The organism is Streptomyces ovatisporus, from assembly GCF_042653885.1.
Classification (GTDB): Bacteria; Actinomycetota; Actinomycetes; order Streptomycetales; family Streptomycetaceae; genus Streptomyces; species Streptomyces ovatisporus.
In genome coordinates, this window is the sequence record NZ_JBHSFH010000017.1 from 55420 (window position 1) to 112906 (window position 57487).

The window sequence follows — 57487 nt, forward strand, 5'->3', positions numbered from 1 at the left end:
CTGTGCGCCCCCTGTGCAACGCCGACGTGGCCGGGCTCACGCTTACCGTGGGGTGTGGCCGGGCATCCCGGTCGTAGAGTCTTCTGCGAGAGCTCCCTCAGCGCCGGATCGATCCACCGGCCCACCCCCGACTTGTCTCCCGAGGACGGATAACGCCATGCCGCGTCCGACCCCCGCACAGTTCGCCTACGGTTCGGTCACCGTCATCTGTTCGACCCTCGCCATGCTCTTGCTCTCCGGGTCCCCGTCGGGCCCCGGAGTAGCCGTGATCGCTGCGGCCGCTCTCGTACTCGGCGTGCTGGTGGCCCTCACCGCACCCGGTACTGCGAGGGCCCGTAGGCCGCGCGGAAGTGCGAGCGCGCAGCAGGCGCCGGCACGCGCCTCCACGGTCGCCGCCGCGGCATCCCGGGTGCACACCCGGCACGACACGGCAGCCACGGCTGTCGGGGCGGGGCGCTCCGGCCGGACCGGGCGCCGTCTCGCCGAGCCCTCCCTGCGGCACTGAACGACTCCCCGCGTCACGACGATTCCTCTCGTCGTGACGCGGGGAGCCGCTCAGTCGGTCGCCACCACCACGGTTCTGGCCGCCTTGTCGTGCAGACACTGCCGGTACGGCTTGTCCCACGTGCAGAACAGCACGTTGACCAGCCAGAAGAGGAAGCCGACGCAGGGCACGAGCGGTGGCACGTGGTAGACGAGCGTGCGTACCCAGCCCGGCATCCCCCGTGGCACGTCGCCGTCGGCGAGCACGGCGACGCGGATCTTCATGAGCTTCTTGCCGACCGTCTGACCGGAAGTCGTCACCATCAGGCCCTCGTAGACCAGATAGACGAGGGAGTAGACACCTTGCTGTGTGTAGGTACGGCCGTTGTCGACGGAGTCCCAGTCCCCTTGCGCGAGCCAGAAGACGAGTCCGAGCGGGATGCCGATGAGAAGTGCGTCGATGATCCGCGCCAGCAGCCGCTTGCCGCGTGAGGCGAGCGGCGGCATGCCCGCGAGCGGATCGGCGGCACCGGTCATGTCGCCGTACGGGTTGCTTCCGTAGGGGCCGCCCGCGTACGGGCCTGCCGGTCCGCCGCCGTACGGGCCGCCCTCGGCGCCCCCGGGACCTGAGCCGCCGGGAGGCGGAGGCGGACTGCCGTACGGCCCGCCTCCGTACGACGGCGGGGGCCCCGCGGCGCCGCCGGACGTGTCCTCCGGCGACTCCCGCGGGTCGTCCCGCTTGCGGAACGGGTCGTGGTCCGGCTGATCCGAGCTCATGGGCCGAGTGGAACGCGGGCCGGACGGCCTCGCATCCGGCGTGCGTCATCGGAGTGACGGGCGCCCGGTCGCACGGCAGCGGCCGGACGGGTCCCGCAGCAGTTCGCGGGTGCGTCCGGCCGCTCCGCGAGGCTCTACAGCCGGATCTCCCCCGAGTCCTTGGAGACGAAGGTGCCCGCCACCTTGTCGTGCCAGCACTGGCGCCAGGGCCGGTCGAAGAGGCACCACAGGACGTTGACGACGCCGACCACCAGGACCGACAGGGCACCGTGCACCAGCCAGCGCAGGCACGCGCTGCGGAAGTCCGGCTTGTCCTGCTGCTCCATCGTCAGCACCCGCAGGCCGAACAGCTTCTTCCCGAGGGTGCGGCCCCAGCGGCAGGTCGGCAGCACCTCGTAGAGCAGGCCGAAGAGGACCAGCGCACCGAGCACGACGGCCAGATAGCCGCCGGTGGTGCCGTCGATGAGCCAGACCTGCTCCGTCCTGCCCGCCAGCCGGACGGCTTCGATCTTCCCCTCGATGTGGTCCACGGCCTGGCCGGTGAAGAAGAAGCCGACACCCGCGGCCACGGCCGAGGTGAGCAGGCCGTCGACGACGCGGGCTCCGAACCGCTTGCCCAGCGCGGCCGGACGGGCCTCCTGCTGGGCCGCCCGCAGGAACGGGTCCGAGACGGGAGGACGCCAGGGGGTGACGGGCTCGGCCCCGCCCTGCGGGCCGAAGGGACCGCCCGGAACGTGCGCACCGGGTACCTCACCGCCGGGGACCTGGTTCCGTCCGGCGAGGTCCTGCACCTGCTGCGCCCAGGAGGGCTGCTGCGGGCTCTGGGGAACGCCGGGCGAGCCCTGCTGGGGCGGGACCTGGGCGGGGGCGGAGGCGTGCGCCTGCTGCGCGGGAGGCTGCGAGGGGGTCTGCGGTTGGGCGGGAGGCTGCGAGGGGGTCTGCGGCTGCGCGAGAGGCTGCGAGGGGGTCTGCGGCTGGGCGGGCACGGCGGGCGCGGGCTGAGCCGCCTGGCTGTCCCTGCGCTGAGCGGCCACGTCCGAGCGGCGCAGACCCACCGTGTGGTCGGGCGACGGAGCCGCCGCTGCGCTGCCCCGGCGGGCCCTCGCGGCGTTGCGGAGGTCCTCGGCACTCATCGCACGCATCTGGAAGGTGCCGTCCGGCACGGGTGGCTGTGCGGCGTCCGGCACGGATGGCTGTGCGGCGTCCGGCACAGCACCGGGAGCGGCACCTCCCGCACTCTGCGCTCCACCGCCGCTCTCACCGTCTTCGCGGCGGGTGCCGCTCCCACCACCGGCCTGGTCCCCGCCTGTTGGGCCTTCGTCCACGGAACGGCCCCAGCCGCCGCGCGGATCGGCGCCGGAAGTGCCGGAAGTGCCGCCGGCGGACGGGACTTCGCTCTCGCCACGGCCCCACGAGACGCGCTCCTCGCTCTGCCCGGCGAAGCCCGCCTGTCTGGAGGCGTCGGCCTGCCATGCCGAGGCGGGTTCGGGACGGCGGCCGTGCAGACGGCTCGGATCGTCCCAGTCGAGAGGTTCGGCCGACGCCTGTGCGACCTCTCCCCGAGGCCGGACCTCCGGGAGGGAGCCGCCACTTCGGGCCACCGGTACCGGGCTGCCCGCTTCGTCGGCGCCGGTGTCGTGACCGGCGTTGTCCTCGTCGAGGAAGACGGGACCCGTCTCCTCCGTGGGCGCGGGTTCGGCCCTGGAGGCGGGCGGGGCCGCGGAGATGGCCGACGATGCCGCTTCGGCGGTCGGCGGCGAAGGCATCGGTTCGCCTTCGCCGGGTTCGGGACGGCTGGTGCCGGGCACCCAGGAAGACCCGTTCCAGTAGCGGATATAGCCGGGGATGGACGGATCCGGATAGAAGCCGGGGGCAGGGCCGCCGGCTCCCGAGAGGGGCGCACTCATATTCCAGGTCCCGTATCTGTTCGACCGTTGTGTCGTCGTGTTGCGTACGTGCTGTGCAGTTGCCCCGCGCGGAGGCAATAGTGAAGCGTAGTGTCCACATCTACCAGACAGGGCAGACGACTTGCCCACCCCAGCTGGACGCGTACTCCCTCCCCGGAGGAAGAATGAAGCGAAGACGCGTAAGAACACACTGCCTGGGCCCTCTCTTCCAGTGCACGCCACCTCAGGCTGCGCGCCTGGCCACGTGATTGCGAAAGGGGCGCTCCGATGAACATGCTCGTCGAAAGCGAAGTGGAGACCAGGCTGGTGCTCTCCCGGGAGCGCAGCCTGCCCGTCCACGCGCGGCTGTCCTACCGCGCGCAGGATCCGTATGCGGCGCGCGTGGCCTTCCATGTCGGGCCGGGTGCACCGGTCACCTGGACTTTCGCGCGTGAGCTGCTGGTCGAGGGCGTCTTCCGGCCGTGCGGCGAAGGGGACGTGCGGGTGTGGCCGGCGAAGGTGCAGGGCCGCGACCTCATCTGCGTGGCGCTCTCCTCCCCGGACGGAGACGCGTTGCTGGAGATGCCCTCGTCCGTGGTCTCGGGCTGGCTGGAGCGCACGCTCCGACTGGTCCCGCCCGGGCGCGAGCCCGACATCCTGGGCGTGGACGCGGCGTTGAGGGGCCTGCTGGAGAACGCGTCGAGTGACGACGCCCGCCTGCCGTCCGACGAGTCCGGTGATGCGGAGGTGTGACGCGGCATTCTCCGGAGTTCACTCGTTCGCGTCACGCGGAGCGGGCCTCCGGCGCCGCCGAAGCACTTCTCCCCGGCCGCTGCGCAAGTCGCCGCGGCTGTACGGCCGTTACGGGCACGGCACCGGGCCGCAGCGCGGACGCCGAGCGGCCGGCCGTGCGACCCGGGCTCCCGCGCCGCACGGCCGACTCGCCTGTCATTCCCGGACGTTCGGGCAGACAGGGGAGATCACCAGGTAGTCGCGCGTCTTCCCCAGGGTCGCCCTGCTGGCTGTCTGGGCGGCGATGACGTCGGGGTGGACGTCCTGGCTGAGGCCCCCGTCGCCCTCGCTCTCTGCGGAGGCGGCCTCTTTCTCGCGCTCCTGGGCCCGTGTCCGGAGCGCGGACTCGACCTTCCCTTCCGTCGCCTCGGCCGCGGCTGCCTCCAACGCGCCCGCCACCTTCCGGTGCTCGCCGGCCAGATCCCGGAACAACCGGATGTCGGCGGGTTCGCGCTGGTCGGTCATGGCCTGCTGCGCCTCGGCGCATCCGGCGGGGACGTCGGATCCGCTGGTCGCCACCGTGACCGCCACAGCGGCTCCGACGGCCACGGTCGCCGCGCCCGCCGTGACCGCGACCTTGGTCGAGGTGAACTTCGCGGCCCAGCTCACCAGACCGCCGAGCTTGGCCGTCGGGGCGACGGGGGCGGAGAGGAGTGCAAGGGCCGCGACCACGGCGAGCTTGTCGCCTGCCAGCAGATCGCGGGTCTGCTCCTCGGTCTTCACGTAGTACCTGAGGTCCTTGGAGAGTCCGCCGCGGCCCGCGGCGATCCTGCCCAACCCGTAGAGCTGGAGGGCCACTTGGCCACGGCCGGCCGCCAGTGCCACCGGGGCGGCGGCCCTGACGAAGCGCGCGACCAGGACCCACTGCTGAGCGTCCCGCAAGGCACGGGCGACGGTCAGCAGGAGGTACGGCTCCGGCGCCGGAGCCCGGTCCTCGGCGGCGAGCGCCGCCGTCAGGCCCTCGGCGGCGGTGGCCGCCGGAGCGGCGGGCCAGTCCTGGGCCCTGACCGCGGCGGCCGCCTCCTCGGTGATCTGGTACACGCCGTACCGGCAGGTGACCAGGCGGCGGTCGTGGAGCTCGGGCCCTGTGCCCGCGGCCTGTGGGTCGCCGGTGACCGGCGCGAACCAGTCGGGTGACATCGGTGCCTTGAACGTCGCGAGTGCGACCAGCACACGCCGGGCCGGCTCGCTCAGGGCGACGGCCAGGGCCTCGGCCTGGTGGCGTGGGTTCAGCCGGGCCGGGTCGACCGGCGGCGGCTTGTCGTGGGGCCCGGCGGGGCGCCCCGCCCGCCACGCGTCTGATCCCTTGATGAACTCCGCGTACTGGAGCAGCCGTTGGGGCCGGCCCTCGGACATCTCGTAGACGTGGTCGAACTGGAGGTTCCGCAGCCCCTCCGGGCCCAGGGAAAGCCCGAGTCCGGCGCTGAGCAACTCGACCGCGGCGGCGCGCGGCAGGGGCTGGACGTGGTGGGCCGCCCGGGAGTCCGGCAGCGTGGCGTACGGCGACGTGAACAGGAAGGTGCAGCCCGGGAAGGTCTCCAGCACCCTGGCCAGGTCCTCCCGCCCCAACTCGCTGTCGAAGACGGTGATGTGGACGCCCGAGACACCGGCGACGGCGGCCCGCAGCACGGTCTCGTCCACCTCCCGCAGGAAGGGCTTCCCGAAGAACGCCTCGGCGAGCCGCCGGTAGAGGAGCTCCAGAGTGCCGGTCTCCCCGGCCAGGGGCGACAGGACGTGGCCGCGTCCGCCCTGCTCCGCCAGCCGCCGGTGCACCGCTTCGGCGATCGCCCGCTTGCCGACGCCCGGTTCGCCGTACAGCTGGACGCTGGTGCCCTCGGCGAGCCGGGCAGAGACCTCTTCGACGAGCTCATCGCGCCCGAACAGCTCGGTCCGCCCGGAGGCGGGCAGCAACGGGGCCTCGTGCAGGGGGAGTTCCCGCAGGCTCTCGGTCTCGACGAAGCGGCCCTCGGCGTAGAACACGTTGAAGGCGAAGTCGCCCGTGCTCACGATGCCCTTGTTGTCACCGTCGATGACGACGGACCGCGCGCCCCGCTCGGCCGCGGCCGGGGGCGAGGCAGGCAACAAGCCTGCTCCGCCCGGGAGTTCGGCCTCTTCCGCGAGGTCCGCGCCACCTGGAGCGGCGGGCTGCGGACTCCGGCGGGCCTCCGGCGAAGCCCCGTCGAGGGGGCCGGTGCCGCCGCTCACCGCGGCTGGACGTTCGTCGCGCCGTCCCCGGTGGAGACGATCCCGGCCATGTCCCCCGCCACCGCCACGCTCCGCTCGCCCTCGGCTCGCGCCTCAGGCCGCTCGGGAAGCAGCGCGGCCACTTCCGCCATCAGGGACGGGTCGGCCAGCAGGGCTTTCCTGATCTGGAAACGGAGCGCGGCGAGCGCGTCCGAGTCCTCGCCCGTCTCCGCGAGGTCCGTCACCGCCGCCTCGATCGGAGCGGGGTCGGGCGTGCGGCGCAGGATCCGGTCGAGCAGCCGCTGCCCCAGCCGTACGGTCGCCATGGCCGCCTCGTCCTCGGCCCGGGTCAGTACGCCGGCGCCGTAGGCGCTGACCGCCGCACCGACCGCCGGTACGGCGTGGCTCAGTAAGGAGTTGATGTCCGACACGTGTCGTCCCCCGTGGTCGTCTCGTGACGCTGCGCCCGTCCCTCGTTGTCGGCGGACACAGCCAGACTTTTCAGTACACCGTTCAAAGGCCCAATTCCGCAACCTTGAACGTGAGTTCACGTCGACGCTTCGTTCGACTGCCGTACACAGCCGCGCCCTGGACGCGAACATGACGCCGCGGCGGTCAGAACAGTTTGCCCGGATTCAGCAGTCCCAGCGGGTCGAAGAGCTGCTTGACGCCGCGTTGCATCTCCAGCCCCACGGGGCCGAGTTCGCGCGCCAGCCATTCCTTCTTCAGTACACCGACGCCGTGTTCGCCCGTGATGGTGCCTCCGAGGTCGAGGCCGAGCGCCATGATGGCGTCGAACGCCTCGTAGGCCCGGCGTGTCTCGTCCTCGTCGTCCGGGTCGAAGCAGACGGTGGGGTGGGTGTTGCCGTCGCCGGCGTGGGCGCAGACGCCGATCGTCAGGCCGTACTTCTCGCTGATGGCGGCCGTGCCCTCCAGCATCTCGGCCAGCTTCGAGCGCGGTACGCACACGTCGTCGATCATCGTGGTGCCGGGCAGCGCCTCCAGGGCGTAGTGCACACTGCGCCGCGCCTGCAGCAGCATCTCCGACTCGGCCTGGGTCTCGGCGGGTACGACCTCACTGGCACCGGCCGACCCGCACAGCTCGCCCACAGCGGCGAGGTCGGCGGCGGGGTCGTGCGTGTCGAACGCGACCAGCAGCAGCGCTTCGGTCGACTCGGGCAGTCCCATCCTGGTCAGGGCGTTGACGGCGCGCAGCGTCGTACGGTCCATCAGCTCCATCAAGGAGGGCACGTGGCCGCTCTCCATGATGCGGCAGACCGCGTCACCGGCCGCGGCCGCGGAGGGGAACTCGGCGGCCAGAGCGAGCTGCCGGGGCGGACGCGGCCTGAGCGCGAGCACCGCCCGTACGACCACGCCGAGACTGCCCTCGGAGCCGACGAAGAGCCGGGTCATGTCGTATCCGGCGACGCCCTTCGCGGTGCTGCGGCCGGTGGACATCAGACGGCCGTCGGCGAGGACGACGTCCAGGCCGAGCACGTACTCCGCCGTGACCCCGTACTTCACGCAGCACAGGCCGCCGGCGGCTGTGCCGATGTTGCCGCCGATCGTGCACTCCTCCCAGCTGCTGGGGTCCGGCGGGTAGTGCAGGCCGTGCTCGTTGACAGCACGCGTGAGCACGGCGTTGACGACGCCCGGTTCGACGACGGCGGTCCGGTCGACCGGGTTGATCTCCAGGATCCGGTTCATCCGCAGCAGCGAGAGGACGATGCACCCGTCGCCGGCGTTGGCCGCGCCCGACAGACCCGTACGGGCGCCTTGCGGCACGACGGGCACGCGCAGCGCGGTCGCCGTCCGCATGACGTGCTGCACCTCCTCGACGCTGCCGGGCAGGACGACCGCCGCCGGGGTTCCGGACGCGCAGAAGTCGGCCATGTCACGGGCGTAGGAGAGGGTCACGTCCGGATCGGTGAGGACGGCGTCCGCGGGGAGGCCCTCCCGCAGCCGTGCGGTCAGCTCGCTCATGCCGCTCACCCTCGCACCTGCACGGAGTCGCGGGGAAGGCCGGACGTGCCGGCGCTGGGGGGCGGAACGGAGGCCGGAACCGGGAGCGCGGAAAGCGGGAAGCAGTGCGGGCCGTACGGACCGAAGGCCGGTCCGTACGGCCCGCAGGGGCCTCACACGTCGCGTCAGAGGTTGCCGCGCTTCTCCTGCTCGCGCTCGATGGCCTCGAACAGCGCCTTGAAGTTGCCCTTGCCGAAGCCCATGGAGCCGTGCCGTTCGATCATCTCGAAGAAGACGGTGGGCCGGTCCTGAACGGGCTTGGTGAAGATCTGCAGCAGGTAGCCGTCCTCGTCCCGGTCGACGAGGATCTTCAGCTCGCGCAGCGTCTCCACGGGCACCCGGGTCTCACCGGCCCACTCGCCGAGGGTGTCGTAGTAGGAGTCGGGGGTCTCCAGGAACTGGACGCCGGCGGCGCGCATGGCGCGTACCGTCGCGACGATGTCGTTCGTGGCGAGTGCGATGTGCTGGACGCCCGCACCGCCGTAGAACTCCAGGTACTCGTCGATCTGCGACTTCTTCTTCGCGATCGCCGGCTCGTTGATCGGGAACTTGACCTTCAGGGTGCCGTCGGCGACGACCTTGGACATCAGCGCGCTGTACTCGGTCGCGATGTCGTCGCCCACGAACTCCTTCATGTTGGTGAAGCCCATGACCTTGTTGTAGAAGCCCACCCACTCGTTCATCCTGCCGAGCTCGACGTTGCCCACGCAGTGGTCGATCGCCTGGAAGTTGCGCTTGCCGGGCTCGACGATCGGCTGCGCCGGGACGTAGCCCGGAAGGTAGGGGCCGCTGTAGCCGGAGCGCTCCACGAGCGTGTGCCGGGTCTTGCCGTAGGTGGCGATGGCCGCGAGCACCACGGTGCCGTGCTCGTCGCTCGTCTCGTGGGGCTCGGCGAGACCCTTCGCGCCCTGCGAGACGGCGTACTCGTACGCGGCCCGGGCGTCGGGGACCTCGATGGCCAGGTCGACGACGCCGTCGCCGTGGGCGGCGACGTGCTCGGTGAGGAACCGGCCCCACTCGGTCGAGGGCTTGATGACGGAGGTGAAGACGAACCGGGCGGCGCCCGATTCGAGCACGTAACTGGCGGTCTCGCGGCTGCCGTTCTCCGGGCCGGAGTAGGCGACGAGCTTCATGCCGAAGGCCGTCGAGTAGAAGTGGGCGGCCTGCTTGGCGTTGCCGACGGCGAAGACGACCGCGTCCATCCCCTTCACCGGGAAGGGGTCGGCCTGCCTGGCGCCTTCGTCGGATGTCGCCATGGGGGCTGCGTGGGTGGTCTCAGTCATGGCTTCAGGCTCCCGCCGTTCCGCAAGGTGCGCAATACTTCCCGTATTCACTGAGCACCTTGCACAGTAGTACGCGGTCTGGACCGGACGATCTGTACAAGGTGCCCAGAAAGTTGGTGACGGAAGGGGAAGCCTTGGGTATCGACCGGCTCGACGGAAGGTTGCTCGAACTCCTCGCGGACGAACCGAGGATCGGGGTGCTGGAGGCGTCCCGGCGGCTCGGGGTGGCCCGCGGCACCGTGCAGGCCCGGCTGGAACGCCTCCGGTCCCAGGGCGTGATCCGTGGGTTCGGCCCGGACGTCGACCCGGCCGCCATCGGTTATCCGGTCACCGCCTTCGCCACCCTGGAGATCAAGCAGGGACAGGGTTCGGACGTACGCGCCCACCTCGACTCCGTACCGGAGGTGCTGGAGCTGCATACGACGACGGGGCACGGGGATATGCTCTGCCGCCTCGTGGCGCGGTCCAACGCCGATCTTCAGCGGGTGATCGACAGGGTCGTCGGTTTCGCGGGGATCGTCCGGGCCTCCACGGCCATCGTCATGGAGAACCCCGTACCGCTCAGGATCGTGCCGCTGGTGCGTCAGGCGGCCGGTGCGGCGGACGGGCCGGACGGGCCCGACGTGGCGGGGCAGCACACGCGGCACGGCACGCCCTGATCACAACACGTGCCGGTGGGCCACGACGTGATCTCGCTGTGACACAGACGGGGTAAGCAGTGCACACGGCGTACACACGCGCGCGACGCGTGGGGCGGAAGCGACGGAGACGGATGAAGAGGCGAGGGGTGCCAGAGTGAGTTTCTGGGAGTATCTCGGCAACCGGCATGCCCAACTGCTGGCGGATTCGCTCCAGCATGCGAGCGCGGTCCTGCAGTGCATGGTGGCCGCGACCGTCATCGGCGTCGTCGTCGGCATCGTGACGTACCGCAGCGAGTGGGCCGGAGACGTGGCCACCACGGCCGGGGCGACGATCCTGACGGTGCCCTCGCTGGCGCTCATCGGTCTGCTGATCCCGCTCGTCGGGCTCGGGGTGGCGCCGACCGTCATCGCGCTGACGCTGTACGGCCTGCTGCCCATCGTGCGCAACGCGATCGTCGGACTGCGCGGCGTGGACCCCGACCTGGTGGACGCGGCCCGCGGCATCGGCATGTCCAGACTGAGGCAGCTGGTCAAGGTCGAACTGCCGCTGGCCTGGCCGCCGATCCTCACCGGCATCCGGGTCTCCACCCAGATGCTCATGGGCATCGCCGCCATCGCCGCCTTCGCCTCCGGCCCCGGCCTGGGCAACAGCATCTTCCGCGGTGTGGCCTCGCTCGGCAGCGCCAACGCCCTCAACCAAGTGCTCGCGGGGACGCTCGGCATCGTCGTCCTCGCGCTGCTCTTCGACGCCGCGTACGTCCTCATCGGACGCCTGACAATCCCGAGGGGGATACGTGCCTGAGACACCGGAATCCACGACAGGTGAGACCGGCCCGGACGCCGGCGGCGGCGTCGCCGAGGGCACTCCGGAGGTCTCGCTGACAGCCGGCGGTCCCGGCGGGAGCCGGCAGTCGGGCGCCCCGATCAAGCTGGAGGGGCTGACGAAGCGCTACTCCGGCTCCTCCTCGCCCGCCGTCGACGACGTGAACCTGGAGATCAAGGCCGGTGAGATCGTCGTCCTGGTCGGCCCTTCGGGATGCGGCAAGTCGACGCTGCTGAAGATGATCAACCGGCTGATCGAGCCCACGTCGGGCCGTATCCGCATCGGCGACGAGGACGTCACCGGCATGGACGCGGTGAAGCTGCGCCGCAAGATCGGCTACGCGATCCAGTCCTCCGGTCTCTTCCCGCACATGACGGTGGCGCAGAACGTCGCCCAGGTCCCGAAGATGGCCGGCTGGCCCAAGGCCCGCATCAAGGCCAGGGTCGAGGAGATGCTCGACCTCGTCGGCCTCGACCCGGCAGAGTTCCAGGGCCGCTACCCCCGTCAGCTCTCCGGCGGGCAGCAGCAGCGCGTCGGAGTCGCCCGCGCGCTGGCCGCCGACCCGCCCGTGCTGCTGATGGACGAGCCCTTCGGCGCCGTCGACCCCATCACCCGCGACCATCTGCAGGACGAACTGATCCGTCTGCAGCACGAGTTGCGCAAGACGATCGTGTTCGTCACACACGACTTCGACGAGGCGATCAAGCTGGGCGACCGGATCGCGGTACTGCGCGAGCAGTCGCACATAGCCCAGTTCGACACCCCCGAGGCCATCCTCACCAACCCCGCCGACGACTTCGTCTCCGGCTTCGTCGGCGCGGGCGCGGCGCTCAAGAGGCTCAACCTCACGCGCGTACGGGACGTGGAGATCGTCGACTTCCCCACCGCGACGGTCGAGGAGTCGCTGGAGACGATCTCCGGCATGCTGAGCGCCGGCACCACCAACGAGGTGCTGCTGCTGGACCGCAGGCAGCGCCCGTACAAGTGGCTGCGGCGCGGCGATCTGACGCACGCCAAGGGCTCGCTGGCGCGGGCGGGGACACTCGTGCACGACACCGTCACCCGCGACGCCACGCTGCGGGACGCCCTGGAGGCGGTGCTCACCGACAACGCGGGACGCGTCGCCGTGACGGGGAGGCGAGGCGAGTACACCGGCGTCGTCGACATGGAGACGCTGATGAACTCCGTGCACGACCTCCTGGACGCGGACCGGCTGGAGGCCATCGAGCACCGGCACAGCCTGAGCGACCAGCAGGCCCGCCGCACGTACGCCGCGCAGGAGGGCCTCACGTGAGCGGAGAGACCCCCGAGACCCCCCGGACTCCCGCCCGCGCCGGGGCGGGTGGCGACGGAGGCCCGCAGACGGCGGCGCGCATCCCCGCCCAGCCGGACGCACCGGCCGAGGCTCCCGCACCGGACACGACAGCCGCCCCGGACGACGCGACGCCGCCGGCCCACGCCGCGGGCGAGCGCGTCGTCGCGCGGCTCACCTGGCAGAAGCTCACGATCCTGCCCGGCCTGATCGCTCTCGTGCTGCTCGGTACCTGGCTGTGGTTCCGCGGCGCCGAACTCGACACCATCGCCCGCAACGCGCTCGCCGACGGCAACGTGGGCCTGCGCGTACGCCAGCACATCGAGATGACGGTGATCTCCACCTTCTTCGTGCTGATCATCGCGATCCCGCTGGGCATCGCACTCACCCGCCCGTGGCTGCGCCGGGCCACGCCCTTCGCCATGGGGCTGGCCAACCTCGGGCAGGCCGTGCCCTCCCTGGGTCTGCTGGTGCTGCTCGTGTTCTGGCTGAACATCGGCCAGACCACCGCCGTGGTCGGCATGGTCGTCTACGCGGTGCTGCCCGTGCTGGCCAACACCATCGCCGGGCTGCGCGGCATCGACCCCCGGCTGACGGAAGCGGCACGGGGAATCGGCATGTCGCCGCTGGGCGTGCTGGGCAAGGTCGAACTCCCCCTGGCCGTACCGCTGATCCTCGCCGGTGTGCGCAACGCCCTCGTCCTGAACGTGGGTACGGCCACGCTCGCCACCTTCATCGGCGGCGGCGGACTGGGCGACCTGATCTCCTCGGGCATCACCAACCAGCGCATGCCCGTCCTGATGCTCGGCTCGATCCTGACGGTCGCCCTCGCGCTGCTGGTCGACTGGCTCGCCTCGATCGTCGAACTGCTGTTGCGCCCACGCGGCTTGGAGGGATCGTCCTGATGCGCACGCTGCACCGACGCCGCGGAGAACGACAGCAGTCCGGAGGGCCGGCCGGCACCCGGCGACGCCGGTACGGGCGTACGTACGCGCTCGCCGCCGGCACGACCGCGCTGGCCCTCAGCGGCACCCTCAGCGGGTGCGGCCTCGTCAGCGGCAGCCCGCTCGCGGACAACGTCAGGCCCGGCTCGGTCGGGGCGGGTCAGCCTCTCAAGGGCGCTCAACTGACCGTCACGTCCAAGGAGTTCACCGAGCAGATCATCCTCGGCAAGATGATGGGGCTCGTCTTCCGCGCGGCCGGCGCCACCGTCGTCGACCGCACGGCTGTCCAGGGCTCCATCGGCGCCCGGTCGGCTGTCGAATCCGGCACGGCCGACGGCATGTACGAGTACACGGGCACCTCCTGGATCACCTACCTCGGCCACACGAAGCCCGTGCCCGACCCGATGAAGCAGTGGGAGGCAGTGCGCGAGGAGGACAGGAAACACGGCATCGAGTGGCTGCCGCCGTCCGTCCTCGACAACACCTACGCGCTGGTCGTCAGCGACCAACTGCAGAAGAAGTACGGCACGAAGACCCTCTCCGACGTCGCCGAACTCTCCCGCAGGAACCCCAACGCGGCCAGCATCTGCGTGGAGAACGAGTTCGCCTCCCGGCAGGACGGCCTGAAGGGCATGGCGGAGAAGTACGGCATGCGGTTCCCCGCAGGCCAGGTGCACAAGATGGCCGGCGGAGTGGTCTACACCCAGACCGCGAAGGGCAAGCCGTGCGTCTTCGGCGCCATCGCGGCGACCGACGGCCGCATCCCTGCGCTGAAGCTCAGGATCCTCGAGGACGACCGCAAGTTCTTCCCGAACTACAACGTCGCCCCGGAGATGAACAGCAGGACGATGAAGGAACACCCGGAGATCGCCGGACTGCTCGCCCCCGTCACGAAGAAGCTCAACAACAAGATCGCGCAGAAGCTCAACGCCAAGGTGGACGTGGAGGGCCAGGACCCGCACGACGTCGCCAAGGACTGGCTGGTGAAGGAGGGCATCATCAAGACCGGCTGAGCAGCGGGCACGGCACGACTCGGGCCGAACCCTCTGCCGCGGCCCGGCGCTCCCGCCGGGAACCGCATCAACTCGGCGCATCGTCCACTCATGCGACGGGGGACTCATGCAGAGCCCCGCGATGCAGGAGAGCGGAGGCGACCGTGTGGTTGTTGGTGCTGTTCCTGCTGGCAGGTCCCGTCATCATCGGGCTCGGCGTCCCGCAGACCGCACGACTCGACCTCTCCGCGAAACGGTTCTGGAGCGTCGCGATTCCCCTCGTGGTCGGCGTGGCGTTCACGGTCGCCGGGATCTGGGGGCTCTCCACCGGCAGTTGACCTTCTCCCGTGAAGCCGTTGCCTCCCGGACGTGACCGATGCGTTCACGTTCCCCGGGGGACAGGAGCGGTGGACTGCCGAGTGTTCGCGGGTCCCGGGGGCGCGGAGCCGGTCGACTCCGACGACGCAGCGAGGTGCCGTGCCGGGCGTCGCGAGCAAGGCGAAATCTGTCAGACAGGGTTCAGCAACCCGGCACCCTGCCGCCGCTCTTGAGCGACTTCAGGGCGTCCAGCGCCCCATCGAGGTCGGTGACGGGCACCAGCCGCAGCCCGTCCGGGAGTTGAGCCTTCGCCTCGCCGCACTCGGCCTTCGGCACGAGGAACACCGAGGCGCCGTCCCGCTTCGCGGCCTTCGTCTTCAGCGGCACACCGCCGACGGGACCCACCGTGCCGTCCGCCTTGATCGTGCCGGTACCGGCGACCGTCCGGCCGCCGGTGAGGCCGCCGCCGCTGCCGTCGCCGTCGATCTTGTCGATGATGCCCAGGGAGAAGAGGAGCCCCGCGCTGGGGCCTCCGACGTCCGCGAGCCGGAGCGAGACGCGCACATCGCGGGACGACCGGTGCAACTGCCCCAGCGCCGCCTTGACCGCCGCCTGCTGCGACTGCCTCATCTCGTCCTGGTTGTGCTTCTCGACCTCCTCGGTCGTCTCACCTTCCGGATAGACCGCCTCGCTGGGCATGACCGCCCGGTCGGCACGGAACCAGCTGCTCAGCACCTGCGGCAGCCGCACCGTCGCATCCGGCGGCGTCGCCGCGATGGTCGTCATGAGCAGCTTCCCGTCGTCCTTGCCCGCCGCGCCGCGTCCGTCCGCACCGGAAAGGGTGATGACCGGCTTGCTCTTGTTGTCACCGAGCACGTTCGCGGTGAGACCGGGCTGTGCGAGCGACATCGGCAGCGGCGCCAGAGCGGCCACGGCGAGCAGCGCGACGAACGGGACGGCACAGATCACGAGCGTGCGCTGCCGCGCTGTCAGACGCAGCGGAGAGCGCAGCAAGGAGACGGTCCGGGACCGGAGACTCGGGCGGGCGGCGGGTGTGTTCACCCCGGCAACCTAACAATGCGCACCGTGCTCCCTCCGGCCGCCTTCGCCTCGTCACCTCAGGGCGTCGGCCACTTCCTGCGCCGCCCGCACCACGCGCTCCCCGACCTTCTGCGGGACGGAGTCGGTGAGCATCACCACGCCCACGCTCCCCTCGATGCCGGTGACGCCGAGCACCGGCGCGGCAGCGCCTCCGGCACCCGCCTCCAGCTCGCCGTGCGTGAGCACGAACCCGGGCTCCAGATCCTTGTCGGGACCGCGGCCGGCGAGAATGGCGCGTCCCGCGGCACCACGGTCGAGCGGGTGCCGGAAGCCCGTGCGGTAGGCCACGTGGTAATCGGTCCAGCTCGGCTCCACCACCGCGACCGCCAGCGCCTCCGTACCGTCCACGAGCGTCAGATGGGCGGTCGCCCCCACCTCCTCCGCGAGCGCCCGCAGCGCCGGCAGCGCCGCCTCCCGCACGAGCGGGTGCACCTGCCGCCCCAGCCGCAGCACCCCCAGCCCCACCCGGGCCCGGCCGCCCAGATCGCGGCGGACGAGCGCATGCTGCTCCAGGGTGGCCAGCAGCCGGTACACGACGGTGCGGTTCACGCCGAGCTTGTTGGAGAGCTCGGTCACGGTCAGACCGTGATCGGTGTCGGCCAGCAGTTTGAGGACACGCAGTCCCCGGTCGAGCGTCTGGGAGGTCTCCGCGGTCACGACGCTCCTCTTCTCGGTGAATGGCAGCACGTGGGGTGGGTGGGGGGTTGCTGCCGGGATGGGGCGTGGTGTGACCGGCAAACTTAGCGACAGGCACCGCTCACCGGAAGACTCTGTCCAGAATCCGGTCACAACTGATCAGGCTTCGCTCGGCAGGCGCGGGACGCTGTGCGGGGTGGCGGCGTGCTCCGCGAGGCGGGACGCCTCCCCAGGGACCGGCCCTGCGGGGCGCGGAGAACCCACCGCGGACAGAGCGGCTCCTCACCGCATGCGCACTGCCCACTCGCGTACCTTCGCGATCCGCGCCTCGATCTGTCCCGCCGTCGCCTCGGCGCTCGGCGGACCACCGCACACCCGCCGCAGCTCGTTGTGGACCACCCCGTGCGGCTTGCCGCTCTGATGCACGTAGGCACCGACGAGGTTGTTCAACTGCTTGCGCAGTTCCAGCAGTTCCTTGTGGGTGACGACGGGCCGCCGGTCCGCCGGCATCTCCAGCAGGTCCGCTTCCGCGTCGGGCCGCTTCCTGCTGTGGGAGATCTGCCGTGCCTGCCTTTTCTGGAGCAGCGTCTGCACCTGTTCGGGCTCCAGCAGCCCGGGAATCCCCAGGTAGTCCTGTTCCTCTTCGCTGCCGGGGTGCGCCTGCATGCCGAACTCGGCGCCGTCGTACATGACGCGGTCGAAAACAGCATCGGACTCCAGTGCCTCGAAGGGCAGTTGGTCCCCGTCGCCGGTGTCCTCGTCCTGTTCGCGTTCGGCTTCCCGGAGCAGGTCCGCCTCTTCGGCGTACGGATCGTCGTCGGCCTTCTTCGGCTTGTCGAGGACGTGGTCGCGCTCGACTTCCATCTCGTTGGCGAAGCCGAGCAGCGCGGGAATCGTGGGAAGGAAGACGGATGCGGTCTCGCCGCGCCGTCTGGACCGTACGAACCGGCCGACGGCCTGTGCGAAGAACAGCGGTGTCGAGATCGTGGTCGCGTACACGCCGACGGCCAGCCGGGGCACGTCGACGCCCTCCGAGACCATGCGGACGGCGACCATCCACCTCTCCTGCGAGCCGCGGAAGTCCTCGATGCGCTGGGAGGCTCCGCTGTCGTCGGACAGTACGAGGGTGGCCCCGACCCCCGTGATGTCACGCAGGAGCCGGGCGTACGCGCGTGCCGAGTCCTGGTCGCTGGCGATGACCAGTCCGCCCGCGTCGGGAATGGACTTGCGCACCTCGCTCAGCCGCCGGTCGGCCGCGCCCAGTACGGCGGGCATCCACTCGCCGTGCGGGTCGAGCGCCGTGCGCCAGGCCTGCGAGATCGCGTCCTTGGTCATCGGCTCGCCGAGCCGGGCTTCGATCTCGTCGCCCGCTTTGGTGCGCCAGCGCATGTTGCCGCTGTAGGAGAGGAAGATGACGGGCCGCACGACGCCGTCGCCGAGCGCGTTGCCGTAGCCGTAGGTGTAGTCGGCGACGGAGCGCCGCAAGCCGTCGCGGTCCTCGGCGTAGTCGACGAAGGGAATGGGGTTGGTGTCGGAGCGGAACGGGGTGCCTGTGAGCGCGAGACGGCGCGTGGCGGGCTCGAACGCCTCCTGGCAGGCCTCCCCCCAGGACCGGCTGTCGCCGGCGTGGTGGATCTCGTCGAGTATGACGAGCGTCTTGCGCTGCTCCACGCGGTTGCGGTGCAGCATGGGCCGTACGCCGACGCCCGCGTACGTCACCGCGACCCCGTGGTACTCCTTGCTCAGCGGACCCGCGCTGTAGTCGGGGTCGAGCTTGATGCCTATGCGCGCGGCCGCCTCGGCCCACTGCTTCTTCAGATGCTCGGTGGGTGCGACGACCGTGACCTGCTGCACGACGTGGTGGTGCAGCAGCCAAGAGGCGAGAGTGAGCGCGAAGGTCGTCTTGCCCGCGCCAGGTGTGGCGACGGTGAGGAAGTCACGCGGCTGCTGCTGGAGATACGCCTCCATGGCCCCTTGCTGCCAGGCGCGCAGCTTGCTCGCCGTGCCCCAGGGCGCACGCCCGGGGAAGGCCGGCGAGAGGTGGTGGCTGGAGGCGGAAGTGCTGGTAGTCACGGTCTCCGGGAGGGTCGGGGCGGCGGCGAAGCGACCGGTTCAGCCTACCCGCGCCGCGTGCGGCGCCTCCGGGGAGTCCGGTTCGCGGCCGCCGGGCGGGCACGTCCACCCGGCGGGCCGTGCCTGCCAGTTGCGCGGCCGAGTTGCGCGAGCCCTGCACGACCGGGCTCGCGCACCCGTCCTCACGCGGTCAGCAGAACGCCACCGTAGGAGACACCGGCGATGACCACCCACGAGAAGAGACCGAGAGCGGCGACACGGCCTCCGGTACGGGCCAGCGTCGGCAGGTGCACGGCGCTGCCGAGGCCGAACAGGGCCGCGGCGAGGAGCAGTTCCTGCGCGGTCTGCGCGACGTCGAGTGCGCTCGCGGGAAGCCATCCGGTAGTGCGCAGAGCGACCATCAGGAGGAAACCGACGACGAACAGCGGTACGAGCGGCGGACGTTGAGCCTCAGTGCTGCTGACACTGCCACTGCTGCTGCCGTCCGCGGCGGCGCCCCGGCGGGCCCGTACGGACAGCACCACCGCCGCGACCAGCGGAGCCAGCAGCGCGACCCGCATCAGCTTCACCAGCACGGCCTGGCCGAGCGCATGCGGCCCGGCGGTCTGCGCCGCTGCGACCACCTGTCCGACGTCGTGGACGCCCGCGCCGACCCAACGGCCGAACTGGCCGTCGTCCAGGCCCAGTGGGTGGTGCAGCAGCGGCAGCAGCGCGATGGCGAGCGTGCCGCACAGCGTGACGAGTGCGACGGAGGTGGCGACGTCGCGTTCCTCGCTCTTCCGCACCTCACTGACGGCGCAGATCGCGGAGGCTCCGCAGATCGAGTATCCGGTGGCGATGAGCAGCGGCTGGTCCCCGGGGAGGCCGAGCCGCTTGCCGAGCCACTGCGTTCCGGCGAACGTCGTCGCGACCACGACGAGCACCATGGCGACCGTCGCCCAGCCGAGCCCGAGGATGTCGCCGACGCTCAACTTCAGTCCCAGCAGCACCACTCCGAGCCGCATCAGCCGCTTCCCGGCCAGCGACAGCCCAGGTCGCGCCGTGCCGCGTACGAGGGGACGTACGAACGGCAGGTGCGCGGCGAGGATGCCGAGCACCACGGCGGCCGTCAGCATCGGTACCGGCGGCAGCAGCGTGTGCACGGTGACGGCGGCGGCGACACCGAGCACGGCAAGGGCCAGTCCGGGCAGCTTGCTCGGGGCGGGCCGCGGGCCTGGCTGTGCACCGGCGTGCGGGCCGTCCGGACCGGCGGGGCCCCGGACCCCGGCTGCGGAGGGTCCACCGGCGTCGGGCTCCTTGCGCGGACCGGTCTTCCCGCTACCGCGTACGCCCGTTCCGGCGCCGGAGGACGCGGGGGGACGCTCCCCCAGCAGCGCCATCAGCGGTCCGCCGGCAGCTCGTACACGCGTCGGACGCTGCTTCCCAGCCGGGAGATGTCGGCGCCGTAGACGTGGATCGAGATCGCCTTCTCCCGGCAGCCGTTCCACACCCGGTGGATGTCTCCGGGCGGCGCGAAACCGCACACGGCGCCCACGGGGTTGACCACGTCCTCCGTCGCGACGAGCCGCGCGCTGCCTCCGGGCTCCTCGGCGGGCAGCAGCCGGTAGCGCCGTTCGTGCTCCTCGCCCCGGTGAACTCCCGTGACGCACCAGGACACATGGTCGTGGACGGACGTGGCCTGGCCGGGCAGCCAGACGAGCGCGACGACCGAGAAGCTGCCGTCGGACTCGGCGTGCAGCAGGTGCTGGCGGTAGCGCTCCGGATCGCCTTCCTGCTGCTCCGGCGTGAGCAGCCCGCCGGTGTCCTCGACGCCCAGGTGCGGGGCGAGCTTCTCGCCGACCAGGTAGGCCGTGACGTCGGGCGCCATGCCGCGCCCCACCACCTCGCGCACCTCCCCGACGAAGGAGTCGAGCCGCGCCGTGGTCGGTGCCTGCGTGCTCCTGCGGGTGGCGCTCGCGGTGTGGTGCGTCGTCGAAGTGGCCATGGTCGCAGCGTGAGGCCGCCGACCCATCACGTCCAACGACGGTTTCTTGACTCTTCCCCAACGTGCGCTTATGGCAGCGGACTTCACCGCACGGGGGACACTTCAGGGGGCAGGGCAGGGCAGGGGCGGCGCGCGGATGGGGACGGGGACGGGCCACGGCACGGCACGGGGACAGCGCACGGGGACAGGGCCGCGTGCTCGGGTGACGGAGAAGGTGTCAGCAGCCGACCCGGTTGCCGGACACCGCCCTGAGCTCGTCCAGCACCAGCGCGGTCGCCGGTATCTCCAGGTGCTCGCGCAGCACGTACGCGGAGACCTGGCGGCGCGAGGCGGGATCGAGGGCCCGTCCGGTGACCTTGCGGTGGACGAGGAAGGACAGCACGAGTCCCGGCATCATCGCGATGCCGAGCCCCTCCGCGACCAGGCTCTGCACGACGAGCGTGTCGTCGGTGGTGAAGGCGATGTCGGGCGCGAAGCCCAACTCGGCGCACTCGTGCAGGAAGTTGGCCCGGCAGCGCAGGCACCCGGCGATCCACCGCTCCTCCGCCAGCTCGGCCAGCTTGACGGCGCGGCGCCTGGCCATGGGATGTCCCGTCGGCAGGAGAACCGTCAACTGGTCCTCCATGAGCGGGATTTCGATCAGCTCCTCGGGGACCTGCTCGTGCAGCCCGGGATAGGTGAAGGCCAGAGTCACGTCGCATTCGCCGTCGACCACTCGCCGCAGCGAGTCCGGCGGCTCGCCTTCCTGCAGCTCCACGCGTATGGCGGGGTGTTCGGCGGCCAGCCGCGCAAGGGCCTCCGGTACGAGGGTGGCCGCGGCGCTGGGGAAGGCGCACATCCGCACCCGTCCCGCACGGAGCCGCGTGATCGCCGACATCTGGTGCTGGGCGACGGAGATGCGCTCCAGGATCTCCCCCGCGTGCCTCTCCAGCGCCTCCCCCGCCTCGGTGAGCCGCATCCGCCTGCCGACCCGGATGAAGAGCGGCGTGCCGACGGACCGTTCGAGGGCCTTCATCTGCTGTGTGATGGCGGGCTGCGTGTAGCCGAGCGTCCGCGCGGCTGCAGAGTACGAACCGGCGCGCACCACTTCGTGGAACGTCCGGATGTGCCGCGAGTCGAACATGCCCGAACCATAAGCAGAATTTGGGTGGCAGCACTACGACGGCGTCGTGGCCTCGCGGACGAGCCCTCCGGCCGCGGCGACGCGAGGTGTCACCACCACCGCGCGCCGTGGACGACACGGAGGCCGGCCGGTCCGCGGCTCTCCCCCGTGCGAGCCCTCTCCAGCAGTTCCGTGTGGTCGCGCAGGGCGAATTCGCCACTGGCCGAGGACCCCTGGCCCGTCGCGACGGCCGAACCGCCCTTCCCCGAGAGATGGACCAGCTCGCCGTTCACGATCGCGGACACGTACTCGTCGAACTCCTCGAGGAGGTCGTCCGATCCGCTGTCGCAGGCGTCGCAGCCGCAGTCCGGCAGAGTGCGTACCGCCACCGCGGGATCTCCGGCACCGATCGTGACGCTCGCGTCGGGTTCGTCCTGCACGGCCCCGAACCCCAGGACCAGCGGCACGGTCTGCTCCTTCGAGGGCCGTACGCGCACCGCCCGGTCCAGGTCCGCGTCCGCTCCGTGCGGCCACGACGCCGGTCCGACGGGCTCGACGACGGCGAGGCCCGCTTCGCTCAGTGCCTCCGCCCACGCCTCACCGCGGGCACGGAGGATGCGGTACTTTCCCGGGTCCGGACACCGCGAGTACTCCTCCTCCAGCGGCTCCTGCCCCGGGGGGCGAGGGCTCGGCCACGGAGGCGTCGCCGCCCCGGTACGGGCGAACGCCGCTTCGACCGCGTCGAAAAGCCGCTGTGAGTCCATCCGGCCAAACTACGACGCCCGCCCCGGCCGGATCACCCGGATTTCCGTCACGCACGGACGCGTGCCCCCGCGCACCCGTGGAGCAGCCCCGCGGCCCCGCACGGAGCAGCCGTCCGGCGCGGGGCGGGGATGCGGCCACAGGACGGGCAGCAGGTCTTCAGCCTGTGCGGAGGGACCGCGGTTCGCCGGCGGCCACAGGTACGTCCTTCGTCCTGCCCGCCGCGACGTCCCTCACGAGTCCGGACGCCCGCTCCACGCCCGCCCCCGCAGCCGTCCGGCGACCCCGACACCCACCGCGCACACCGTCGCCGAGACCGCGTACACGGCCAGGAACGCCATCGGCTGCCCGCCCGCCCCGGCATCGCCGACGGGGCCCGCCCCGTGCACGCCCGCGCTGACCGCCCCGCCCCCGCACGCCGCGAACGCCGCACCCGTGGCGGCGAGCAGGACCACGTTCGAGAGGCTGTCGGACATCTGCAGCGCCGCGGAGTTCTTCCCCACCTTCTCCGGCGCCGACAGCTGGAGCAGCAGCACACTCGTCGAGCCGATCACCAGCCCCATCCCGTAGCACGCCAGTGCCATGGCGACAGCGAGCGTCCAGACGGGCACGGCTTCCAGCAGCACGACCGGCGTGTACGCCACCCCGGCCGTCACCAGCACCATCCCGCCCTGCGCCAGCCGTTCCCGGTACGGGCCGAGCCGCGCCCGCGCCTGCGTGAACGAGCCGAGCGCCCATGTCGCGCCGCCCGCCGCCAGCGCCAGCCCCGCCAGCGTGACCGAGAGCCCGCGCTGGCTGACCAGCATCAGCGGCACGAAGCTCTCCGCGACGACGAACCCGCCCGATGCGATGCCACGCAGCAGCACCACGGCGGGCAGCCCGCGGGCGGCGCGATACGTGCCCCGCGGCAGCAGCCGCAGCGCGGCCGGTACGAGCAGCGCGGCACCGGCCAACGCAGGCAGGACCGCCGGAAGGCTCAACTCCTGCCCCGCGTACTGCAGCAGACCCGCTCCGACGGCCAGCGCCAGCGCGTACTTCAGCCGGCCACAGTCCACGGGCCCCGGTCCGTCAGCCCCGGGGGGCGGGCCCGAAGCGGAACGTCGCAGCGCGGGCATCATCACGGCCAGCGGCACGGCCACCAGCAGGGGAATCCCGAGGAACACCCAGCGCCAGCCCAGGTGCTGGGTGACCGACCCGGCGATCAACGGACCCACTACCGCCGGTACGACCCACGCCGCCGCGAACGCCGACATCACCGGAGGCCGCAGCCGCTCCGGATAGGCACGGCCGACGGTGACGTACAGCGCCACGATGACCAGGCCGCCGCCGATGCCCTGTACGGCCCGCCCCAGGACGAAGATCCACATGGTGACGGCCGTGCCGGAGAGCACCAGGCCCGCCGCGAACGCCCCGATCCCCGTCGCCACCGGCGGCAGCGGACCCCGCCGGTCGCTCCACTGACCGGAGACGACCATCCCGAGGAGGGCGGTCGTGAAGAGCGCCGAGAAGGCGAAGGCGTACGCGGACACCCCGTCGAGCTCGTCGGCCGCGACGGGCATCGCCGTGCCGACGGCGGTCGCCTCGAAGGCGATCAGGAAGACGACGGAGACGATGCCGAGCGTCAGCGCGCGGTGGCCGCGGCTGAGTACGGACGGCTCCCGGAGCGGCGGCGGCAGGCTGTCCACGGAAGGGGCGACGGACTGTGTGCCGGAAGGTGTGACGGACGGTGCCGGTTCGGTCTCTCCGGCACCGGAGCCGACGCCGGCGCCGACGCCGCCCCCGGCCGGTCCGGCCCCGGTCGTCGTCCTGGTCGGCCGTTCCCCGTCCGTGGTGATGTCTCCGCTCTCCCCCGCTCCGTCGTTCATGGCCATGAGAGCACGCTAAGGGGTCCCGTCGTCCTCGGCCTGGGTCGGCGGATGCTGTTCCGGTCGGCCGATGGTCCTAAGCAGCCGGCTCGGCCGGCCGTGACGTCAGTCGCCTTCCGGCTCGCCCGTCTCCTCGGTGGCTGCGGCCCGGGTACGACGGCGGTGCAGCAGGAGGCTTCCCAGGATCACCAACCCGATGGCAGCGACCTTGGCCGCCTGGTAGTAGCCGACCGCGGGGTCATTCGGCACGAAGGGCAGCCAGTCCGCTCCCGAGGAGTACCCGAAGAAGGCCCACAGCGCCGCGAGGCCCCCGATGACGACCAGTCCCGCGGCTCCCCACGGCCCCGTGCCCGCCCACCAGGGCTTCGGGGGGTGGGCCTGCCCGCGGGTCTGTTCAACGTCCTTGTCGGTCATGGGCTGTCTCCTGCGCGCGTGGTGATGGTCACGGAGGAGGACGCGGGGTGCGGTCGTTCGGTTCGCCTGACCCCGACTCCCCGCCGGGAGCGAGGCGTTGGGGCCGCTGCCCACCCGAGGGTTCCGCCCGGCCCTGCTCCAGGCGCCTCGCCTCGGGGGCGCATGCGACGAACCGGCGGCAACGGCTTCGGCCTCCGTCAGACCTCTGCTGCCGTCAGACCTCTGCTGCCGTCAGTCCTCTGCTGCCGTCTGCCCACGTCGTCACGTGCTGCGACGGTCCGCCGACGGGCATCGCCGCACTCCCACCACCGAACTCGTCGCGGACAGCGCCCCGTTGATACCCGTGACCGCCGCCCTCGGACTGCCCCGTGGACGGGGGCCGCACGCAGGCACAACCCACCCGCCCCCTCGCTCCGGGGCACCGGACCGAAACCGCGCCGACGGTGCCCGTGCGCCGCGGTGTTCTGGGGCACGCTGAGGGGTATGCCGCACTTCACGTCGTACGACGAGGCCGAGCTCAGCTACCGCATCCTGGGGGACGCCCCCACCGGCTGGGACCGTCCGCCGCTGGTCTGCCTCGCCGGCGGCCCGGCCCGCGACGCCGCCTACCTCGGCGACCTGGGCGGACTGAGCGCGTACCGGCGTCTGATCGTCCCCGACTCGCGCGGCACCGGCGGTTCCCCGTCCGCCGCCGACCCGGCCGAGTACGCCTTCCCCCGCCTCGCCGAGGACGTCGAAGCGCTCCGCGCCCACCTGGACCTGGACCGTTTCGCCCTCCTCGCCCACGACGCCGCAGCGGCCACCGCTCAGACCTACGCCGCGGCGCACCCCGGCCGCCTCACGCACCTCGTGCTCCTCAACCCGGGCTCCCGCCTTCAGGGCGAACTCCCGGACGACGCACGGGAGATCTTCGAGTCGCGGGCCTCTGAGGGACCGTGGTGGGAGGAGGCGTACGAAGCCGTGCGGCTGCTGGAGGAGGCCACCGACCTGCCGGAGATCCGCCGGCTGCTGCTGCGCGCCGCGCCCATGGCGTACGGACGGTGGGACGCACCGCAGCGCGAGCACGCCGCTCAGGAGGGCGAACAGCTCAATCCGGTTCCCCGGGCAGGCTTCTGGCAGGGCGTCGACGACGCTTCCTGCGCCACAATCCTCGACGCGCTGCGCGAAGTCGACACCCCCGTCCTCGTCGTCACCGGGGAACTGGACGCGGTGACGGGAATGCGGGCGGGCGAAGCAGTCGCCGGCTCCTTCCCGGACGCCCGTCTCCACACGCTCAAGGGCACGGGCCACTACCCCTGGATCGACGCCCCGGGCTCGCTCACACGGCTGCTCCGGGACTTCCTGTCGTCGAGGACGTAGCGGCGCGGCCGACCTCGGCGGCGCGGCCGACCGTGACAAACGCCCGCAGCGGCTCGGCAGACGCCCGTGGCAGACGCCCGCAACGGCTCGGCGGATGCCCGCGGTCGTCAGACGGTTCCGTCCTCCGGCGGTGGCAGGACGGTGAGGATCTCTCCCGGAGTGCACTCCAGTACGTCGCAGATGGCCGTCAGCGTCGAGAACCGAACAGCCTTGGCCCGGTCGTTCTTGAGCACCGACAGGTTGACCACGGTCACTCCGACCCGGTCTGCCAACTCCGTGAGCGTCATACCCCGTTCGGCGAGGAGACGGTCGAGGTCGCAGGCGATGCGGTGCCGGTCCGCGGGAACGGCCACGCTCAGACCAGCCCGTCGACGTCCTGGGCCAGCTCCGTGCCCCTGCGGAACGCCTCCGCGAGGGCGAGGAGCAGCAGGGCCACGAACAGAGGGACTTGCGGGAGGGAGAAGGCCGACGCCGCGACCGGCCCGTCGGCACCGTCCAGGCCGAGCCGTTCGAGGACCAGGCCCGACGCGAGAGCGGGAGTGGCGGCCATGCAGAGCGAACCGACAGCAGTCAGCAGGGCGAGACCCGCCACCCTGACGGCGTTGCCCTCACGGAAGGGGTCGCCCTCGGCGATCGACAGCAGCAGCCTGCGCAGCAGCAGCGCTCCCGCGAAGGCACAGAGACCGAGCACCGCGGAGTCCGCCCGCGCCAGGGCCTGTTCGGCCACGGTCGAGCCCCACGAGCGCAACTCCGTCTCCCCGGTGCCCGCTTCGAGCCAGCTGCCCTCAGGGACGTCCGCGATGTTCAGCCGGATCACGCCGCGGGCATCCGCATCGGGCGCGGCCAAGGGAGCCTGCGAACCGGCTCGCGTCTCCCGCGACGTCTCCACGCTCAACCCGTCGGTCGTACGCACCTCCACGGGGACGCTCACGTAAGCAGACGCCTGCGTCATCCCGTTGATGTCATGAGCGACACCCGCGACGCCCGCGATCACCCCGAGCCACAGCACCGCACCGGCAAGCCGCCGTACGAGGCGTTCACTTGCGAAGCGTCGGGGCTTCCTGCTGCTGATGTACTCGGGTATGCCCATGGGGGGGGTCCTCGGCTCGGGCTACGGCGGCGGCCGCACACGGTGTCGGAAAGCTGGAACGGCACCGGGGGCCGTCCACGTGCCGGGAACCTATCGTTCATCGATGTTATCGACAAGCGATATGGATGGAGCTTGCGTGAGGCGACGCGCGGCTCAGGGACACGCGCACCGACTGCCGGGCACCGTCGTCGACGTGCGCTCCCTGCCGGCACTTGGGACTTCGCGGGCGCACCTGAGGCGCACAGGCCGACACCCTCGGCGAACCCCGTCCGACCCCTTCACACACCGCAACCTTGCTCTCCACAACGTCAGTTGATCGGCGTATCGAAGGAGGCGAACAAATAGAGGGAATCCACCCACCTCTATCTTCATCTCCCAGACCCCTTGTCCCCTCACCCTGAGGACTGCATCGATGGCCGAAGAAGAAGAGCGCGCGAAGAAGTTGCTCCAAGCGGCGCGTGAGGCAACGGAAGGCAAGGAGATCCAGGGTCTCTTCCGTATCGACAGGCCAGTCATGGCCGGGTTCATGAAGACCCCCTGGCGGAAGAGGCCATGGGTGTTGAGCAGCCCCGAGGTCAGGTCCACGCCGCTGCGCAAGGCCCTGGTGCTCACCCTGAGTGTCATTGCACTTGACTCGCTCGGCGGCCAATCCCCCTTCACTCCTGGTGATTCGGCAGCGAAAGAGCGAGCGAGCCTGGAGCGCGGCTCTCACAGCCCCAAGAACGCGGCGAATCAGTCGGCTTACTATTTCGGGCCGGCTCATAGCGTTGCCGCGGACCTCCTCATCGCTGCACAGCCCCGCTCCAAGACCCGTGTCCTGAGCTTGCTCTGCGTCACCCGTGACGAACTCCTGCTGCTGCATGTCCCCGACACGCGTCGGTTGCAGCATTTCGCCAATGCAGTCGACGTCGGCTGGCGCGTCGGCCGCAGGGAACTGGAGTGGACCCGAGCCATCGACGGCCGACCGGTCATGCCGAGAATGCAATACGGTTTCACGGACGGCAGTTGGATGACTTTGTTCACTGAGCCAATTGCAGGTATGCCGGTACTCTCCCAGGTCTTCCCAGACATCATTCCGCCCGACCAGCCCATCCCCTCCAACCCGAACTACCCCGCCCCGGAGTCCGAGAAGTGACACATCCCGCGACGGACAGCCCTCGGGAGCTGCACGTCGGCTGGCTCATGCCGTCGTTCTTCCATCCGCTTCCCCTGGACATCACTGAGCCGGACGAACTGGCGGACCGCATCGTCGAGTTGGCTACGACCGTGCTGGCCGACCGCGGCAGCGACGAACAGCACTTCTTCGCGCAGATGATGCTGCGGCAGACGGCCCAGCTCATCGAGGCGGAGGCCGAGTACGCAGGCATGTGCTTCGTCGAGCACGAGGATGAGCCGACCATGGCTACTGTCCTCGTCAACCGCGTTCCGTCCCCCGAGGAGAGCGTGGAAGAGGCCGCGACTGCCATCAAGTCCCTTCTGCAGCGCCGCTATCCCCTCGACGATGTCCAGTCGGGCACGCTCGCTCTGGACAACACTCCCGCCGTCATCCGCACCGGAACGCTGGAGGTGTCCGTCCCCGCTGAGTTGTCGCCTGACGGGAAGGCGCAGATTCTGAGGCAGGGCGTCATCCAGACCTACGTGCCGCTGCCAGGGCAGGGCGAGACGATGGTGTTCGAACTCAATACGCCCTCTCCGAACGCGTGGGAGATGTACACGGAGATGTTCGACGCCGTCCTCGGCACACTCGACTGGGCGACGGACGAAGAGCTCGCAGAGCAGCGGGAGTTGGAGCGAATCGCAGCGCTCCCGGCTCAGCCGGAGCCCGCTGTGAGTACCGCGCGGCCGGAAGCAGCACCCCTTGATCAGGCATCGGTCACGACCGTCCGCCACCATTCCAGCCTCATCCTCGGCGCCGTCGGCATGCGCGGTCCGATGGCCGAAGGGACGGATCAACTGGTGGCCGTCGCATGCGATACCTGCCATTCCAAGGGTCTGACGTCCGGCTGCACGGTGCGGCACCACTGGGAGATGACCCGACTCGCACCGGACGTACTCCAGGAAATGCTCGTTGCCGCCCGCAGCCGGTTGACCCGTGCCGGTCTGAAAGAGGACTCCGCTGCCGACAGCCAAGTCGTTCTCTCCGCGCCCAACGTCTCCGCCGCCCCCCGCGGCTGCTCCGTCACGCTCACCGCCGACAGCGGGAGAAGCACACTGATCGATCACGTTGCCACCGGGTGCAGCCGTCGCTCAGCCACTGGCGTGGCCGACGACTTCGGCTGACCTCACGCACGGCAGTCTTGCTGCTGTGCAACCGCGCTCAGAAGCCGGCGTGAACACGTACCTGGCACTCACCGACCAAGCGCTGCGGTTCGTCCACGTCCAGCGTCGACGCGGCAGCTTCAACAAGCCTGGAGAGGTCACTGAGCTGGGACGGTCTTGCCCGTTGTTGCAGCTCTCCTGAGTACGCGATCACCCTGGAATGGGCGGCGACTGCTTCGCGTTCGGCTTCCCCGACGGCTCGTAGGCCGTCATCTCCGTCGACTCCAAGAAAGAGTTCCGGAAGCAACTCGCTCACATGCTCGCTGACGCATGAGGTGTTGCGAGGCGAACTCGGGGTGCCGGCACTTGGCTGCCCGACACGTCTGTCGACGTTGCCTCGCCATGCGGCTCACGCTACGTGCCGAAACAGACGACGTGACGCCCACGGAAAAGCGGTTGCGGACACCCGGCGCTCCGGCGAACCATGCGGGACCCGGCCGGTGTTGACGGCCAGGACCCGGCCCACCCCACCAAGGCGAAGTACGGAGCCATGAGTTCGATGTCACCACCCTCGCAACCGTCCCCCCGCGACCGTGCCCTGACCGCACCCACCGTCTCCGTGGTCTTCGTCTGCCATGACGGAGCGGACCGCGTCCTGCTGGCCCGCCGTAGCGCTGGTGCCCGTGACGAGCCCGGGACGTGGGACGCGGGAGCAGGTGCCCTGGAACACGGCGAGACGTTCGAGGAAGCCGTCACGCGCGAGGTGCGCGAGGAGTACTCGGTGCCTCCGCGCGCGATCGAGACGCTCGGCGTACGGAACGTCCTCCGTGGTGACCCCGTATCGCACTGGGTTGCGGTGGTGTTCGCCGTCGAAGTGGACCCCGCACAGGTCGCGATCGGCGAACCCCACAAGTTCGACGCCCTCGACTGGTTCACGCCGGAAGCCCGGCCGCGGCCCTGCCACTCCCAACTCCCGGCGGCTCTGGCGCTCTTCACTTCGCGACAGCGCTGACGACACGCTCAACGGGCGGTATCGCCACGGTAGTCGTGCTGACGACGCGCCGGGCTCTCCGAGCCGCCCCGTAAACATCCGCCGACGAGCCCTCGTGGCGGCTGATCATGGCGTGCACAATGCCGCGATGGCATCCCCTACCTAGGGCACGTCGTTTGGATCTTCGCGGGCTCACGACGCCCGGCCCGCCCATCTGCTGCGTTGTCGGAGTCGCCCGAGTACGCCCAGTACGAGGGCGCTCCTCCGCCTGACGAACCACTTCTGAGAAGCCCGACGGCGCCGCCGACTCCTCCAGCAGCAACCCCTCCACCGTGACGCCCGACCGGCGACGAGCCACCCTTCGGTCGGATCAGCTGATCGGCCTGTGAGACTTTCGTGACCGAACTCATTTCCGTTCGAGGGGAGTTGGCGTCGGTTGGCATCATCGGTGTGAACGCTTACACGAAACGGGGACCTGATGAGCCAAGGATTCGACGTAGAGAGCAAGGCGCTCCGCGCCTATGCGCGAGGCACCAAATCGGATATCGAGCGCATCGAGAAGATACGCGGCAAGATCGATCAACTGGACCTTCCAGCAGGGACGTTCGGAAAGCTGCCGCAATCCGACGAGCTCAAGTCCGACTACGACGAGAAGCGGCGGAAGTCACTGAAGGACCTTCGAGACGCCGGCGACACCCTCGAGGACATCATCGAGGCCATCAAGGAGACTGCCGACGCCTACGACCGCAACGAAGATGCTGTTGCTGAAGAGTTCAAGGGGTACTGAGCATGGACATCCTCAGCAAGCTCGGCGTCAGCATCAGTGGGCCCTTCGCCGGCACCATCGACGAAGCGATCCGGGGCATCCTCAAGCAGTTCGGCCTCGAGGACGACCTGGAGAAGGTCAGCGGCGACAACGAGAAGCTGCAGCAGACGGCCGACGACTACCGGCAGGCCGCCCGCGACCTGCGCGGTGTCGTGGACGACTTGGAAGCCGAACGCAAGAAGCTCCTCAAGACCTGGGACGGCGAGGCCGCCCAGAACTTCCAGAAGAAGTCACTGGCGTTCGAGAAGGCGCTCACCGGCGAGGCCGAGGACATGGACACCATCGCCACGCTGCTGGAAACAGCAGCCGAGGCGTGCGCCGAGGCTGAGCAGATGATGATCGACCTGATCATCGAGATCATCGAGGCCGTGATCGCCGCAGCGGCGACGACCGCCATCCTCTCCGTACTGACTGCGGGAGCCGCCGCCGCGATCGGCCCCCTCATCACCGCGGCCGGCATCGCCACGAAGGCCATGAAGGCCGTGAAGATCACCGCCAAGCTGGCCGACAAGCTCAGCGACATCGCCAAGCGCCTCAAGGCGATCAAGCGGGCGGAGAAGCTCGCCAAGGAACTCAAGAGGTTCGGCGGCAAGGGGAACGACAGCTACCGCAAGGGTCTCGCTCGCTACCGGGGCAAGCTCAAGGACGGGGACGGAAATGCGATTCCGGGGTCCAACGACCTGACGGACATCAAGGAGTTCGCGGCGTACGCCGTTACGAAGAGAGGCATCAAGAGGGGGGTCGTCGCCCCGGTCATCGGCGTCGAGACAGGCGACGTGATCAAGGAGGGTTACGACCAGTACGCCCCGAGCAACTATCCCGGGGCCGCGCCGAAGGAACCCACCGCATACGATCAGCGCCCGGAGTCGGAGAGCTTCAACGATCGCATGAACTCCGGCATGACGAACAAGCAGAAGGTCAAGGAGGACTTCGGATGAGCACGGGCAGCACGGGCGGGACGTTGTGAGTCGCCGCGAGCCGACCCCGAGTACGGCTCCGGCACGCCCGGACCGCGAAGTACGGACGCTCGTGGAAAGAGCACTCGGCACGACCGACGGCACGGTGGCGTACCAGACGGTGCAATGGCACCTGGCCGCCAAACTGCCTCCGAAAGGCATGCGCCCGCAGAGCGCGGTGTTCCCTTCACCTCCTGCAAAGACCTTCGGTCAGCGGTGCGGTGACGCGTTCCTGGGATTCGTCGGCTGGCTCTCGGACCCGTTCCCATGGCTCGGTGACTGGATCTACCTCTTCAGGATCCGCTCGAAAAAGAAGAAGATCCAGGAGAAGCGGCTCAAGGGCGGCTGGAGGAGCATCGCCGGCGGGCTGATGGCCAAGAACTTCATCGCCGGCCACCACGTCCTCGTCGCGGGACAGCGCACGCTCTCGCTCGTCTACGTAGGCCCCACCGAGTCCGAACTCGCCTGGTCCGCACCGCTCGGTCAGCTCACCGGAATCCAGATCGCCACCTGGGACCTCCCCAAGGACAACGGGGCCACCCTGCGCTGCCACTTCACCGACGGCTCCTGGGCGGACGTGAAGGCGGTCGGCGCGGGCTGGAAGCAGTTCGTGGACCATCTGCCCTCACACACGCCCTGAGGGCCGGGCGGACGACGGTTCCTCATCGCTGCAGACGACCCGTACGAAGGGCGGCTCGCACACCCTGAGAGTGTGCGAGCCGCCCTTCGTACGTCAGTCGTACGTCAGTCAGTTGTACGGCGGCTGCTGCGGCGGGGCCGGCGACTGCGGGGCGTACGGCTGCTGTTGCTGCTGGGGCATGCCGTAGCCGGGTGCCTGGCCCGGCGGGTACGCAGAGCCGCCGGGAGCGCCGGGCCCGCCGGGGCCGTTGTTCCGGTTCCTCTTGCGGCGACGAATGACGACGATCAACAGGATGATTCCACCCACGAAGAGGAACGCGAGGATGCCCGTAATCGTCCACAGGATCACGAACTCGCGCTCCTGCTTCTCCTCCAGAGCTCGATCGTCTTCAGTCTTCTGAGTCCCAGTTTGATCACTGTCGTTCTGCTCAGGGACAGCAAGCGGCCCGTACTTGGAGCCCTTTGGGATGTCCTCCTGAAGTGCCGCCAGGGGCCGAATGGCCCCGTAGCCGTACCGCTCGTCCGGGAGCTTCGCACTCCTTTCTGCGGCGGGCATCTCGGCGGTCTTGGTCAGACGGTTGGCGATCTGTCCGGCGGAGAGGTCTGGGTACTTCGCCCGGAGCAAGGCAGCAGCAGCTGACGTGTAAGCCGTGGAATCGGACGTTCCGCTGGCCATGCCATATCCGTCGAGGTCACCCGGCTTACCAGCGCTGACAATCTTGTCCCCAGGGGCACTGAGCATGACCTTCGGTCCACGGTTGGACTTCGGCCAATGCGTGCCGTCTTGCTTCACAGCACTGACAGCCAGGACACCTGGATAAGCCGCGGGATAGGCCACCGACGCAGCCTTGTTTCCTGTGCCAGCAACGACGAGGACATCACGCTTCAAGGCGTAGCTGATGGCCTTCGTTTCGCCAGGAGCCGAAGTTTCGCCTCCCTGCGAAATGTTGATGACTGTTGCACCTTGATCAACCGCGTAGCGAATTGCTTGTGCTGACCCCTGCTCGCCCGAACCATCGTCCAGGATCGGGAGGATTTTGGCTTCAGGCGCGAGCCCCATCACCCCGTCTCTGCCCCCGGGCCCGTGGCCGTGTCCTGCGATGAGCGAGGCCACGGAGGTTCCGTGACTGTCTTCAGGGGCGGGCTCTGCGTCTCCGCCCTCGATGAAGTTCTTGCCCTTGAGGACGTTGCCTTTGAGGTCGGGGTGGCTGGAGTTGACGCCGTTGTCGATGACGGCGACGGTCTGTCCTTTGCCCTTGGTGGTCTTCCAGATGGACGATGCTTCCAGGGACTCCAGAGCCCACTGATCGCTTCTGACCTGGTCGGCTGCGGCGTTCGGTGCTGAAGTGAAGACCAGCGCCCCGGTCAGCGCTGCGCTGCTGATGACGCGCAGGGTCCCCTTGATGCCCATCTGTCGAGTCCTCATTCCCAGCGGAGGGGTGCGGCCTTGTGGCCGCACCCCTGAGCTTGCGCGTTACCTCGTAGTGTGCCGGTGGTTCGTCAGCCGATCGAGGGCGGGGCTACGTCCCGCCGCTCGGGCATCCAGGTCTCCTCGTCCTCGACGAGGTAGTCCGGGCGCTCACCCTGGTCGTTCTTGTCCTGCGTACGCCGGGCATTGTTACCAGCGACAGCGCCACGGCCCATGACGCCACCGGCGTTACGGCCACGCTCGCCCGCCATGGCACCGCCGCGGCTCGAGTGGAGACCCTGTCCGCCCTGACGAGCGGCGCCCTTGCCCTGTTCCGGCGTGTCGAGGACGCCACCGCGCGCCTTCGCCAAGGGGCCGCGTCCAGCAGCGTTCTTGCCGCCCCTGTTGCCCACGCCCCCGGCAGCCCCGCCGCGGCCGCCAGCGCCGAGCCCGGCAGGCACTCGCCCACCAGCGCCGCCGCGAGCACCGCCCGCACCGGCTCGCCCGCCGGCGCCGACCCCGGCAACGCCACGCTTGCCGGACGCCTGACCGACGTAGCCCGGTCCGCCCGCAACTCCGCCGGCTCCTACGGGTCCAGTGCCACCGGCAGAAGGACCGCCGGAGACTCCGCCGCTGGGGCCGCTCGTGCTCGGGCCGGGAGTCGGACGAGAGGCAGTTCCCCCAGAGATTCCGTCCACCTTGGTGCCGGTGGCCGACGTTGCGGCCGTGGCAGGCGACGTCGACTTAGGGGTCGTCTTACCGACGGTGCTGCTGGTCCGCGAGGCGGCAGAGACAGCTGCGCCCGGGCTGCCCCCCTCGGATGCCACAGGAACGGGAACAGGGGCTACACCACCGGGATCTCCGGGGTAGTCCCTTTGATCGTGGATCGGCGGACGCGGCTTCCTGTTCCACGACCCCATCGTCTGCGCCTGCGAGGTGTAGGTGAGAGCCAGGGTCTCCATCAGCGCGGCGGCTTTGAGCTGCTCTTCCTTGCCGGCCGAAAGGTTGCCGTCGTGGTTGTCCAGAGCCTGCTGGGCGCCCTGGTTTCCACTGATCTCGCCTTTCCAGTCCTCGTCGCGGCTGAAGCCGTCGCCGAGCTTGTCCATGGCGCTGCCGAAGCCGCTGGGCTTCTCGATCGCGTCGACCTTCGGCTTGATGTCGCTCAGCTGCTGGCCGGCGTTGCGCATCACGGTCGAGGTACGGCTGGCGTACGTGGCGCAGTCGGCGATGGACTGGCTGATCTTCTTGGCCTTCTTGGAGAACTCCTCGGCCGACTCGCCCTCCCAGTGCTGCAGAACGTGCTCGACCGCCTTGTCGAAGTCGCTCTTCACGCTGCCGCCACCACTCACCAAGTGGTCGTGGATGGCCTTCCACGCCTCGGCCACCTCGATGACCTGGTCCGGCTTGGCGCCGGCGAGCATCGCCTTCATCGAGTCGATGCTCTCCGCAGTCGCGAAGGCTGTCTTCACCTCGCCCGCGTAGCACATGTTGCCGGTGTCGGTGAAGTTGCTGAGTCCGTCACCCATGTCGTTCCTCGCCCCCTGACCGTTAGTTCCCGGACCCTGAACGGCCGCCGTCCATACCGTACTTGGCGTCGTGCTCAGCGTTCTGGTAGTTGCCGTGCGCGTTCTTCGTCTTCGTGCCGAAGTCGTCGATGACTTCGTTGAGGTAGTCGATGACGTCTTCCATGTGGCGCTTCATCTTCTCGTGCGCAGAGGTGAGGTCGCTCTCCTCTGCGAAGCCCTTACCGAGCGCGCCGCCGGGGAGGTAGGTGTTGTACTTGCTCTTGGTCACCGACTCACCCATGGCGGTCGTGATACGCCTGAGCTTGCGTACCGTCTCCTCGAGCTCACTGAGATCAACCCGCATCTCACCCACGGCTGCGCCCTCCCCGTTCCTTCTCCGTCATGCTTTCCGCATCCACCCGTGCACACCGACTGCGTACCAGACGCTGTCCAGGCCCGCTCGGCACGACGAGCCGCAGAGACAGCACCGACCCATGGTGCCGTACGACTCTTCATCGCACACCCTAGTAACACCCACTGACACCTGGTCACCACCCCCCGCAGTTTTCGGCCTGCCCTCAGCCGCGGAACCCGGCCCTGGGGACGGTTCCCCCTCCACGCTGCGGGGACTTGCTGGGGGAACGCGTAAGCGGAGTCCGGCCCGTAGGAGCCAGAGGGTACAAATGCCGCCCACCGCACGCCTGTTGGGCGGACCACCGATACCGGATCGTGATGCGGCGTATCGGATGCTGGCCCCCCACCGCGGGCCCAGTCAGACCGGGTGGCTGGATGCTCACCTCACTGGTTGTCCGTCTGCGGCTTGTGTTTGTGATCCCGATAGAGCATGACGACGCCGGCTGCGGCGGCTGATGCGGCGCTTGCAATGAGGAGGGCGACTCCCCAGCCGCCAGCATGAGGCACGGCGTTGAGGGGTGCGGGCAGGACCAGAACGAGGAGCAGCAACAGGAGGACGGCGCGGGGAAGCGTCAGTGGCCATGCGGCCCCGAGATCCACGGCGTTGGCAACGGTCTGGGCGGGGCCGGGAGGCGACGACATCGCCTGTGCAACGCCCTGAGCGGTGAGGTTCTGCAGGGAGTGGGTGGGGACGTTGCCAGGAAGGCGGCGTCCGTCAGGGGCGACGAAGTCGACGGGAGTGGTCGCGAGCAGGTTCTCTTCAGTCGCTTCGGGAAGGTCCACTGGCCACTCCAACTGGCCGCTCTGCCCTGTCAGTACGACTGCGGCGTACTTGGCATTGCAGCCGGGCACCTGGAAGGCAAGGTCCCGGTCACCGCTGTGGATCTTGAGCCCTTGGAAGCCGTCGGGGGACTTGTTCGGGCGGGGTACCGCGTACTCGATGTAGCCGTTGATGCGAGCCGGCGCGGATGCCATCCCGCCCTCGGCACGCTTCATACGCCCCTTCGGGAGCCGGCCGGCGCCGCCACGGATCAACCAGACGACCAGGGCGACAGTGCCACCCGTCCACCCGATGAGGACGGCCACCCACTGACGAAACTCCATGGACCGTCCGGACAACTGCTGCTCGACCTGACTGCGTTCGTCGTCCCCGACCGGCTGAAGCTCAGGATCACTCGGTGCGTACCCGACATACACCGTATCGCCCTTGCTGAGGTTCCGTTCGTTCACGAACTCGACTTGCACACGGCGACCTTCTGGGAGCCGCACGTCATAGCGCGCCCGATAACCCACACGCCCCTCACCCGACTTGCCGAGCGAGTGAACCTCCTCGACCGAAGTGGCTACGACACGTCCGCCAGAGGCAGCGATCCGCTGGCTGTCGTTCGCATTCTCCAGCGCCGAGGAACCCATTCCGAAGAGGAGCGCGACAAACGCCGGAAGTAGGAACCCACCGACAATCAACCGCCACCAGCGACTAAGAGACCCGCGCAACCCGGTCTGCCAGGCACTCCAATACACCGGCGCAGTGTCCGTCACCGGAGAGCCTGCCCTGACGACGAAAACCGTGAACAGACATAGCGCAAGCACAACAGTGCAGCTCCATGCCAGGGCTGTCCGCAACGGTCCTGCGCCCAGAACCAACCATGAGGCGGCGTTCGCGATGAGGGCGAGGGGCGTGACGATGGCGACCGCGCGCCCAATTCTCGCCCCATGGTGCAATGCTGAACTCCCCCCGCCCGACGCCGCTGCCTCCGTCCCTGCGGGCCCTAGAGGGCCGGCACCGGCACCTTGATCACTGAGACTACTCATCCGAAGTCCTCCTGGAGCGTGGTGTTTCCGACGTGGCCCCGAATGAGTTCGGCGAGCCACCGCTCCACCAGGTTCAGCCAGGAGGAACTGGTCGGGGTGGAGTGCAGGTGGAAACGCGGGTGGGCCAGCAGCCATTGCTTGACGGCCGGTGTCTTGTGAGTGGCGTGGTTGTCCAGGATCAGATGCACCTGAAGGTCGGCTGGAACTGCCTTGTCGAGCTTGGCCAGGAACTTCTTGAACTCGGCCTTCGGTGCCGACGATGCAGTGAACCGATCACCCTCCCGATCACCCTCCAGGGCCGCAGAGCCAGCGCCTGCGCCGCCCAGCTCAGCCCCGGGCGGTGCAGGGAAGGTGACGTACCGTCCCTCAGCCCCCCACCGCCGCCTGCGGCCTGATCGGCAGGCGGTTGACCGGGCGGCCCGTGGCCGCGCGGACCGCCGAGGCGACCGCCGCCGGGGAGACGACCACCGGGACGGCGGACGCGGCCTTCGCGCCGAAGGGCGCCACCACGTCCTGTTCCTCGATGAGTTTGACGATGCGGATGTCCGGGGCGTCCAGCGCCGTCGGCAGCGCGTAGCCGGTGAAGTCCGGGCGGCGCACCACGCCGCGTGCGATGCGGAGGTGTTCCGTGAGGGCGGCGCCCACGCCCTGCGTGACGCCGGCCTCGATGCGCGCGCGGAGCTGACGCGGGTTCAGTACGCGCCCCACGTCCTGCGCGACGGCCATCTCGACCACCCGCACCGAGCCGAGCTCGATGTCGACGTCCACCACGGCCCGTACGGCCGCGAAGGCCATCCCGACGAAGGCGTCGCCCTGCCCCGTCTCGTCCAGGGGCTCCGTCGGGTGGGGCCGGCACTGGGCGGTCGCCCAGAGCTCCTTGCCCTCCAGGGCCTCCGCGACGGTGGTGGAGAGGACCCCGTCGTAGGAGGTGATCTTCCCGTCGGCCACGGACAGCAGTTCCGCCGTCATCCCGAACTTCGATGCCAGCGGCTGGAGCAGCTGCGAACGCACCATCTTCGCCGCCCGCTCGACCGCACCGCCCGACACCCATGTGTGCCGGCTGTGCGCGCCCGCGCCCGCCGGGGGCTGGTCGGTGTCGACGGAGGCGACGTGGACCTCGTCGATGCCCAGGGTCTCCTGGACGATCTGACGGGCCAGCGTCGCGAAGCCCTGCCCCGTCTCGACGGCGGCGCACATCACCGTCGCCACAGGGCCGTTGACCTTCACGGTGGCGGTGGAGACCTCGTCGGCGCCCTCCGCCCCGAGCATGTGGACCATCCCGAGTGCGTAGCCGACGCCCCGCCGCACCGCGCCGGGCTCACCCGCGCCCTCGGGGCCGCCCGGCAGGAGCCAGTCCCGTGCGGGGCTGTCCTTGGGCAGCGGCGGCAGCGGTGCTTCCCGTACGGCGCGCAGGAGTTCGGCGACGGGCGCCGGGCAGGTGACGGTCTGCCCGGTGGGCAGCAGGTCCCCCGTCGCCATGACGTTGCGCATCCGCAGCTCGGCGGGGTCGATGCGCAACTGGGCCGCCAGCTTGTCCATTTGGCCCTCGTACGCTGCGCACACCTGCATGGCGCCCTCGCCGCGTACGTGGCCGGAGGGCGGGTTGTTCGTACGTACGGCCCAGCCGTCGACCGACGCGTGCGGAACGACATAGGGACCCGCGGCGAAGGAGACGGCTGCGGCGAGTGCGTCGGCGCTGGTGTCCGCGTACGCGCCGGCGTCCATCAGGATCTGCGCCTCGACCTTGACCAACCGGCCCTCGTTGTCCGCGTGATGGCGGTAGCGCAGCAGGGTGGGATGGCGGTGGGCGTGACCGAGGAAGGACTCCTCGCGGGTGGCCGCGATCTTCACCGGTGAACCGGTCTTCATGGCCAGCAGCCCCAACGGCATCTGCAGGCCGGTGTCTTCGCGGTCGCCCATCGCGCCGGGCACGCCCGTCACGACGATCTTCACCTGTTCCGGGGGCAGACCGAAGCATGCGGCGGCCAGGTCGCGGTCGGTGTGCGGGTCGGTGGAGGCGGTGTAGATCTCCACGCCGCCGTCCGGACGCGGTACGGCCAGTCCCGCCTCGGCGCCGATGGGGGCGGGGTCCTGGCGGCCGATGCGGTACAGACCCTCGACGACGATGTCGCCCGTGACGTCCGGGTCTCCGAAGCGCAGCGGGATGTGGCGGATCAAGTTGCCGTCGGGGTGCAGCGGTTCGGCCTCGAAGGACTTCTCCGGGTCGGTGACCGCCTCGAGCGGCTCGTACTCGACGTCGATCGCGGCGGCGGCCAGTCTCGCGGTGTCGGGGTGGTCGGCGGCGACGGCGGCGACGGGTTCGCCGTAGTAGCGCACGAGATCGCGCGCGAAGGCCGGCTGGTCGGCGACCTTGCGTCCGTGACCGGCGTCGCCCGGCACGTCCTCGTGGGTGACGACGGCGTGCACGCCGGGGAGTGCCGCCGCCTGCGCGGTGTCGATGGAGACGATGCGGGCGTGGGGGTGGGGCGAGCGCAGCACGGCCGCCCACAGCAGGCCCTCCGCCCACAGGTCGGCGGCGTACGGGAACGTGCCTTCCGCCTTGGCGGGTGCGTCGACCGGGGCGAGGGAGGCGCCGATGCCTTTGGTGACGGTGCCCTCGGCGGGGTTGTGCGGCGGAGACGTGCCCTGAGCGGGAGTTGCTGTGACGGCGCCGGGGCCGTCGGCCGTGCTGGTCATGCCGCTGCCTTTCCGCATCGTCCGGCGCGCCGTGCGCGCCGTCCGCGTCCTTCTCCACCTCGAGTGCCGCATGGTGCGGTGGCGTCCGCCGGGTTCCTGCGTACGTCGCCTGCCCTCAACCGCCTTGCAGCGCAGCGCAGTCGAGCAGCGGACGGTCCGGCCGGAGGCACTGCGCGGGGCGCGGGGAAGCCGGGACGCCTCATGCGCCACCCCCGGGTGGGTAGTACGCGCCGCCCGCACCCGGACCTGCCTGGTGCGGGATGCGCGCCTGCTGCGCCTGCATCCGCTCCTGGGCCTCCGCTTCCGCTTCGGCTTCCTCCTCCTCGCGCGCCGCCTGCTCCGCCCGCTCGTTCACGACCGTACGCACGGCCTCGAGCACACCGCGGTAGCCGGAGCAGCGGCAGAGGTTTCCGCAGATGGCCTTGCGGGTCTCCAGCTCGCTGGGGGCGTGGTTGCCCTCCAGCAGGTCGTGCACGGTCATCGCCAGACCCGGCACGCAGAAGCCGCACTGCACGGCGCCCGATTCGGTCAACGCCCGCTGGACGTCGGAGAGTACGCCGTCGACGGCAAGGCCCTCCACCGTACGGATCTCGCTGCCCGCCGATGTCGCCGCGGGCACCAGGCAGGAGGCCACGAGCCGTCCGTCCACCTGCACGGAGCAGGCGCCGCACTCCCCTTGCGAGCAGCCGTCCTTGGCACCGGCCAGGCCGAGCCGCTCACGGAGCACGTACAGCAGCGATTCGCCGATCCATGCGTCGGTGACGGGCCGGTCGGCACCGTTGACGTGCAACACGTAGGAGACGTGGGGGTGTTCACCGCCGAGTTCGGGTGCCAGCTCCACGGGCGGAGCCTCCGAGACCGTCCCGTCGGCGGGCGGCGCACCGGATGCGGAGCCGTGTGCCGGGGGGGCGTGAGAGGCGGGATCCTGCGAGGCGGAGTCGTGGGGACCCGCCGCGTCGGAGGCCTCGTCCTCGGCCGCCCTCTCGCGGGACGCGGATCCGCCGGACGGCGCTTCGCCGGCGGCCGGGGCGCCGGGCCGGCTGCCGTTCGCCTCCGCCGGGTTGTTCCATTCTGCGGTGGCGCCGCCGGCCTGGCCGCTGCCGGAGTCCGGGCCGTCCTGTCCGGTGGGCCCGGTGGGCGACCACTGCCCGCCCGCCGTGACGCCGCTGCCGCTGCCTGCCGACGACGGCGTGAAGGGAAGGCCCGAACGCACCGTGCCCAGGTGCACGTTGCCGCTTCCGGTCCCATCATGGGTGCCGTCGGTGCCGCTGTTGTTGTCGGTGCCGCTGCGGCTGTCACCGGTGCCCGTTCCGTCGCCGGCGGCCGCCCCGCCCGGTCGGGCTGCTCCGTCCGCACCGCCGTGCGGAGCGTCCGCTGCCGGCGTGCCGTTGCTGTCGTGCGGCGCTGCCGCATAGGTGTGCGCCCGGCCCTCCGGCCCCGGAGCTTCCGGTTCCGGCTCGTGGGCCTCCCCCTGCCCCCCGAAGGGCACCTGCCGACGGGCGTGCGCTTGTGCGAACTGCGCTTCCCCGCCCGCGCCCTGCTGATGCCGCCGCTGTTGCTGCTGACGCTCGGCCTGTTCCTGAGCGAAGGACGTGCCCGGTCCTATCGGTTCCGCTTCGTCGCCCGCGCCGCCGCCCGAGCCGAGCGGGCGCCGCAGCGTACGCGCCTCGTGGGAACCCGCGAGTGCCGCGGCGGCCCCCTGCCCCATGGCCGCCGACGCGCTCTCGCCGTCGTACTGCTCCGAGGGCGCCGACGGGAAGGACGACTGCACCCGGTAGTTCTCCTCGTGCGGGCGTTCCTGCCGCTGGGGGTACGCCTGCCCGTACTCCTGCCCGTGTTCCTGTCCGTACTGGGGCATGTGCTGTCCGTACGAAGGACCGCCCCGGCCGTCGCCCGGTCCGCCCGGCGGCTGCTGCCCGAACGGGAGCGCCCAGTTCCCCGTCGCCGCCGGATCGCTCGTCGGAGCGGGCGTGACGGGCGCGGGCGGCTGCCCGGCCACTGCGGACGGGTCGAGGGACGGCGGCGTGTAGCCCCCCTGCCCCGTGCCCGGCGCGGCCAGCGGACCCCAGGCGTCGGCACCGGCCCCGGGCGGGGGCAGCGGGCCGCTCGGCAGCTGGACGAAAGCGGTGGCGTCCGCGTCGTACTCGCCGCCCCAGCCGTCCTGCGGGTACGACTGCGGTGCTCCCTCGCCGTACCCGTACCCGTGCCCGTACGTCCCGTCTCGCTGTGCCTCGCGGCCGGCGTCGTGGTTCGCGTCCGGGTGGGGGCGGGCTGTGGGGTCGCCGTGCGGATTGCCGTTGCTCATGCGAGCGCCCTCCCGAGTCCTCGGCGGGCCAGTGTGGCCACCGTACGCCGCAAGTGGAGTGCCGTGGGCGGAAGTACGGGAGCCTCTCCGCCGTCCTCGGGAGGCGGCGGATCGGGAATGCACGCCATTGCGACATACTCCCCGAAAGCGTTCAGCGCTTCGGGGGCGAGCCCGCGCTCCCCGTCCCAGTCGATGAGCGAGGCGATCCAGCGCTCCGCCTCCAGCGGACGCAGCGGCATCGGCGCGACCGCACCGACCGCACAGCGCACTCCGCGCCGCAGCGGATCGAGCACGACGGCCACGGAGGCCAGCGCGCGGCCGGGACCGGTGCGCCCTGTCGCCTTGAGGAAGGTCTGCGGGGCGTGCAGCAGCGGGACCCGCACGTGCCCGACGACTTCGCTGGGCCGCAGCATCTCCACGTTCGCCAGCAGATGGCTGACCGGGATCTCGCGTCGCGAGCCCTCGGGGCCCGCGACGACGAGGGTGGCCTCCAGCGCGGCGAGCACCGGCAGTGTGTCGCCCGTCGGGGCGGCCCTGACGATGTTGCCGCCGAGAGTGCCCGCGTTGCGGATCTGGGGCGGCCCCGCAGCGCGTGCGCTGGCCGCGAGCGCCGGGATGAGCGCGGAGAAGTCCGGCCGTCCCATCCGGGCGTGGGTCAGGCCGGCGCCGAGCAGTGCGTGTCCGTCGAGGTACTGCCAGCCGCGGATCTCGCTGATGCGGCCGAGTCCGACGAGCGCCGTGGGCCGCAGCTGGCCCGAATTGACGCCTGCCATCAGGTCCGTGCCGCCGGCGACGGGAACGGCCGCGGGCACCGCGGAGAGCGCCGACACGGCCTCGTCGAGAGTGGTCGGCAGCATGACTGACGGCACAGCCTGTGGCGCATGTTGTTCATGCTGTGCGTGCGTGCTCAACCCAGCCGCCCCTTCCCCGGTCCGTCCGGCCGCCGTGCCCGTACGGTACGTGCTCACAGCCCGGACGAGGCAACTCTGGCACATCTCGGCGGACAGTCGGACCGGGGGCCCGGTAAGGGCCGGTCCGGGGTGGTCCGTCTCTGCTCGTCACTCTCGTCCCATGTCCGGTGCGATGGCCCGTAATCCCCTGCTCACACCATCAAGCGGGGAATTGCCACTCTCGGGGCCTGTTGCAGAGATCCGGGCACCTGTGCGGACTTTCGTGCTACGGGCCACGGCACGCCGCAGAGACGGTTCACAAACGCCGTTTACCCACTCGAAGTAGGCGCCCGGCGACCACGGGTAATCGCAATGAGTTGGTGGCCGTATCCCCCGCGGCGATACCGCCGCGGGGGCCATGCCGCGGGGGACGTCACACCGCGGGCGGCGCCCCCTCGACGGGCCGTCCTGCGATGCCGGGACGGCGCTGCCAGGGATGAGGCCCCTGCGGCGGGCGGTAGTCGACCCCCATCGCGTCCAGACGCGCGTAGTGGGCCCGTTCCATGCGCCGCTCGAAATCCGCGAAGTCCCGCTCCTCCGGTGGCGGCAGCCGGGACCACACCACCTCGGCGAACGCGGCGAGGCGCGGGAACGTCTGGTAGTCGACGCGTTGCTGGCTCTCCGTGCACTCCGTCCACATGTTGGCCTGTGCGCCCAGTACGTGCCGCTCGTGGCCCGTGCCCGCCAACTCCGGTGGCACCGGCTCGAATCGGTAGACGTCGTGCAGCGTCCGCACGTACCCGACCGGGACCGGCTCGTCCGCTCCCGCGTCCTGGCGGTGGTCGAGGTACACGTGCTGCTCCGGGCACATCACCACGTCGTGTCCTGCCCGTGCCGCCGCGATGCCGCCGGCGTAGCCGCGCCAGGACGAGACGGCGGCGCCCTCCGCGAGGCCGCCCGAGAGGATCTCGTCCCAGCCGATGAGGCGGCGTCCGCGGGCGGCGAGCCAGCGGGCGAAGTGCTGCACGAACCAGGACTGCAGCGCTTCCTCGGGTACGCCGCGGGCCGTTCCCGGCCCGTCCGCCGGCACCTCCTCCAGCCCCGCCTCCCGTATGCGGGCCTGCGCTGCCGCAGAGGCCCGCCACTGGTCCTTGGGGCACTCGTCGCCGCCGAGGTGCACGAACCGGGACGGGAAGATCTCCAGGACCTCCTCCAGCACGCCTTCGTAGAAGCGCAGAACGGTGTCGCTGGGCGCCAGTACGTGAGGGCTCACGCCCCAGTCCGTCCACACCTGCAGGGAGCCGGTGTCCACCGCGTCGGTGTTGCCCAGCTCCGGATGGGCGGCGATAGCGGCCTGCGAGTGGCCCGGGACGTCGATCTCGGGGACGACGGTGATGTGACGTTCCGCGGCGTAGGCGACGATCTCCCGCAGGTCCTCCTGTGTGTAACGGCCGCCGTGCGCACGCTCGTCCCACATCGGCGGCTCTCCCCGGCCGCTGCGGCCGCCGTGCCCGACGCGGGTACGGGCGCGGGTCGCGCCGACCTCGGTCAGGCGCGGGCGGTGCCTGATCTCGACGCGCCAGCCCTGGTCGTCGGTGAGATGCAGATGCAGCACGTTGAGCTTGTGTGCGGCGAGCAGGTCCAGAGTGCGCAGCACGCCGTCCTTCGGCATGAAGTGACGCGCCACGTCGAGCATGTAGCCGCGCCACGGGAAGCGGGGCGCGTCCTCCACGTACAGTGCCCGAACTCTCCAGCCGCCCTCGGGCGGCCCCGTGTTCGCGCGCCGGCAGGCCGCCGGTCCGAGGAGTTGCCGCAGCGTCTGCGCGCCGTGGAAGACCCCGGCGGGAGATCCGCCCGTGACGGTGATGCGCCGGGCCGCCGACTCCAGCACGTAGCCCTCCGGACCCAACCGGCACTCGACGGACTCGTCCGTGCGGAGCACGACGACGCCGCCGTCCGGGGATCCTTCGCCCGCCGGCGGCGGCAGTTGCAGTCCCGCCACGGCGCCCAGCGTGCTGCGGAGCCAGCGCGCGGTGTCCTCGGTGCCGGGTGCGGCGTCCAGCGCGGTGGCCTGTGTGAAGACGAACGCCGGGGCTGCGGCGGGCACCGACAGCCGGGGCCGGGGGACGAGGTCCGTGTGCGTCACGCCGAACTCCCTTCGGGAAAACACTGGTTGGTGCCGGGCCGGGGCACGCTGCCGGTCGGGTCGCGTGACGGCCTCGGACGCTGCGCCGCGGGTCGCCGCCTCAGTCCTTGACCGCCCCTCCCAGTCCGGAGACCAGACGCCTGTGCACGAGGACGAAGAAGACCAGCACCGGCAGCGTCATCACCGTCGAAGCCGCCATCACACCGCCCCAGTCGGGCGTCTCGGTGTCGAAGAAGACCAGCAGGGCCATGGGCAGAGTCGAGTTCTCCGTCGCGGAGATGATGAAGGACTTGGCGAAGAGGAAGTCGTTCCACGTCGAGATGAAGGAGAAGACGCTCGTCGCCACGAGTCCGGGGAAGACCAGCGGAAAGAGGATCTGCCACAGGAACCGCGCCCGGCTCGCGCCGTCGACCGTCGCCTGTTCCTCCAGGGATTCGGGCACGGCCTTCACGAAACCCCGCAGCATCCAGACCGCGAAGGGAAGCGAGAAGGCCAGGTGCGGAAGTACCAGGGACAGCAGGGAGTTGAGGACGCCGAAGTCCCGCATCAGGAAGAACATCGGAATGGTCAGCGCCTCGACCGGCACCATCTGCGCCACCAGGAACAGGACGAGCAGCGTCGTACGGAACCGGAAACGGAACCGTGTCACAGCCGTCGCGGCCAGAAAGGCGATCAGCGCCGAAGCCACGACGACCGACGCCGCGACCAGCACGCTGTTGACGAAGTACCGCCCGAAGTCCTGCTGTTCGAAGACACGGCGGAATGCGTCCCAGGAGGGGTTCAGCGTCCACGGCACGGGGTCGCCGGAGCTGATTTCGCCGGCCGGTCTGAACGCGGAGAGCACCATCCAGTACAGCGGAAAGGCGACGACGAGAGCGATGAGGAATGCCGAGGTCTCCGCGGCCAGCCGCCACGGCCTCTGCGGTCCCCACCGGCGCCTTGTGCGGCGTCGGTTCCGGGCCGGCTCCGAACCGGGGCCGTACGCGCTCGTCTCCCGGGACGCCGACGGGCGCAGCACCGTCACAGCGCCTCACCCTTCCGCGCCAGCAGCCGCAGATGTACGAGCGTGACGCCGAGCAGGATCAGCAGCATCACCACGCCGATCGCCGAGCCGAGGCTGTACTGCGAGGACGCGAACGCCTTCTGGTAGGCGTACACGTTGAGGACGAGGTTCTGCCCCGCGATGCCGCCGCCCCCCGTCATCACGTATATCTGCGTGAAGACCTTGAAGTCCCAGATGACCGACTGCACGGTCACCACGAGCAGGATCGGCCGGAGCATCGGCGTCAGCACGCTGCGCCAGGTGCGCCATTGGGACGCCCCGTCGAGCGCCGCGGCCTCCAGCACCTCCGCGGGAACGGCTCTGATCCCCGCGTAGACGGTCACCATGACGAGCGGGAACGAGCACCACACCACCTCGAACAGCACCAGTGCGAAGGCGCTCATCCGCCCGTACGTCCAGGAGAAGTCGCCGAGGCCCAGCACCCTGTTGACGGGCCCCGAGTCGGCGTCGAAGAGGAAGACCCAGACGGTGGACCCGGTGACGGCGGGAGTCGCCCACGCACCCAGCGCGGCAAGCATGAGCGTCAGCCGGGGCACGGCCCGTACGCGGGTCAGCAGGACCGCGAGCGCACAGCCCACCGTGAGGGTTCCCGCCACACAGGCGGCGGCGAAGAGGACGGTGGCCAGCAGCACTTCCCGGAACCGGCTGTCGGAGAAGAGCTCGGCGTAATTGCCCAGGCCCTGGAAGGAGGTGGGTTCACCACCGCTGACCTGCGCCTGGGTGTACTCCAGAAAGGAGATCAGACCCAGTTGGTAGACGGGGTAGACCAGCAGTCCGGCGAGCACGGTCAGCGCGGGCGCCAGATAGAGCCAGGGGGTCCAACGTCCTTGCCGTAGAGGCGAATTCACCTGCCGCCGCCCGGAGGGCGACATCCGTGCCGACGCGGTGACGGGAAGCGGGACGCTCACTCCGCGAACGCCTTGTCCATCTTCTCCGCCGCTTCGCCGGCCGCCTCACCGACTCCGCGCTTTCCTCCGGCTATCTGCTGGAGCATCGTCGGAAGGACGAGACCCGCGTCGATCTCGGCCCAGGCTGGCGTCGCGGGGACGAACTCGGTACCTGCGTCGAGGGTCTTCACGAACGGCTCGACGAACGGCTCGTCCTTTGCCGCCTGTTGCCGGGTGTCGGTGAATGTGGGAAGGAATCCCATGGCGTCGAAGAGCTGCTTCTGGGTCCCCTTTCCCGCGAGTTCCCGCATCAGACCGACGGCGAGAGTGCGGTGCGAACTGCTTTTCAGGACACCGATGTTGTTGCCCCCGGCGAAGGCCGGTGCGATGCTGCCGCGTTCGACTCCCGGCAGCGGCACGACGTCGTAGTCGCCCCTCACCTTCCCGGCCTCCACGGCCTGCCGGTTGAAGTCGCCGGCGACGGCCATTCCGGCTCTTCCGGCGGCGAAGGCTTCGACGTTCTCGTTGCCGCCCATCTCGGCGCACTTCGCCGCGGGACAGTTGTCCTCGCCGAACAGCCCGGTGTACGCGGCGATTCCCCTCTTCGCGCGGGCGCTGTCGACCGTCGCGCGATACCTGCCGTCGCGGCCTTTCTCCGCCAGCTGCCCGCCGTGCGCCCAGATGAACGGCATGGCGCCGTAGGTGTACGCACCGCCGACCGCGACCCCGTACATCCCGGGTCGCTCCGCCCGTATTCTCCGTGCGGCGGCGGCGACTTCACCGAGGGTCCGGGGCACTTCGAGGCCGAGGTCGTCGAAGACGTCGGTGCGGTAGTAGAGCGCCCGCACGCCGACGAACAGCGGCGCCCCGTACACCTTGCCGTCGACGGTCACCGACTCCTTCGCGGTGGGGTCGGCGTCGCGGGCCTGCGGCCAGTCCCCGAACTCGTCGGTCACGTCGGCGAGTCCGCCGTTCCTCACGTACCCCGCCGTGTCCGTGTTGCCGTACTCGATCAGATCGGGCGCGGACGAGGGGTCGTTGAAGGCGCCCTTGATCTTCTCCGCCCGGCTGTCGACAGGGATGTACTGCACGTCCACCCGCACCCCGTCGTGCCGCTTCTCGAACCTCCGCACCACGCCGTCGACGACGCGTTCCTTGGGCTTGTTGCCGACCTCCCGGAACAGCCACACCCGCAGCGTGCCGGTCTTCTCGTCCCTCTCCGCCCCGCCACCGGACGTGGACGGTGCGCACCCCGCCAGGAGCGTCCCTGCCATGGCGAGTGCCGCGACCGAGGCGGCTGTTCGTACGGCCAACTTCACGGCGAGTCCCCCAACCCTCTTCAGGCGTTGCAGAATTCGCAACGCAAGTTTCGCGTCGCACAACTCCGCAGGAGGTTACGAGCCGCCGCCGGGACGGGCAATAGGTCTCGACCAATTGGTTCCGGCCGTCTGCGCCGGCCCTCCCGCCCCGGACCCCTCGCACACGAGAACAGCGCGCCCCGCCGGCCCCCGTCGAGGGAGCAGGCGGAGCGCGCTGCGAGCCTTGCGCGTCCGCACCTGGGACCGGGCAGATCACCAGGCCGTACGAGTCGGGCAGTCAGGTTCCGCAGACCCGGCCGGAACACCGGGGACGCCGGGCACCCGGTCGCCCGGCACCCGGTCGCCCGGACTCCGGGGGGACCCCGGGGCGAGCGGAGGACCGGGGACCCGAGGAGCGACTACGGAGCAGCCGGGCAGAAGAGCAGCCGCCGGGGCGTCACTTGCCGTCGCCCTTGCCGCCCTTTCCGTCCTTGCCGCCGCCCTTGCCTCCGTCGGCGCCCATGGTCTCGTAGATCTCCTTGCACATGGGACAGACGGGGTACTTCTTCGGGTCGCGGCCCGGCACCCAGACCTTCCCGCACAGCGCGACGACGGGCGTACCGTCCATCGCGCTCGCCATGATCTTGTCCTTCTGGACGTAATGGGCGAACCGTTCGTGATCGCCGTCTCCGTGCGACGTCTGGGGGGTCGGCTCGACGAGCGTGCCGGTGCCCGTACCGCGCTCAGGCTCAAGAGTGCTCATGCGCACCAAGCCTAATTGAGCGAGGCGTCGTCCGGGTACGTGGCCACCATGGCCAGTTCACTGCGCTGACGTCGCAGCACGGAACGCCACAGCCGCTCGGGCGCCGGGGAGGACACGTCGCCGGGTTCCGACTCGACGACGTACCACGCGCCCTCCGAGAGCTCCTTCTCCAGCTGCCCGGGACCCCAGCCGGCGTAACCGGCGAAGATCCGCAGCGAGCCCAGCTCCGCGGCCAGCAGCTCCGGCGGCGCCTCCAGGTCGACGAGGCCGATGGCGCCGTGCACGCGCCTCCAGCCCAGCGGCCCGTCGCCGTCGTCCTCGCCGCGCGCCGGGCCGCGCGCCGTGCCACGCCCCGCCCCGGGCCCGTCGCGTCCGTCGCGGTCTCCCCCGGCGGGTGCGCGGTTGCCGTGCGCTGTCGGCACCACGGCGACACCCAACGCGGCGTCCAGCGAGACAGGTCCGCCCTGGAAGACGACACCCGGCTCTCCGGCCAGGGCGGCCCAGGGCTCCAGGATGTCGCCCACGTCGACGGGCGTCGGACGGTTGAGCACCACGCCGAGCGATCCCTCGTCGTCGTGGTCGAGCAACAGCACAACCGCGCGGTCGAAGTTCGGGTCGGCCAGCACCGGGGTCGCAACCAGCAGCCGCCCGGTGAGCGAGGACACCTCGGTCATGGGCCAATGATCCCGCACCTGCGCCTCCCGTGGGAGCCAACGGCGGGATCGACCACCTCACATCAGGCATACGCCCAGCTCAAAGCCCCCGCCAGGTCCGCACAGCCAGGCCGGCAGCTCCGCAACTCCGGTCACAAACGGGCGCTATCCCCTCACAGAACGTGAAAACGTCCAACTGGTGACGCTTCACCTCCCTCCCGGCCCTTACGCGCGAGGACGGGCTGGCGATTACGATGACCTTTTGCCCCATGACTGCTGAACCGGGCGACAGATCAACGCGCCCCAGTCCCAAATCGTCTTCAGGAACGCGGAGATCCATGACCGACGACGTCCTGCTTGTTCACGGCGGCACCCCGCTCGACGGCGAGATCCGTGTCCGCGGCGCCAAGAACCTCGTTCCGAAGGCGATGGTCGCCGCGCTGCTGGGCAGCGAGCCCAGCCGGCTTCGCAACGTCCCCGACATCCGCGACGTGCGGGTCGTGCGCGGGCTCCTCCAGCTCCACGGCACCACGGTGACGGCCGGCGAGGAGACGGGCGAGCTGGTGCTCGACCCGTCCCACGTCGAGAGCGCCAACGTCGCCGACATCGACGCCCACGCGGGCTCGTCCCGCATCCCGATCCTCTTCTGCGGCCCGCTGCTGCACCGCCTCGGCCACGCCTTCATCCCCGGCCTGGGCGGCTGCGACATCGGCGGCCGTCCCGTCGACTTCCACTTCGACGTGCTGCGCCAGTTCGGCGCGACGATCGAGAAGCGTGCGGACGGCCAGTACCTGGAAGCCCCGCAGCGGCTGCGCGGCACGAAGATCCGTCTGCCCTATCCGTCCGTCGGCTCCACCGAGCAGGTTCTGCTCACCGCGGTCCTCGCCGAGGGGTCCACGGAGCTGAGCAACGCCGCCGTCGAGCCCGAGATCGAGGACCTCATCTGCGTCCTGCAGAAGATGGGCGCGATCATCTCGATGGACACGGACCGCACCATCCGCATCACCGGCGTCGACAAGCTCGGGGGCTACACGCACCGGGCCCTCCCCGACCGCCTGGAGGCGGCCTCCTGGGCGAGCGCGGCGCTGGCCACGGAGGGCAGCGTCTTCGTCCGGGGCGCCAGCCAGCGCGCGATGATGACGTTCCTCAACACCTTCCGCAAGGTCGGCGGCGCCTTCGAGGTCCTCGACGAGGGCATCAGGTTCTGGCACCCCGGCGGCCCGCTGAAGTCCATCGCCCTCGAGACGGACGTGCACCCGGGTTTCCAGACGGACTGGCAGCAGCCGCTCGTCGTCGCCCTCACGCAGGCGACGGGCCTGTCGATCGTCCACGAGACGGTCTACGAGTCCCGGCTCGGCTTCACATCCGCGCTGAACCAGATGGGCGCCCACATCCAGCTCTACCGCGAGTGCCTGGGCGGCTCGGCCTGCCGGTTCGGGCAGCGCAACTTCCTGCACTCCGCGGTGGTTTCCGGCCCGACGAGGCTCCAGGGATCGGACCTCGTCATCCCCGACCTGCGCGGCGGCTTCTCGTACCTCATCGCGGCACTCGCCGCCCAGGGCACCTCCCGTGTGCACGGCATCGACCTGATCAACCGCGGATACGAGAACTTCATGAACAAGCTCGCGGAGCTCGGCGCGAAGGTGGAACGCCCGTAGGAGCGGCCGAGGCGGGCAGGGCGACCGAGGCCCACGAGGCCGCCCCGAGAACACCGTCGTCCCCGCACGGAACAGGCGTGAGACTGCACACGAAGGGGTGGTCACCCGGTACCGGGTGACCACCCCTCGCCTTACGTGCTCCGGAGCGGCCGACGACCGCTCCACGCTGCTTACTTGCCCTTGGCGGCTTCCTTGAGCTTGGAGCCGGCCGACACCTTCACGCTGTAACCGGCCGGAATCTCGATCGGGTCGCCGGTCTGCGGGTTCCGCGCGGTGCGCGCCGCACGGTGAGTGCGCTCGAAGGTGAGGAAACCGGGGATGGTGACCTTCTCGTCGCCCTTGGAGACGACCTCGCCGACGGTCTCGGCGAGGGCGGCCAGAACGGCGTCGGCGTCCTTACGGGTCACCTCGGCGCGCTCGGACAGAGCGGCCACCAGCTCACTGCGGTTCATAACTCGTTACTCCCGTGTTCTTCTTGCCGATGAGGCGTGAGATCGAAGCCGATGCTGCCAGGGCCCTCGGACAGTCCCCTGACCAGGGTCTGTTTTCAGACCCTCCCGCCCCGTGGGGAACCCCCAGGAAATCCCCGGGGGATGTGTCCCGGAAATGCATCCTGCCCCTACGTGCCGCGGGAAAGCCAATCCGGCACCTGCTGACAGCTGCGGAGTCACACGAGCGGCGGCGATGGCCTCGCTGCGCTGACGCCCCACAGGCTTGTGTCTTCCGCAACCCTAGAGGGGCCGTCGTAGCCCTGCACCTCGCGACGCGCCGTGCTGCCGTGCGGCGGCGGGCCCCGCGAGATCCGCCGGGAACACTCCAGGCGATGAACTCACCGCGCCGTGAGTACCCGGTACGGCCCGCTCGAACCACCGAACGTGGCTCAGTCCCCCGCCGTGGCGGCCGCCGCCGTCGACGTTGCCGGCGCCGCGGCGGTGGTTCCGGCAGCCCGCGCCGCGTCCCGTACGGCCCCGGCGACGGCGCCGGAGACCTTCTCGTTGAAGACGCTCGGAATGATGTAGTTCGGGTTGAGCTCGTCCTCGAGCACCACGTCGGCCAGGGCACGCGCGGCGGCCAGCATCATGTCGTCGTTGACCGAGCGGGACTGCGCGTCCAGCAGACCGCGGAAGACACCGGGGAAGACCAGCACGTTGTTGATCTGGTTCGGGAAGTCGGAGCGGCCCGTCGCGACCACGGCGGCCGTCTCCCGCGCCACGGCGGGGTCGACCTCCGGGTCGGGATTGGCGAGCGCGAAGACGATCGCACCCTCAGCCATCCGGGCCACGTCGGGACCGGCGAGCACGTTCGGCGCGGAGACGCCGATGAAGACGTCCGCGCCGGCGACGGCGTCCTTCAACGTGCCCGTCATGCCCTCGGGGTTGGTGTTGTCCGCGATCCACCGCAGGGGCGAGCCCTCGGCCTCGCCCACGAGGTCGGACCGGCCCTCGTGCACGACGCCGTGGATGTCGGCGACGACGGCGTGCTTGACGCCCGCCTCCAGCAGCAGCTTCAGGATGGCCGTACCGGCGGCTCCCGCACCCGACATGACCACGCGGATGTCCTCGATCCGCTTGTCCACCACGCGCAGCGCGTTGTAGAGCGAGGCGAGCACCACGATCGCCGTGCCGTGCTGGTCGTCGTGGAACACGGGGATGTCGACGGCCTCGCGCAGCCGGGCCTCGATCTCGAAGCAGCGGGGCGCGGAGATGTCCTCGAGGTTGATGCCGGCGAAGCCCGGGGCCAGCGCCCGGACGATCTCCACGATCGCGTCGGTGTCCTGGGTGTCCAGGCAGATCGGCCAGGCGTCGATGCCCGCGAAGCGCTTGAAGAGGGCCGCCTTGCCCTCCATCACCGGCAGGGCGGCCTGCGGGCCGATGTTGCCCAGGCCCAGCACCGCCGAACCGTCCGTGACGACGGCGACGCTGTTGCGCTTGATCGTCAACCGGCGGGCGTCCTCGGGATGTTCGGCGATCTGCGTGCACACGCGGGCGACGCCCGGGGTGTAGATCATGGAGAGGTCGTCGCGATTGCGAATGGGATGCTTGGACGACATCTCGATCTTGCCGCCCAGGTGCATCAGGAACGTACGGTCGGAGACCTTTCCGAGCGTGACGCCCTCGATCTCGCGCAGCTGAGCGACGATCTCGTCCGCGTGCGCCGTCGAGGAAGCGGCGATCGTGACGTCGATCCGCAGCCTTTCGTGACCCGAGGCGGTGACGTCGAGGCCGGTGACCGAGCCGCCCGACGACTCCACGACCGTGGTGATCTGGCTGACCGCGGACCCCCCGGCGGGGACCTCCAACCGGACAGTCATCGAGTAGGAGACGCTTGGCGCCGTCATTGCCGACTTCCCTCTGCTTTCGCTTGTCCCGAGTACCGCGCACGACCCGCAGCGCCGAAGTATCGGCTCCCGGGGGCGGGGCACGTCAACAGATCGTCCCACCTACCCCCCGGTACGCGTTAACGCCGATGGAGTCGGCTCCCGGGGCGCGGAAAGAGCTTTCCACAGTACGAGACGGCCACGATCAGGCGTCTACCGGCCCCGCTCTCGACCCCCGGCGCGAAAATCTGTGTCTACGCCCCAAATCACTTCAAAGCGCCCCATCTCAGCCTAGGATCGCCCCGCAAACGCCATATGCATACAGGGAGACCAGGAATGGCTCAGGGCACCGTCAAGTGGTTCAACGCCGAGAAGGGCTACGGCTTCATCGCCCAGGAGGACGGCGGACCGGACGTCTTCGTCCACTACAGCTCGATCCACGGAGAGGGCTACCGCAGTCTGCAGGACACCCAGCGCGTCGAGTTCGAGATCGCGGAAGGCCGCAAGGGCCCGCAAGCGGAAGGGGTCCGCATCATCGGCTGAAGGCCGGGATGCGAACCCCTGCGCGGGACCTCGAAGAGTCTCGAAGAGAACCGCGTTGCTCGTGAAGTCTTGGTGACACCGACCCGCCAGCTCGCCTCGCGGCAAGTGGTCGCTCGTAGCGACAATGGTTGGGCCCGGGGGCATGGATCGGGCCGGTGCCACATCCAAGGTAACAAACAGCCCCAGGAAGCGATTCCCCTCCCGGACGGCAGATCGGGTCAGTCCCTCAGCAGATGCGGGACATCCGCCGTGTCCGGCAGGTCACCCTCTGCCGAAAGCACCGTCAACCGCTGTGTCGCCCGCGTCAGGGCCACGTACAGCACCCTCAGTCCCGCCGGCGACGCCTCCCCCGGGACGTCGTCCAAGGAAGCGCCCCCACCAGCGGATTCGTTCCCGGTGGGGGGCTCCCCGGCGATCTGCGCAGGAGCGACGACCACTGTCGCGTCGTACTCCAGGCCCTTCGCCTCCAGACTCCCCAGCGGCACGACGCGGTCGCCCAGACCCGACAGCCACTCACGGGCCTCCTCGCGGCGGCGCATCGGGACCACCACGCCCACCGTGCCGTCCACCTCGCTCAGCGCGCGCTCCGCCTCCGCACGCACCGCCGCGCCCAACTCGCCGCTCGCGACGGCGAAACGGGGACGCAGACCCGTCGAACGCACCGCCTTCGGGGGCACCACCCCGGGCATCGCCCGCGCCAGCACCCGGTCCGCGAGTTCGGCGATCTCAGCGGGGTTGCGGTAGTTGACGGTCAGTTCGAAACGGCGGCGGGGGCGGCTGCCCAGGGCTTCGCCGCGCGCCTCGGCCGCTTCCTCCGGATCGGGCCACGAGCTCTGCGCCGGGTCGCCGACGACCGTCCAGGTGGCGTGCCGGCCACGGCGGCCCACCATGCGCCACTGCATGGGCGTCAGATCCTGGGCCTCGTCGACGATGACGTGCGCGTAGTCGGTACGCTCCTCCGCCAGCCGCTCGGCCCGGCCCCGGCGGGGTGCCTCGCGGTCCGCCGCGGTGGTCAGCTCGTCCAGGCCGGTCAACTGCTCGAGAGGGTCTCCGAGCGACAGTTCCGCTTCTCGCCTGCGCGGCTTCGCGACGGTACCGAGCTGTACGCGCAGCTCGTCGAGGAGTGCGACGTCGTGGACGGAGAGCGGGCCCTCGCCGTCGGCGCCGAGCCTGCGCACGGACCGCGCCACCGCGCGCACCTCCGCGGGCGTGAGCAGCTGTCCGCGGCGGGACCGTCCCGCCCTGTTCCTGCCGGTTCTGCCTCTTCCGGCGGCCCCGCCGGACCTGCCCGTGCCGCCCGAACCGCTCGCCGCTCCCGCGAAGAGCGACAGCCGGTCCTCGTCCGCGAGTGAGGCCAGCACCCGGCGCGGGGTCAGCTCCGGCCACCAGGCGTCGAGGAAGTCGGTGAAGTCGTCCTCCGCCGAGACGTCCTCGTCGAACCCCTCGCGTGCCTCCGCCGCCAGGTCCGGGTCCGTGTGGTGACGGCGGGCGCCGCACTTCTCCCAGAGCGCGTCGAGCAGGAACTTGCGGGCACGCGGACGCATGAGGTTGACCGGTGCCGTGCCGCTGAGCACCTGCTGCCGGATGCGCCGCAGTTCCCCTGCGTCGAGTTCGACCCTGTTGCGGAAGGCGACGACGCGAAGCCTCTGCGGCACCTCTCCCGCGTCCAGCGCCCCGCGCGCCGCCCTGTGCAGCACCTTGACCATGCGGGCCGATCCCTTGACGCGGGCGACGCTCTGCTCGTCGTACGTACCCGCCTCGGCACCCTCCACCAGTGAGCCCAGTGCACGGATGGCGACCTGGCCCTCCTCGCCCAGGGACGGCAGCACGCCCTCCGTGTAGGAGACCAGCAGGGGTGTCGGGCTGACGATGAGGATGCCGCCGGCGTACCTGCGCCGGTCCTGGTACAGCAGGTACGCGGCGCGGTGCAGCGCCACAGCCGTCTTGCCGGTGCCGGGGCCGCCCTCGACCTCCGTGACGGAGGCCGCGGGCGCGCGGATGACCAGGTCCTGCTCGGCCTGGATCGAGGAGACGATGTCGCGCATCGTGTGGCTGCGGGCCTGGCCGAGCGCCGCCATCAGGGCGCCGTCCCCGATGACGGGAAGCTCCTCGCCGTCGAGCCGTGCGGTGATCTGCGGACGCAGCAGATCGTCCTCCACGCCGAGCACTCTGCGGCCCTTGCTGCGGATCACGCGGCGCCGTACGACGCGGCCGGGCGCGACGGGCGTCGCGCGGTAGAACGGCGCGGCGGCAGGCGCACGCCAGTCGATGACCAGCGGCGTGTAGCCGGCGTCCAGCACGCCGATGCGGCCGATGTGCAGCGTCTCGGCGATGTCGGCGGCGCCGTCCTCCCGGACGGCGCCCTCGGCGGGTTCCGAGGAGATGTACGCGCCGTCCGGGCCCCGCTCGGCGTCCGCGCCCCGCAGCAGGTCGATACGGCCGAAGAGGAAGTCCTCGAACTCGCTGTTGAGCCGGTTCAGATGGACGCCGGCGCGGAACACCTGCGCGTCCCGCTCCGCGAGCGCTCCGGGGGTGCCCACCTGTGCCCGCTTCGAGGCGTCGTCCATGAGGAACTCGGCCTCATGGATCTTCTCCTCGAGCCTGCGGTAGACGC

General features: G+C 70.4%; 50 protein-coding genes and 1 pseudogene (1 of these 51 cut by a window edge). 17 read left to right on the forward strand and 34 right to left on the reverse strand.

The features are described from left to right. Positions 1–157: 157 nt before the first annotated feature. Positions 158–505, forward strand: coding sequence for a hypothetical protein (locus ACFPA8_RS26245; protein ID WP_386452496.1), 348 nt, complete (start codon positions 158–160; stop codon positions 503–505). 50 nt (positions 506–555) lie between these two features. Here the strand turns inward: ACFPA8_RS26245 and ACFPA8_RS26250 are convergent, their stop codons facing one another. Beyond that, positions 556–1260 (reverse strand): RDD family protein, encoded by a 705-nt coding sequence (locus tag ACFPA8_RS26250; protein WP_386452498.1) that lies wholly within the window; start codon positions 1258–1260, stop codon positions 556–558. A 134-nt stretch (positions 1261–1394) separates the two neighbouring features. Beyond that, positions 1395–3167, reverse strand: coding sequence for an RDD family protein (locus ACFPA8_RS26255; protein ID WP_386452499.1), 1773 nt, complete (start codon positions 3165–3167; stop codon positions 1395–1397). Positions 3168–3434: 267 nt separating this feature from the next. Here ACFPA8_RS26255 and ACFPA8_RS26260 point away from each other — a divergent pair, with 267 nt between their 5' ends. Next, the gene (locus ACFPA8_RS26260; RefSeq protein WP_386452501.1) at positions 3435–3899 is read left to right on the forward strand and encodes an SsgA family sporulation/cell division regulator; all 465 of its coding nucleotides are present in this window, start codon (positions 3435–3437) and stop codon (positions 3897–3899) included. A 195-nt stretch (positions 3900–4094) separates the two neighbouring features. On the opposite strand, the gene ACFPA8_RS26265 is transcribed toward ACFPA8_RS26260, so the two are convergent. From ACFPA8_RS26265 to hppD, 4 genes are all read right to left on the reverse strand, one after another. After that, positions 4095–6020, reverse strand: coding sequence for a P-loop NTPase family protein (locus ACFPA8_RS26265; protein WP_386452503.1), 1926 nt, complete (start codon positions 6018–6020; stop codon positions 4095–4097). A gap of 119 nt (positions 6021–6139) precedes the next feature. After that, positions 6140–6553 carry a hypothetical protein gene (locus ACFPA8_RS26270; RefSeq protein ID WP_386452505.1) on the reverse strand — a complete coding sequence of 138 codons (414 nt, stop codon included), beginning with the start codon at positions 6551–6553 and terminating at the stop codon, positions 6140–6142. 184 nt (positions 6554–6737) lie between these two features. Further along, on the reverse strand, positions 6738–8105 hold the full coding sequence (locus ACFPA8_RS26275) for an FAD-binding oxidoreductase (RefSeq protein ID WP_386452506.1): 1368 nt from the start codon (positions 8103–8105) through the stop codon (positions 6738–6740). A gap of 164 nt (positions 8106–8269) precedes the next feature. Then, positions 8270–9427, reverse strand: coding sequence for a 4-hydroxyphenylpyruvate dioxygenase (gene hppD / locus ACFPA8_RS26280; protein WP_386452508.1), 1158 nt, complete (start codon positions 9425–9427; stop codon positions 8270–8272). A 134-nt stretch (positions 9428–9561) separates the two neighbouring features. Here hppD and ACFPA8_RS26285 point away from each other — a divergent pair, with 134 nt between their 5' ends. From ACFPA8_RS26285 to ACFPA8_RS26310, 6 genes are all read left to right on the forward strand, one after another. Beyond that, on the forward strand, positions 9562–10086 hold the full coding sequence (locus ACFPA8_RS26285) for an Lrp/AsnC family transcriptional regulator (RefSeq protein ID WP_386452510.1): 525 nt from the start codon (positions 9562–9564) through the stop codon (positions 10084–10086). Between the two features lie 136 nt (positions 10087–10222). Next, complete coding sequence (locus ACFPA8_RS26290; RefSeq protein ID WP_386452511.1) at positions 10223–10870, forward strand: ABC transporter permease; 648 nt, start codon at positions 10223–10225, stop codon at positions 10868–10870. Further along, the gene (locus tag ACFPA8_RS26295) at positions 10863–12185 is read left to right on the forward strand and encodes a betaine/proline/choline family ABC transporter ATP-binding protein (protein ID WP_386452512.1); all 1323 of its coding nucleotides are present in this window, start codon (positions 10863–10865) and stop codon (positions 12183–12185) included. Before ACFPA8_RS26290 ends, ACFPA8_RS26295 begins: the two co-directional genes overlap by 8 nt. Positions 12186–12265: 80 nt before the next feature. Next, positions 12266–13108 (forward strand): ABC transporter permease, encoded by an 843-nt coding sequence (locus ACFPA8_RS26300; protein WP_386452644.1) that lies wholly within the window; start codon positions 12266–12268, stop codon positions 13106–13108. After that, positions 13108–14160: a glycine betaine ABC transporter substrate-binding protein gene (locus ACFPA8_RS26305; protein ID WP_386452514.1), complete on the forward strand. Its 1053-nt coding sequence runs from the start codon at positions 13108–13110 to the stop codon at positions 14158–14160. Before ACFPA8_RS26300 ends, ACFPA8_RS26305 begins: the two co-directional genes overlap by 1 nt. A 143-nt stretch (positions 14161–14303) precedes the next feature. Then, the gene (locus ACFPA8_RS26310) at positions 14304–14477 is read left to right on the forward strand and encodes a hypothetical protein (protein WP_386452515.1); all 174 of its coding nucleotides are present in this window, start codon (positions 14304–14306) and stop codon (positions 14475–14477) included. Positions 14478–14658: 181 nt separating this feature from the next. On the opposite strand, the gene ACFPA8_RS26315 is transcribed toward ACFPA8_RS26310, so the two are convergent. From ACFPA8_RS26315 to ACFPA8_RS26355, 9 genes are all read right to left on the reverse strand, one after another. Continuing rightward, a complete protein-coding gene (locus tag ACFPA8_RS26315) occupies positions 14659–15450 on the reverse strand; it encodes a S16 family serine protease (protein ID WP_386452646.1) in 792 nt (263 codons plus the stop codon). A 120-nt stretch (positions 15451–15570) separates the two neighbouring features. After that, the gene (locus tag ACFPA8_RS26320) at positions 15571–16215 is read right to left on the reverse strand and encodes an IclR family transcriptional regulator (protein ID WP_386452517.1); all 645 of its coding nucleotides are present in this window, start codon (positions 16213–16215) and stop codon (positions 15571–15573) included. A 261-nt stretch (positions 16216–16476) separates the two neighbouring features. Then, positions 16477–18267 carry a DEAD/DEAH box helicase gene (locus tag ACFPA8_RS26325; RefSeq protein ID WP_386452519.1) on the reverse strand — a complete coding sequence of 597 codons (1791 nt, stop codon included), beginning with the start codon at positions 18265–18267 and terminating at the stop codon, positions 16477–16479. 182 nt (positions 18268–18449) lie between these two features. Then, on the reverse strand, positions 18450–19646 hold the full coding sequence (locus tag ACFPA8_RS26330) for a YeiH family protein (protein ID WP_386452521.1): 1197 nt from the start codon (positions 19644–19646) through the stop codon (positions 18450–18452). Then, a complete protein-coding gene (locus ACFPA8_RS26335) occupies positions 19646–20251 on the reverse strand; it encodes a cysteine dioxygenase family protein (protein WP_386452523.1) in 606 nt (201 codons plus the stop codon). The genes ACFPA8_RS26330 and ACFPA8_RS26335 overlap by 1 nt, the downstream gene beginning before the upstream one ends. Before the next feature lie 217 nt (positions 20252–20468). Then, complete coding sequence (locus tag ACFPA8_RS26340; protein WP_386452524.1) at positions 20469–21374, reverse strand: LysR family transcriptional regulator; 906 nt, start codon at positions 21372–21374, stop codon at positions 20469–20471. A gap of 89 nt (positions 21375–21463) precedes the next feature. Then, positions 21464–22117 (reverse strand): DUF6226 family protein, encoded by a 654-nt coding sequence (locus ACFPA8_RS26345; RefSeq protein WP_386452526.1) that lies wholly within the window; start codon positions 22115–22117, stop codon positions 21464–21466. 231 nt (positions 22118–22348) lie between these two features. Next, positions 22349–23986: an MFS transporter gene (locus ACFPA8_RS26350; protein WP_386452527.1), complete on the reverse strand. Its 1638-nt coding sequence runs from the start codon at positions 23984–23986 to the stop codon at positions 22349–22351. Between the two features lie 99 nt (positions 23987–24085). Then, positions 24086–24394: a hypothetical protein gene (locus tag ACFPA8_RS26355; RefSeq protein ID WP_386452528.1), complete on the reverse strand. Its 309-nt coding sequence runs from the start codon at positions 24392–24394 to the stop codon at positions 24086–24088. 483 nt (positions 24395–24877) lie between these two features. Here ACFPA8_RS26355 and ACFPA8_RS26360 point away from each other — a divergent pair, with 483 nt between their 5' ends. After that, on the forward strand, positions 24878–25753 hold the full coding sequence (locus tag ACFPA8_RS26360; protein WP_386452530.1) for an alpha/beta fold hydrolase: 876 nt from the start codon (positions 24878–24880) through the stop codon (positions 25751–25753). A gap of 107 nt (positions 25754–25860) precedes the next feature. On the opposite strand, the gene ACFPA8_RS26365 is transcribed toward ACFPA8_RS26360, so the two are convergent. After that, the gene (locus tag ACFPA8_RS26365; RefSeq protein ID WP_386452531.1) at positions 25861–26106 is read right to left on the reverse strand and encodes a helix-turn-helix domain-containing protein; all 246 of its coding nucleotides are present in this window, start codon (positions 26104–26106) and stop codon (positions 25861–25863) included. 2 nt (positions 26107–26108) lie between these two features. Further along, on the reverse strand, positions 26109–26843 hold the full coding sequence (locus ACFPA8_RS26370; protein WP_386452532.1) for a DUF2975 domain-containing protein: 735 nt from the start codon (positions 26841–26843) through the stop codon (positions 26109–26111). A gap of 412 nt (positions 26844–27255) precedes the next feature. Here ACFPA8_RS26370 and ACFPA8_RS26375 point away from each other — a divergent pair, with 412 nt between their 5' ends. From ACFPA8_RS26375 to ACFPA8_RS26400, 6 genes are all read left to right on the forward strand, one after another. After that, positions 27256–27978: a hypothetical protein gene (locus ACFPA8_RS26375; RefSeq protein WP_386452533.1), complete on the forward strand. Its 723-nt coding sequence runs from the start codon at positions 27256–27258 to the stop codon at positions 27976–27978. Continuing rightward, on the forward strand, positions 27975–29123 hold the full coding sequence (locus ACFPA8_RS26380) for a hypothetical protein (RefSeq protein WP_386452534.1): 1149 nt from the start codon (positions 27975–27977) through the stop codon (positions 29121–29123). The genes ACFPA8_RS26375 and ACFPA8_RS26380 overlap by 4 nt, the downstream gene beginning before the upstream one ends. Before the next feature lie 529 nt (positions 29124–29652). After that, positions 29653–30114 carry an NUDIX hydrolase gene (locus tag ACFPA8_RS26385; RefSeq protein ID WP_386452536.1) on the forward strand — a complete coding sequence of 154 codons (462 nt, stop codon included), beginning with the start codon at positions 29653–29655 and terminating at the stop codon, positions 30112–30114. Between the two features lie 457 nt (positions 30115–30571). Continuing rightward, positions 30572–30880, forward strand: coding sequence for a hypothetical protein (locus tag ACFPA8_RS26390; RefSeq protein WP_386452538.1), 309 nt, complete (start codon positions 30572–30574; stop codon positions 30878–30880). Between the two features lie 2 nt (positions 30881–30882). Beyond that, complete coding sequence (locus ACFPA8_RS26395; protein ID WP_386452539.1) at positions 30883–31857, forward strand: WXG100 family type VII secretion target; 975 nt, start codon at positions 30883–30885, stop codon at positions 31855–31857. A gap of 91 nt (positions 31858–31948) precedes the next feature. Beyond that, a complete protein-coding gene (locus ACFPA8_RS26400) occupies positions 31949–32515 on the forward strand; it encodes a hypothetical protein (RefSeq protein ID WP_386452541.1) in 567 nt (188 codons plus the stop codon). A 108-nt stretch (positions 32516–32623) separates the two neighbouring features. On the opposite strand, the gene mycP is transcribed toward ACFPA8_RS26400, so the two are convergent. From mycP to ACFPA8_RS26470, 14 genes and pseudogenes are all read right to left on the reverse strand, one after another. Beyond that, positions 32624–33925: a type VII secretion-associated serine protease mycosin gene (gene mycP / locus ACFPA8_RS26405; RefSeq protein WP_386452543.1), complete on the reverse strand. Its 1302-nt coding sequence runs from the start codon at positions 33923–33925 to the stop codon at positions 32624–32626. Between the two features lie 89 nt (positions 33926–34014). Next, positions 34015–35448: a hypothetical protein gene (locus ACFPA8_RS26410; RefSeq protein WP_386452545.1), complete on the reverse strand. Its 1434-nt coding sequence runs from the start codon at positions 35446–35448 to the stop codon at positions 34015–34017. Positions 35449–35470: 22 nt separating this feature from the next. Then, a complete protein-coding gene (locus ACFPA8_RS26415) occupies positions 35471–35791 on the reverse strand; it encodes a hypothetical protein (protein ID WP_386452647.1) in 321 nt (106 codons plus the stop codon). Between the two features lie 434 nt (positions 35792–36225). Then, positions 36226–37254: a hypothetical protein gene (locus ACFPA8_RS26420; RefSeq protein WP_465270244.1), complete on the reverse strand. Its 1029-nt coding sequence runs from the start codon at positions 37252–37254 to the stop codon at positions 36226–36228. Positions 37255–37697: 443 nt separating this feature from the next. Beyond that, a pseudogene (locus tag ACFPA8_RS26425) lies at positions 37698–37936 on the reverse strand (transposase); the annotation flags it as partial. Positions 37937–38019: 83 nt separating this feature from the next. After that, the gene (locus ACFPA8_RS26430) at positions 38020–40350 is read right to left on the reverse strand and encodes a xanthine dehydrogenase family protein molybdopterin-binding subunit (RefSeq protein ID WP_386452548.1); all 2331 of its coding nucleotides are present in this window, start codon (positions 40348–40350) and stop codon (positions 38020–38022) included. A gap of 199 nt (positions 40351–40549) precedes the next feature. After that, positions 40550–42655 (reverse strand): 2Fe-2S iron-sulfur cluster-binding protein, encoded by a 2106-nt coding sequence (locus tag ACFPA8_RS26435; protein WP_386452549.1) that lies wholly within the window; start codon positions 42653–42655, stop codon positions 40550–40552. Next, positions 42652–43512 carry an FAD binding domain-containing protein gene (locus ACFPA8_RS26440; RefSeq protein WP_386452550.1) on the reverse strand — a complete coding sequence of 287 codons (861 nt, stop codon included), beginning with the start codon at positions 43510–43512 and terminating at the stop codon, positions 42652–42654. Before ACFPA8_RS26440 ends, ACFPA8_RS26435 begins: the two co-directional genes overlap by 4 nt. A gap of 466 nt (positions 43513–43978) precedes the next feature. Next, positions 43979–45691, reverse strand: a complete 1713-nt coding sequence (locus tag ACFPA8_RS26445; protein WP_386452551.1) for a beta-N-acetylhexosaminidase — start codon at positions 45689–45691, stop codon at positions 43979–43981. A gap of 100 nt (positions 45692–45791) precedes the next feature. Further along, complete coding sequence (locus tag ACFPA8_RS26450) at positions 45792–46598, reverse strand: carbohydrate ABC transporter permease (RefSeq protein ID WP_386452649.1); 807 nt, start codon at positions 46596–46598, stop codon at positions 45792–45794. A 113-nt stretch (positions 46599–46711) separates the two neighbouring features. Continuing rightward, on the reverse strand, positions 46712–47626 hold the full coding sequence (locus ACFPA8_RS26455) for a carbohydrate ABC transporter permease (protein ID WP_386452651.1): 915 nt from the start codon (positions 47624–47626) through the stop codon (positions 46712–46714). Positions 47627–47658: 32 nt separating this feature from the next. Next, the gene (locus ACFPA8_RS26460) at positions 47659–48960 is read right to left on the reverse strand and encodes an extracellular solute-binding protein (protein WP_386452552.1); all 1302 of its coding nucleotides are present in this window, start codon (positions 48958–48960) and stop codon (positions 47659–47661) included. Between the two features lie 436 nt (positions 48961–49396). Next, positions 49397–49702 carry a DUF3039 domain-containing protein gene (locus tag ACFPA8_RS26465; protein WP_045866999.1) on the reverse strand — a complete coding sequence of 102 codons (306 nt, stop codon included), beginning with the start codon at positions 49700–49702 and terminating at the stop codon, positions 49397–49399. Positions 49703–49713: 11 nt separating this feature from the next. Beyond that, a complete protein-coding gene (locus ACFPA8_RS26470; protein ID WP_386452553.1) occupies positions 49714–50376 on the reverse strand; it encodes a YqgE/AlgH family protein in 663 nt (220 codons plus the stop codon). 317 nt (positions 50377–50693) lie between these two features. Here ACFPA8_RS26470 and murA point away from each other — a divergent pair, with 317 nt between their 5' ends. Further along, positions 50694–52013: a UDP-N-acetylglucosamine 1-carboxyvinyltransferase gene (gene murA / locus ACFPA8_RS26475; protein ID WP_386452555.1), complete on the forward strand. Its 1320-nt coding sequence runs from the start codon at positions 50694–50696 to the stop codon at positions 52011–52013. Between the two features lie 170 nt (positions 52014–52183). Here murA and ACFPA8_RS26480 read toward each other — a convergent pair whose 3' ends face one another. Beyond that, on the reverse strand, positions 52184–52465 hold the full coding sequence (locus ACFPA8_RS26480; RefSeq protein WP_045866949.1) for an HU family DNA-binding protein: 282 nt from the start codon (positions 52463–52465) through the stop codon (positions 52184–52186). A gap of 428 nt (positions 52466–52893) precedes the next feature. Further along, positions 52894–54351, reverse strand: a complete 1458-nt coding sequence (locus ACFPA8_RS26485) for an NAD-dependent malic enzyme (RefSeq protein ID WP_386452557.1) — start codon at positions 54349–54351, stop codon at positions 52894–52896. A 315-nt stretch (positions 54352–54666) separates the two neighbouring features. Here ACFPA8_RS26485 and ACFPA8_RS26490 point away from each other — a divergent pair, with 315 nt between their 5' ends. Next, positions 54667–54873 carry a cold-shock protein gene (locus ACFPA8_RS26490; protein WP_028433118.1) on the forward strand — a complete coding sequence of 69 codons (207 nt, stop codon included), beginning with the start codon at positions 54667–54669 and terminating at the stop codon, positions 54871–54873. Between the two features lie 218 nt (positions 54874–55091). Here the strand turns inward: ACFPA8_RS26490 and ACFPA8_RS26495 are convergent, their stop codons facing one another. Further along, positions 55092–57487 carry the 3' portion of a HelD family protein gene (locus ACFPA8_RS26495; protein WP_386452558.1) on the reverse strand. 64 nt of this gene lie beyond the right edge of the window, so the window shows 2396 of its 2460 coding nt (coding positions 65–2460); the start codon falls outside the window, past its right edge — the gene reads right to left on this strand; its stop codon occupies positions 55092–55094.

What these genes read in the sequence shown, in the direction of transcription:
- ACFPA8_RS26305 (WP_386452514.1), top strand. Translation starts at nt 13,108, where the DNA reads ATGCGCACGCTGCACCGACGCCGCGGAGAACGACAGCAGTCCGGAGGG.
- ACFPA8_RS26465 (WP_045866999.1), bottom strand. Translation starts at nt 49,702, where the DNA reads ATGAGCACTCTTGAGCCTGAGCGCGGTACGGGCACCGGCACGCTCGTC.
- ACFPA8_RS26250 (WP_386452498.1), bottom strand. Translation starts at nt 1,260, where the DNA reads ATGAGCTCGGATCAGCCGGACCACGACCCGTTCCGCAAGCGGGACGAC.
- ACFPA8_RS26375 (WP_386452533.1), top strand. Translation starts at nt 27,256, where the DNA reads ATGGCCGAAGAAGAAGAGCGCGCGAAGAAGTTGCTCCAAGCGGCGCGT.
- ACFPA8_RS26260 (WP_386452501.1), top strand. Translation starts at nt 3,435, where the DNA reads ATGAACATGCTCGTCGAAAGCGAAGTGGAGACCAGGCTGGTGCTCTCC.
- ACFPA8_RS26485 (WP_386452557.1), bottom strand. Translation starts at nt 54,351, where the DNA reads ATGACGGCGCCAAGCGTCTCCTACTCGATGACTGTCCGGTTGGAGGTC.
- ACFPA8_RS26440 (WP_386452550.1), bottom strand. Translation starts at nt 43,512, where the DNA reads ATGCTGCCGACCACTCTCGACGAGGCCGTGTCGGCGCTCTCCGCGGTG.
- ACFPA8_RS26350 (WP_386452527.1), bottom strand. Translation starts at nt 23,986, where the DNA reads ATGGCCATGAACGACGGAGCGGGGGAGAGCGGAGACATCACCACGGAC.
- ACFPA8_RS26455 (WP_386452651.1), bottom strand. Translation starts at nt 47,626, where the DNA reads ATGTCGCCCTCCGGGCGGCGGCAGGTGAATTCGCCTCTACGGCAAGGA.
- murA (WP_386452555.1), top strand. Translation starts at nt 50,694, where the DNA reads ATGACCGACGACGTCCTGCTTGTTCACGGCGGCACCCCGCTCGACGGC.
- ACFPA8_RS26275 (WP_386452506.1), bottom strand. Translation starts at nt 8,105, where the DNA reads ATGAGCGAGCTGACCGCACGGCTGCGGGAGGGCCTCCCCGCGGACGCC.
- ACFPA8_RS26470 (WP_386452553.1), bottom strand. Translation starts at nt 50,376, where the DNA reads ATGACCGAGGTGTCCTCGCTCACCGGGCGGCTGCTGGTTGCGACCCCG.
- ACFPA8_RS26385 (WP_386452536.1), top strand. Translation starts at nt 29,653, where the DNA reads ATGAGTTCGATGTCACCACCCTCGCAACCGTCCCCCCGCGACCGTGCC.
- ACFPA8_RS26345 (WP_386452526.1), bottom strand. Translation starts at nt 22,117, where the DNA reads ATGGACTCACAGCGGCTTTTCGACGCGGTCGAAGCGGCGTTCGCCCGT.
- ACFPA8_RS26480 (WP_045866949.1), bottom strand. Translation starts at nt 52,465, where the DNA reads ATGAACCGCAGTGAGCTGGTGGCCGCTCTGTCCGAGCGCGCCGAGGTG.
- ACFPA8_RS26335 (WP_386452523.1), bottom strand. Translation starts at nt 20,251, where the DNA reads ATGGCCACTTCGACGACGCACCACACCGCGAGCGCCACCCGCAGGAGC.
- ACFPA8_RS26370 (WP_386452532.1), bottom strand. Translation starts at nt 26,843, where the DNA reads ATGGGCATACCCGAGTACATCAGCAGCAGGAAGCCCCGACGCTTCGCA.
- hppD (WP_386452508.1), bottom strand. Translation starts at nt 9,427, where the DNA reads ATGACTGAGACCACCCACGCAGCCCCCATGGCGACATCCGACGAAGGC.
- ACFPA8_RS26490 (WP_028433118.1), top strand. Translation starts at nt 54,667, where the DNA reads ATGGCTCAGGGCACCGTCAAGTGGTTCAACGCCGAGAAGGGCTACGGC.
- ACFPA8_RS26435 (WP_386452549.1), bottom strand. Translation starts at nt 42,655, where the DNA reads ATGAGCAACGGCAATCCGCACGGCGACCCCACAGCCCGCCCCCACCCG.
- ACFPA8_RS26415 (WP_386452647.1), bottom strand. Translation starts at nt 35,791, where the DNA reads ATGCGGGTTGATCTCAGTGAGCTCGAGGAGACGGTACGCAAGCTCAGG.
- ACFPA8_RS26355 (WP_386452528.1), bottom strand. Translation starts at nt 24,394, where the DNA reads ATGACCGACAAGGACGTTGAACAGACCCGCGGGCAGGCCCACCCCCCG.
- ACFPA8_RS26340 (WP_386452524.1), bottom strand. Translation starts at nt 21,374, where the DNA reads ATGTTCGACTCGCGGCACATCCGGACGTTCCACGAAGTGGTGCGCGCC.
- ACFPA8_RS26395 (WP_386452539.1), top strand. Translation starts at nt 30,883, where the DNA reads ATGGACATCCTCAGCAAGCTCGGCGTCAGCATCAGTGGGCCCTTCGCC.
- ACFPA8_RS26360 (WP_386452530.1), top strand. Translation starts at nt 24,878, where the DNA reads ATGCCGCACTTCACGTCGTACGACGAGGCCGAGCTCAGCTACCGCATC.
- ACFPA8_RS26420 (WP_465270244.1), bottom strand. Translation starts at nt 37,254, where the DNA reads ATGGGTTCCTCGGCGCTGGAGAATGCGAACGACAGCCAGCGGATCGCT.
- ACFPA8_RS26245 (WP_386452496.1), top strand. Translation starts at nt 158, where the DNA reads ATGCCGCGTCCGACCCCCGCACAGTTCGCCTACGGTTCGGTCACCGTC.
- ACFPA8_RS26430 (WP_386452548.1), bottom strand. Translation starts at nt 40,350, where the DNA reads ATGACCAGCACGGCCGACGGCCCCGGCGCCGTCACAGCAACTCCCGCT.
- ACFPA8_RS26255 (WP_386452499.1), bottom strand. Translation starts at nt 3,167, where the DNA reads ATGAGTGCGCCCCTCTCGGGAGCCGGCGGCCCTGCCCCCGGCTTCTAT.
- ACFPA8_RS26390 (WP_386452538.1), top strand. Translation starts at nt 30,572, where the DNA reads ATGAGCCAAGGATTCGACGTAGAGAGCAAGGCGCTCCGCGCCTATGCG.
- ACFPA8_RS26410 (WP_386452545.1), bottom strand. Translation starts at nt 35,448, where the DNA reads ATGGGTGACGGACTCAGCAACTTCACCGACACCGGCAACATGTGCTAC.
- mycP (WP_386452543.1), bottom strand. Translation starts at nt 33,925, where the DNA reads ATGGGCATCAAGGGGACCCTGCGCGTCATCAGCAGCGCAGCGCTGACC.
- ACFPA8_RS26330 (WP_386452521.1), bottom strand. Translation starts at nt 19,646, where the DNA reads ATGGCGCTGCTGGGGGAGCGTCCCCCCGCGTCCTCCGGCGCCGGAACG.